We start from the raw sequence: 57,671 nt of genomic DNA, 5'->3' as shown, positions 1-57,671 counted from the left end.
ATTGATTTGATAGGAGTGCATCGATTGCAGCCATACCGGAATTAAAATTCCAGGCCATATATTCACTGGCTTCAGGTCCGCATTCCAAATCCACAATAGCATTGGCCAGGGAAATGGAAGTGGGGTTGAGTAAACGTGAATAAATATCGTGGCTCGGCTCGCGCCCACGGAAAGCATCGTCCACCCACTCGGTGCAGGCATAAATGTAAGTTGCTGTGCGGGCAATTACCGGGGTTGCAGAAAAAATAGCGGGAATATTATCGAACAGGGGGTAACCGCCCCGTGTGGTGATATTAAAGTCGTCCCCTTGCAGGCTTTGAAAGCTGGCTCGCAATGGGTTTTGTAAGGTGTCCAATAATTTCGCCAGCTGGAAACTCATAAAGCGCTTGGCATTGAAATAGGCAATCTTGTCAGACTTGTCCAAGCGCTGGAGTGTGTCCGTTACCTGGCTCCACAGCTGGCTCAGATTTCCTTGTGCCTGGTAGAGCAGGGTTGCGGTTTGTTCTAACAGTTTTCCATGTTCTGATTCACTATCAATACAAAAGTGCTGCAATTGCTCTTTTGACAGCTCATCAATATTTTTTGCCTCGGTGCTGTTGCGGCGGGGAGAGAGAATTTTTACATCTTCTAGGTTCGCTTCCATTGTGTCCTCACTACGTGATGCTTTTTGTTATATGGTGACTCTAACAGTCCTGTGCGGCGCATAAAACACTTGGCGAGTAATTAGTGTGTAATTTGCTGTGTTTTGGCGTGATCGATCTGTAATTTGGAAATCTGTACAGTAGCTTCCAGTTGAGGGGGTAGGTGGCTGTGATAATGGTTACCTCGCCATGGAAAGGCAGCCCCCACAATTTTCGAAAGGATTTAATTTCCTTGCCCCCTCAGGTGGCGTGAGGAAACAAAGGAATTCAGCGCAAGCTGAACGGTCAAGCTGGAATCGACAGGTGTAGAGTCTTAGTCGATTCTCTTGGATGAGCTTGTCCGGGCATGGATGCCAAATTTTGCTCTTGATAGTGTTGTTGTAACCGTCGATGGTTGGGACCATCATTTCGGGCCGGCAGTTTTGTGACTGCCGGCTTTTTTTATTTTCTGATTTAGTTGTAAAGGTTATTGCTTGGCTCAAGAGATTGTCTGCCATCGGTTTTGCTGAATAGCATTGAATAAACATTTTTGGAGTGGCCTTGATAAGAATAAATTATCTGAGGGGGCGTTAGTCACTTTCAGTAAGAGTTCATAATATTTTTATATTTATTTTAATAATATAGCGTCTTATCTTTATATAGATATTCACGTGATGGGGAAGGAATAATTTTTCCACTCTTCTTTTTTCTTTTATTATGAATTTATTGTGTAATTATTTTGGCATATGATGACTTTGTGCTTTTCAACAAATATATTTTGCGAAATTATCTGTAATGGCGTGTGATCGACCTGTAATCCTTAAGTATGTACATTGTGTTCCAGTTGAGGGGGTGTAGGTGCTTGTGGGAACAATTACCTCGCCATGGAAAGGCAGCCCGCAGCAAAATTCGGATAGATTTACTTACCCCTATCCCCAATGTGATACCAGGGGTTGAAGGGGGGGAGCACAGGCTGAGTGGCCAAGCTAGGTTCGATAGGTGCAAAGTCTTAATCGAGTCAATTGGATAGGGTTGCCCGGGCACGGGTGCCAAATTTTGCGCTTGATAAGATTGTTGTAGCCGTCGATGGCTGGGGCCATCAATCAGGGGCGGTAAGTTTCAGCCCTGCTGGATGATTTAAGATTGGGGCTGGTTATGATGACGCAGTCACGGACGTAGTTTACACGAGATAATACGTCCTTTGGTGACACCATATAACAAATTTTTAGAGGGGAATGGAAATATGGTCAATTGTGCTGACCTACCTGTACTTGACGTAAAGGTGCCTAAAGAAGGGTTAAAGCTGGATTTGGTTCTTCAGCCTAAAGAGCAAGAAGATGGTAAGCCTCAGTACTGGCCGCTGTTTAATGCGGTTAACCCTGAAGAGCACTTCGGCAATATGCACTTTAAAATCCATAAGCGTGCAGTATTGACTCTGGAGGTGACTCTGGATTTATCACAAGTACCGGGTCGTGAGTTGGAATTTGTTCGCTATCGCCAGAACCATAAGTTAGATGGTCTTATTGCCCTGAGCCCGGATTTTCGTCACCAGTTCCGTGCTCGCGCTAAAGAAGTGGATGGTGAATTCACTAAGTTGATTATTAAAGTTAAGGATAGAGAAGATATCCCTGATAACTTCTCTTTCCTGTGGATGTGTGTAGATGCGGAAACTGGTATGCACTTTGTTTCTGGGGACCCTGAGGCTCAGGTAGATCCATATCCTGTTAATGATCCGCTCTAGTCACAAATAGCCGACACAACTTTCTGTGAGGTCTGAGGTTGGGTGCAGAGTTTTTTAAATGCTGGTAAGGCAAACCATTCTGCGCCCATTCCTAGCTCAATTAATTCTTCAATGTAGTAACTTGCTGACCTCCACTCTTCTGATAGTGCATAGATAAGGGCCGCACTATAGGTGATATCGGTGTCATCTTGGTTCATTTTAAGCAGCTTGTTAAGTATAACTATTGATTCAGCATGCTGGTTAAGGTTCGCCAGCGCTATTGCTCGGAACCGATATTTTCGGAGACTTTGATCTCCATCTTTAATATTTGATGTTAGCTTTAATATCTTTTTATATTCATTTATTGCGAGCTGGTTATTTCCCAGCATTTGATAGGTTTCTGCAGTTTGGTATATCGTAGTTAAGTTCTGTGGTGATATAGATAGCACTTTTTTATATTTTTCTAGTGCCTGTTGATACTTAGCTTGCAGAAAATAAACTACTCCCAAGTTGGCTTCAGCACTTAAGCTTCGGAATTGTTCTGGAATTGTAATAAAGGCCTTTTGGGCGATTTCAAGGTTACCTTGCTCTAACTCAATTACTCCAATAACGGCATGTGCGGACCAGAAATCCGGGTGCTTTTCTAGAAGAGTGTCTAAAGTCTTTCTTGCTTCATTATAGTTTGCGATTTGGAATTGATTTATCGCAACTAAGTATAGGTTGTGTGCAGAGGGGTTTAGAGTTGATGCTTGCTCTGCATAATGCAAACCTTGTTTGTAATTTTCTTGAGAGTAGTAGAATCGGGCATATTGTGCAAGTAGGTGAGCAGATGGGTATCCTTTAGCCTGAAGTTTATTTAATATTGATTCAAAACCCTCTCTATCTGATCCTGTGGATTTTATATAAAGCTGGGCTTCAAGAAGAGCGGTTTTATCAGCTCCTGAAGATTCTGCACTGGCTAATATTCCAAGGGCAGAAGTAATTAAACTGGTATCATTACTAGCCATATATAATTTAGTGGCTATATTTGCATATAGAGAGTATAGATTTGAGTTTTTGGGGTATTTGCCAATCAACTCTTTTGATACTTCTAGATCTTTACGATCGGTAGCCGTATTCGCAAGCTTGGAAATTGTAGAAAGATACCGATTGTAGTCTTCAGGCGCCATTCTAACATCGGTGACCGATTCTTTATGATACTTGTTTGGGAATAGATCTATTACACTATTCCGTATTGAATATTGCGACTCCTGTCTCTGTTGACCCGGAAGAAAAATAAAAGAAATTTGCTTTTTGACTTGTTTATCGAGTGGGTTAATAACTTGTATTTCAATGTTGCAACGCAATTGCATGCACTCTAAACGTGCTGCTAAAGCATCAGTAATCCCCTTTTCCTTCAGTCGCTGTAATTGATCATCTAGGCTGCCTTGCTTTCTGGGGTTGTAGCTTACTAAGGCGCTGGACTTTAGGTGACCTGGAGTACTCATAAGGGCTTGGCGCACCATAGCGGTGACCAAAGTGTCTGAATTCTGGTCAGTTGTTTCTCCGCTAAATTCAACGGGAAGCACCGCAATATACTTGGGTGGCAACTTAGAGTAGCTTTTCCAGCCCCAGGTCATAGCTACAGCTAGCACGGCAAAACCGGCTAACCACTTTGTCAGGCGGCTGTGTTTCTTACGCGGTTTAATAAGTAACTGCGTTACTGTTTCAGAGTATTGTTGGGTGTCAGCATCAATGCCATGATGGCGGACTAAAGAAAGAGCCTCGAAAACTTGCTGGGCAGAGTCTGGACGTTGCTCGGGGCGCTTACTTAAGAGTCTATCGAGTAGTGCTACAAGTGGCTTAGGTATTTCTGCCCAGTGGGTTTGTGGGGGAGTATGGGGTGCATTACAGATCTGCTGGGCAAATGCGAGCGCATTTAAATCCCCACGTTCAAAGGGCTTGTTGTTGCAAAGTAGTTCGTAGGCAATACTACCCAAGCTAAATAAGTCACTGCGAGCATCCAGGGGCGTGCCTTGAACCTGCTCTGGGGACATCGCCTGTATGCTGCCAGCAATATGGTCTTCTCTGGTCAGCTGTTGATCGCAGTCCAGCGCCTTGGCGATGCCAAAATCGGTGATCTTTGCCACACCATCATTAGTGACAAGGATGTTTTCAAGCTTAAGATCGCGATGAATAATCCCTAGGGAATGAGCCTTACTTAGCCCATGGCATATTTGCATTAACAAGTCGAGCTTTATGGCCAGGGTAGGGCTGTTTTCGCGTAGCCACTCTTTAAGGGTGACACCTTCAACCAGCTCCATAACCAGGGCGATACCGTTATTTTCCTCCAGTACGTCATAAAGCCGTACAATATTTGGATGGTTCAACCTGGCTAAAAGTTCGGCTTCGCTACGAAAACGGGCCTCTGCAGAGTTTCCGCTCAGGTCAGAGCGGAGGCGCTTAATCGCTACTTTTCGCCGAAGTTTGATGTCTTCGGCCAAGTAAACAACCCCCATACCGCCGGCACCCAGGGTGCGCTCAACCCTATAACGGCCTTGATATTCCTCAGCTTTCTCCAACGCAACTACGTCCATTGTATTGTATTCTTCTCGGATGGATAGGGGATTTTACCTGATAGTACAATTTCGTGAAGGCATCTGTCCCCTCCTAAAGGGAAATGGTTCACGTTATTCCATTCTGTTTGATTTGTTTTTTAATGTTTAAGTGTCAGTCCTGTCAGAACATAATGTAGGGTAGTTGGCGCGTATATCATCAAAACTTGCCAGGGTGCAAATAGGTTGAAAGCCAATTGTTGTGAACCACACTGGAGCCATGCCTAGCTCCAAAGTCTTTCTTATGTAGGCTTTAGCGGAAAGCATATCGCCGCTGGCCATGTAAACCTGGGCGCGGCTGTAATTGACAAATAAGCCGTCTGGAGCGGTGTTATCCATCTTTAATAGTGTCTCAATGGCTTGCTCACCCTGGCCCAGCTCGGAGTAGGCCCTTGCCCGCAGTAACAATCCAAGCCAGTCCTCCTGCTTTTGTGCCAAGGTTAGGGCGCGCTGGGCAAACTCTTGTGATTGCAGCTGTCTATTTTCCAGGCGGGCAATCTCTGCCAGCAGCAGATATACATGGGGATCGTTAAGGGCTCGTTCAGCAACATGACTCAGGCAGTTTTTTGTATCCTGCAGCTGCTGTTCGATGTAATAGGACAAGCAAAGGTTGAAGGTATCCCTGTCCCCTAAATGCTTTAAGCCTACCCTACTAAGAAGCCGGATAGACTCTTTGGGGCGGCCTGAATCCAATTCATTGGCTGCGAGTAGGGAGATAGCATCAATATATTGATTGTTGAGACGGATAGCCTGTAAAAGGTAAGGCCTCGCTTTTTCCATTTGCCCCATCAGGGTCAGGGTCAGAGCCTTTTGGCGAAGATAAAGAGGGCTGGTACGAATGTTGAGAGCTTGGTTAATGACTTCCAGCGCACGGTTGTAATTCCCCCTTCGCTGGTGGGCTTTCGCGCGCAGGAAGTAGTAGAGAGCCTGATCAGGCAGTCGCAGCTTTAGTTTTGCAAGTAAGGCCTCTGTGAGCTCGGTATCTGCTAAGAAGATGGCAATACGTAATTTAGTGACCAGCACCGTTGGGTGGTTGGAAATCTTTGCGGGTATGTTTTTGAGAAGCCCTGTGAGACGGTCGCGTATTTTGGTATCCCGCGAGTGATATAGGTGGGTGGCTAATAGATCCGCTAACAGTTCATAGTAGGAGGGGAAGTAGGGGTTCCTTTTTAGCAGAGCCTCAACTTTGGTAATTGCCCCGGCAACATTGGCTTCATTATTGCGCTGTTCGAAGATCTCGAGGTATTGCTGGTAATCTTCAGGGCTAAGGTTGAACTGAGCTCCTTGACTTCCTGTAGGGTAGTTGGGGAGTAGGTAGTGCAGCTGTTGCAAGACGCGTGCGCGGCTCTCCAGCGGTGCATCCAGGTTCAGCATGGCGCTACGGTTGGCAGTTTCAGCGAACCCCTCAGTTTCTATGAGGGCAAATGAAGCTTCACAGGCGGTGGCTTCACAGTTTAGGGCAAATTGCAGCAGCAGCTGTGCGTTGAGCGCTTTCGCTTGCTCGCGTAAAGGCTTGCCTTTTAGTTGCTGGGACTCCGAATAGGGTACCAGTAGTAGTGCTGGTTGATCGGAAAGCCCCTGCTTGATGGAGCTGAGAAGGTTATTGGCTAGTAGCCTTTCCTCTCGGCTGCGCAGGTTAGATAAATCTGGCTCAATAATCGCAATGTACTTTGCTGAGGGTTCTTTACTTCCCCATAGAGAAAGTTCAGGAAAAACAGCGGCGGTTAAGCCGAGTAACATCGCACCGGATGCCAGGAGTATGCCGGCTAGAAGTTTGCGTCCTTTGTTTTTACGTCGATGTTGTACATGAAAGTCTTCAGTGGTGATCGTGATGTCATGGTCATCGGCGGTTTCCTGGTCCGATATTAATTGACTCAATATCATATCCAAGTCGGTGGCTACAACGGCAGCACTGACAGGGCGTTTGTCCGGGCTTTTGGCCAGCAGTTTATCCAGTAATTTGCAAAGCGCCGTAGGAAGTCCGGGGTTTATGGTCCCTGCGGGTGGGTGCGGGTTGTTGATGATCCGATCGATAATAACGTATGGGCTTCCATGCTTGCCGAAGGGAGGCTGATCACAAAATAAGTGGTAGGCGAGCATTCCCAGGGCAAATAAGTCACAGCGGTTATCCAGCTTCTCACCGAGGGCCTGCTCCGGGGACATTGCATACCAGCTTCCGGCTATATGCTGCTCGCGAGTGATTTCTTTCGTCTCCTGCCAGTTCCGGGCAATACCAAAATCAGCGATTTTTGCGATGTTATTGCTGTCAATAAGGATGTTGTCAGCTTTCAAGTCGCGGTGAATAATTCCGGCAGCATGGGCACGCGCAAGACCGGCAGTGATTTGCTTGAGTAGCTGGATTTTCTGGCGGAGGCTGGGGTTAAACTCCCGTGCCCAATAGGTGAGTGGGCGGCCATCAACATACTCCATAACCAGGGCTACATCGTTCTGCTCCTCAACAACATCATAAATTTGTACGATATGGTTGTGGTTTAGTTGTGCGAGCAGTAATGCTTCCTGGCGAATTCGCCGTGAGGCAGATTCGTCTTCAGGGTTGTTGAGCAATCGCTTTATAGCGACCTCTCGGTTAAGTCGCTCATCTTTGGCGAGGTACACAACTCCCATTCCCCCGGCTCCAAGCTGCCTGATGATCTTGTACCGGCCGATATAAGAGGGTGGTTGCGCTGACATTGTAATTCTTGCCGAGGGATAAGAGATTCAGCTCCGCCACCCTGGCAAATAATTACTGAATAGGTAATGAAGGGGCCTAGCCTTAAGCCCCCTTTCTGGAGATGAAGCTATACCGCTTCCGGCTCTGTTTTTGCCTCGAGTTGGTTGCCTTTATAAATTTCGAATTGCGGGCAACCAATACGGATTTCCCAGGATCGACGCTCTACTAGGCTCGATGTATCCACTGCATCAGGTAGGGATTCAGAGATTTGTTTGCGGGCGCGGAAAATTTGGGTGTTCAAGTGGTTAACAGTGATACCCAGCTCGTGAGTGGCTACCTGAATAGAAACCCAGCCCTGGGAGTCAGTGTCCATGCCGCTCTGCATATCTTTGTGGCGGGCACGAGCAAGGTACAACAAGAGATAGTTGTGGATTCTTGCTGGTAAGGATTGCTTCATGCCTTCCCGCTGAAGTTGTAACTGCACATGCTCTTCGTGGGAGCTCACAGAGAACTTCAGCTCAAAGTCGATAATAGACAGTTGTTGCAGCGACAACTCTTTCGTTGCTCCTTGGTTGTCCGCCAGGAAGAGCTGCCAGCTATGCAGGCCGCAATCGATACGATCGCCATGATTTACCAGGATCTTATCGCCGTCCTCAGCAGATGGGCCGGTGAACTCGTACAACCACTGTCCTGTTAGGGGGCTGTACTGAAGGCTGGCGAGAGGCTCATTTTCGTCGGGCAGCAGGTGGTATTGTTCCAGCGGTTGTGCCTCGCCGGAGTGAATATCGATCAGCAAATTCTCGGGAGCGTCGAGGTTTTCGACGATCCAGGCTGGGTTATTAGCCCGACCAAAAGCGATTTTGTCACCGGTCTGGAGTGGGTAGCTCTTAGCGGGCACCAGCTGCTGGCCATTTAGCCAGGTACCATTGCGACTCAAGTCGCGAATATTCCAATGAGTACCGGTCCACTGCACTGCGGCATGGATGCCCGATATCTCAGCACTTGTGATTCTTGTGTCTACTGCACCCTGCCGGCGCCCAATGGTGTGGTGTGCCATTAAGTAAACTGGTTGTTCCCTATCTGGATGCTGTAAGCAAGCCATATTCCTACCCTTCTGCCGTGGCCAACTCAAGTTGTAGCCTGATTGCGACAAAGTTCATTCATACTGGTGGATGCCCGCTGTGCTTGTCCTGCGAATACCTTAGCAGTACGGAGTCTTGGCTTACCATCTGCGGCGATTATTTCCCTTGAGCTGAGACACTACTTGTTGTGATTGGCGCTGCTCTGCGCCGCTGTCTCACTGATAGTCTCGGAGAGGATTGCCCCAGTTCTGAATGATTTAGTCACTACGATTTTTGGAAATTGTTCTATTTTTGCGCTCCCTTGATAACTGTCTCTAGAGGGAGTGCAATAATTGTCAGTAATTGCTTCCATTTTCGCTGAAAAGTTGTGCCGCCGTCAAAAATCTTAAAGACCTTTTCATACTTTTACTTGTGACTTGGTTAATGTTCTCCAAATACACGGCTGCACACTAGTTTAATGGATACTTGCCTGTATCTTTGTCGACCGGATCTTCTTTAATCGATGGCTACACAATATATTTCACAGTTGTGCGCCAGTGCTAGCGGCATTACTGCTAATTTGGTAAATGGATACCACTTTTACTGTTATTGAAAATAAGTCTCAATTGTAAAAGAGAATATATATTATTAACTGTTAAATTTGGCACTTTTGACGGCTTGTATGTCATTGTTGAAAAGGCTGATTTGAAGTAGCTGCTTTGGCGCGCTATTTATCAGATGCACTTAGGTGACACTTTGCAGCTAAAGAATGAAAATTTAGCGGTGGTGAAGCCCGAAGCAAAACGCTGGGGCACTCTGACGATCTTTAACCTTTGGGCCAACGCTGCACAAAGTCTCGCTGGCTATACCCTGGCGGCAACTCTATTCCTCGGTCCCAATACGAATGCTTGGCTGGTTCTCGCTGGGATCGCTATTGCAGCAATTTTAATTATCATCTTATTAAATTTAATCGGTGAACCGAGTGTTAAATACGGTATACCGTTTCCTGTATTGGCCAGGGCGAGTATGGGGATCCGAGGTGCTAACGTCCCTGCGTTGCTTCGGGGGAGCGTGGCAATATTTTGGTACGGTGCGCAGACTTGGTTTGCTGCCCATGCCATGTCTTTGTTGCTGAGAGAGTGGTGGCCACAAGCTGTCGGAGGGCAGTGGCTGGCAATGGACCGGATCGATTGGGCTTCCCTCGTACTTGTCTCCTTATTTCAGGCTCTTCTATTTTTCAAAGGTATCAATACGATCCGTTGGTTTATCAACCTGGCTGCGCCATGTGTCTATGGAGTGATGCTCGCGCTGTTGTGGATGCTAGTGGTTCGAAGTGACGGACAGTTTGTATTTGCAGTTGCTACTTTCTTTGATCGGTCTATAGCATCCTGGGGCGATGGCTTGGTCCAGCTCATCAAAGTCACAGGTACTATGTTGGCTCTCTATGCGCCGATAATCCTAAGTTACGGAGATTTTGCTCGTTTCTGTAAGAACGAGTCTGTTATGCGAAGGGGGAATTGGCTGGGAATCACTATAAACATGACTGGCTTTGCGATAATTGTTCTGTTCACCACTATCGCCGCCCAGTCAGTTTTCCACCAGAACTTGGCAAACCCCACTGATATCGTGCAGAAGCTTGGGAATCTGGAGCTGTCATTGATCGCCGCGGTTGTTTTTTTTACAGCAACGGCCGGTATCAATGTGGTGGCGAACTTTGTGGCTCCAGTTAACGATATTTCAAATTTTCTGCCAAAGTACCTGGGGTTTCGCAGGGCGGCATTGATAACGCTGTTTCTGGCCTTTCTGATTAGTGCTTTGTGGCCCGCTGTTATCAAACAAATCGGTTTAGTGGCGTTCGTAAACTGGGTGGGGGTTTTTCTGGCGCCTGCCTACGGTGTCATATTGTCTCACTACTACTTAGTAGAGAAGCGCCAGATGGATGTAGGGCAGTTGTATTACAGCGAAAGTGATGGGCGTTATTACTATTTCTGTGGCTGGAACCCGCGAGCACTGCTGACTTTATTGGGGACATGTATTGTCATCACAATGCTAGCTTTTTTCTTACCGAAAGGGTTGATGGCAGGCGTCGACTGGCTATTGGCTGCGGCTGCTGCTTGCGTAGTTTATTGGAGTGTTGCGAAGCGCAGTTAGGGGGGAGCCCGGAGGTATTTCCGGGCTCAGGGGGCGTACTTTTTGTTGTTAGATACGGATACCTTCGATATCCAGGATCATCTCAACTTTCTGGGAGGCTGGGCCTAGGGATTTGATACCGAATTCTTTCAGCTCGAACTCAGTGGTTCCACTGAAGCCCTGGCGGTAGCCACCCCAAGGGTCTTTACCGCCACCGATATTGGTAACGTCAATTGTGATTGGCTTAGTGATACCGCGGAGGGTCAGTTCGCCATTTAGACGGGCTTTGCCGTCTTCCAAAGGTTCAAAGCTAGTGCTCTTAAAAGTAGCAGTGGGGAATTTGGCAGCGTCGAGGAAGTCATCGCTGCGCAGGTGCTTGTCGCGCTCAGCGTGATTGCTATTGAGGCTGGTTACATCGATGTCGACATTGATAGAAGATTTTTCCGGCTGCTTTTCATCGTAAAAGAAGGAGCCGTTGAAGTCATCGAAACGGCCGTATAGCCAGCTGTATCCAAGGTGCTTGATACGAAACTGCACAAAAGCGTGAGCCCCTTTGGTGTCGATTTTGTATTCCGCTGCTTGAGCTACAGTCCCCATCAGAGCTGCAATAAGAAATACAGAGAGCTTCTTCATGTCATTTTTTCCTTATTTGGTGGTTGAGAGTGTTGTTTGTACGTGTGAGTGATTGTCTGTAGAACTTTTTACACGGATGCCGATGATTCTGCGCAGTGTGCCGTCACGGTCAATAAAGTGGTGCTTGAGGGCTGCCAAGACATGTGCTGCTACGAGTCCAATCAGGCCCCAGGCAAGGATTTCGTGGATAGATCCCGCAATGTCTTCCTGATTGGGAATTCCTTGTAAGGTTGCAGGGATGCTCACTATGCCGAAGACATCGATAGGGCGGCCATCGGCGGTAGAAATCAGATAGCCGGAAACCATGATTGCCAGTAGTAACAGGTAAATCAGTCCATGAGTGGCGGTGGCGGCAAATTTCTGCCAGTTGGGAGTTTGGGGGTTGCTCGCCGGAGATGGGTTGGCAAAGCGCCAAGCCAGCCTGAAGAGTAGAAACACAAGCAGGATGATGCCTACCCCTTTGTGAATTTCAGGGCCTCGTTGATACCATGGATCGTAGTAGGATAGCTGGCGCATCCACCAACCGAGAATAAAAGTCCCTATGATCGCAGGGGCCATTATCCAATGGAGGACGATGGCTACCCAGCCGTAGCTGGAGGAGCTGTTTTTGGCCTGCACTTCTCTCTCCTATTGGTAGTACGTCACACTTAGATTTGCTAAGTGCCACTAGGGTACAGCCTTTGGGCTCTACCACCAATGGGGAGTTCATGAGTATGGGAAAGGAGTCAAAGGTGTTAGTAGGTAATGCCGCGCTATATCGAGCGCCCCGGAGAGCTTTCGCGCTCGGCCGCCTGAAGGATGCGCTCACAAGATAGCCGATCAAGCGCGGAAGAGCGCTGTGCCAGTTGGTCCGCCAGCCAGCTGGTGGAGTGCTCTTCATCCCCAAGGGCTAGTTGTTCCAGCTGCCAGATAACATTCAGTAGGGTCTCACGCTCAAACCCGGTCTCAACCGCCTGGCTGGTAAACAGATGGGGTTCCAGTTGTTCCAAATCGTTGCGCTTGAGCACTAACTCCGCATAGGTAGGGTACCAGCGGCTGCTAAACGGTTCTGGCCGCTGGTGGTAGTCGAAGGTGATTCGCAGCCGGTTTCCGTCGGCATCTTCCAGAAGCGGGGTGTCATGTTCGTAGGCGGGCAGCGCTGGATTGTTCCGCAAGATATCCACGATGGCGTGCCAGTCACTGGCATTTTCGTAACAGAGCCGGACGGGCTCTACCAGTTCACGGGTCCCCTTGTGATCTTCCAAGGACAGTTTTTGGCCTGGACGGTACCAGTACAGGTTAAGAAGCTGCTCATCGGCCAGGTCTGCAAGATGTGCACTGGTTAGTGGCTCTTCAGACAATGCACTCAGGTGGTCAACGGCCTGCTGTACGCTGAGCCATTGCTTGCGGTGGAAGTGTTGCTTATTACCTGTAATTCCCATTCTATTCTCCCGGCGCAATTCTACGACCTGGAGCCCCAAGTTTAGCAGGATGCAATGCTGCTCCAGTTACTATCGTGCCTTTGCGGCGTGGGAAGATAAAAGTTACTAATTCATGGTTATAGAAAAGGTACAATGGCGCCTTTTCATATCCAGGACATACTGAAAAAATGAGGCCGCTCACCGGGCTGCTGTCACTGGTTTTATCCGTGCAGTTTGCGCTGATGTATCGCCGATAGATTCAGACTATTCAGTCAAAAAATATGGGGTTGAAATGCGTGTTACTCTCCCAGAGTTGCAGCGGTTTGATATTGCCTCTGGCGCGGCTAAAGCCTAGGCGCTCGGCGCATGAATTTATTGTAGTGGAGCAGTTTCCCATGAGCCATAAATATACACAGCCATGTTAATTGCGATAGGCAGCCTGTAGCCCGGATTATGTAAATACACTGATGAGAGCAGAGTCCGCTTAGTTTTTGATAAGTGGATTTCAAGATATTAAAAAAGAAACGGGTAACCTGTGAATATGGCGTGACAGCCTGACCTGTAAGCCCGGAAAATTAAAAGAGCCTTTAGATGTTTAACTTTCTCCCCTCGTTTTTACTGTTGGTCATATCTTCGGTGTTGCTGGCCATTAGCACATTGGTTTGTGCAGCCCCCATACTCTTGTTTTCAGTTTTTAGGTTTATTCTCCCTTTTGCCTTTCTGCAAAAACTTTTCATGGGTTTTTTTATTTCTTGGGCAGAAATGTGGATAACCCTAAATAAAGGCTGGATGAAGCTAACCCAAAGAGTCCAGGTGGATGTACAGGGGATAGAGCATCTCGATCAACATGGATGGTATCTGGTCACAGCGAACCATCAAAGCTGGGTTGATATCTTTATTATGCAGTCGATTTTTAATCGAAGAATTCCATTCCTGAAATTTTTTGTGAAGCAAGAGTTGATCAAAGTTCCTGTGATTGGAATGTGCTGGTGGGCACTCGACTTTCCATTTATGAAGCGTTACAGCAAAGAATTTTTGAAAAAACATCCAGAGATGCGCGGTAAGGATCTTGAAGCGACGAAAAAATCTTGCGAAAAGTTTAAACTAATGCCCACCAGTATTGTGAACTTCCTTGAAGGAACAAGGTTTAGCAAAGAGAAGCATCAAAGACAGCAATCGCCTTTCAAACATCTTCTAAAGCCCAAGTCCGGAGGGATTGCTTTTGCAATGCACTGTATGGGTGAGCAGTTGAACCAGCTACTGAATGTCACCATTGTTTACCCTGATGGTATACCTACTTTTAAAGATTTCCTTTCTGGTAAGTTAAAGAAAGTGATTGTTCGTATTGAGAAAGTCCAGTTGCCCAGCCGGTTTTTTGAGAGAGACTACGCAACCGATCAGGAGTTTCGGGTGGAGTTTAATCAGTGGGTAAATGAGTTATGGACTGAAAAGGATGCCCTGATTGATAAACTTTTAACAGAAAGCAGGGCTTAAGTGGGGTTCGTAGAGAGGTTCACTCGTGAGCCTCTCTACTGGCCGAACGTTACTATAGCCAAATAGGGAGCTGAGCCCGGATCTCCTCGGGTTCACAAGCCACCAGATTTTTTCCTGTTTCTCCTGCTATTGTTGCGCGGGTTGGAGATTTCAAGGCATCCCTCAAGCTGCCAACCATATAGGGTTCTGCGACAATATACAGTTTTTCGTACTGGCCCTCCTGTCTTCCCCTCTCCAGGGTATGTGCAATTTCTCTGGCAAAATTCTCACCTTCACGGCGATGTAATCCTGCAGAATTACCTACTGAGTGCCTTCCTTGACCATAGCTGTCGAAAGTGCGTCCGGGTGCATCACTCTCTTGGTCTCTTCCAGAGAGCCGTGATTCTGGATGGAGAAGTGCCTGGATTTCATTGAGATTTCCCGCGCGTTTGTTGGCTTCAAAAATTCGCGCTTGGGACTGGTTAGCCACAAGGACCCATGCTAAGGCCATGAACATATCCTCGTTTAACTGCCTTATTTAATCCTAGTAAATAGCCATATTGGCCACGAGCCCTGGTTGCTTATTGATGGATATGGAGGTGGAAATTCTCTTTAGGTGCACTTGGAAAGGAAGTTTTTAATATTTATATGTACAAAAGAAATATACGACAGCTCTCATATTCAATTTGTAATGGCTTTTATCGGCACTTAATCCCTTCGTTTGTCGCAGTATTTCCTAGACTGTACTCAAGATGTAACAGGCGCAAGACGGACTCTTGAGTTTTCTGGCGCCTTTTGCGGCTTAGCGTAAAAAGAGGTTGTAGATATGAGTCTGATTCCCAGAGGGTCCCTATTGGACCTTGATAATATGTTTGAACAAATGCTCTCACCGACCCGTGCAATCGGATCTGAACGCGAGGGATTTTTTTCTCCGCGTATTGATGTGAGTGAGCGCAAGAATATGTATGAAATTAGCGCTGAGCTGCCGGGAGTGGGTAAGGACGATATCAGTGTAACCCTAGAAAATGGGGTTTTGACCCTTGAAGCTGAGGTGCACCGCGAGGTTAAGGAGAAGAAGGATGGCCGCGTGCTTCGTCAGGAGCGGCGTTACGGCAAGTTCTTGCGAAGTTTCAATCTTGGTGAAGATGTTCGCGAAAGTGAGATTGATGCAAATTTCAAAGATGGGATTCTCACGCTCACGGTACCAAAACATGAGGGGCATCCCCCGCAAAGAAAGCGGATTGAAGTGCACTGATCTATAGGGGTTAAGGGTGATGGGTGTTACCCATCACTCTCTTTGGCATTTGTCTTAAGAGTTTTGAGGTACCTATGAAAGTTAAACACGCAATGCATGAGGGGGCTACCTGGTGCACCCCGGATACTCCACTACAGGAGTTGGCAAAAATATTGCGCGATGAGGATATTGGTGCAGTACCGATTGGAGAAAATGACAAGCTTGTAGGAATAGTGACTGATAGAGATATTGTATGTCGCGGTGTGGTTCAGGGAGGTAATCTAAGCTCTCTATCTGCCCGCGATGTTATGACAGAAGGGATTGAATGGTGCTGGGAGGAGGATGATCTGCTGTCTGCTGTCCACAAAATGGAGCAACAGCTGTTACGCCGGATGCCGGTACTCAATAGTGAAAAGCGCATGGTCGGTATTCTCAGCTTAGGGGACATCACCAGTGCCATCGCCAGCAAGCAGGGTGGGCAGTTCGCAGCAGCGGTCTCCTCGCACCACTGAGTGTGGGACTTAACGCATAATGCTCTTTACAGTCGTCAATCTATATTGGCGGCTGTTGGAAGTTTTAGTACCCTAGAGTGTCTTGTCTGAAGCCTGTGAATCCCTCGGCAAACTGATGGCTCCATCTACTACTGGGCTGTTGATAGTCTTATTTACTTCCTGTCTGAGCTTGATCATGTTCACGGTCGACCTCGATGTCCGTTAAATGTGATTATTTGGGAGGCGTGAAGGAAGAATCAGTCGTATAATCCCTACTTTTTTTGAGGTTACTTATGGCTGTGACTCAGGAGCAGTTGGCACAACGCAGTGGAAATCAGTGTGAGCTCTGTAAGGCAGAAAATGGCTTGGCGGTTTATGACGTACCCCAGTCAGAGGGTTATCCAGATGCGGCGGTATTATTGTGTCAAACCTGTAGGGACCAGCTGGAAAATCCTGCACAGCTGGAAAGTGCGCATTGGCAGTGTCTGTCGGAGTCTATGTGGAGTACCGAGCCGGCAATTCAAGTGTTGGCATGGCGTATTCTAAAGCGCTTATCTGGCGAGACCTGGGCCCAAGACTTGTTTGATATGTTGTATTTGGATGGCGATTTGCTGGCCTGGGCAGAGGCTGGGGCAATACCAGAGGCTGGTGAGTTGGTGATTCATCGGGATAGTAATGGTGCCCAGTTACAAGCTGGAGATAATGTAGTTATTATCAAAGACTTGGATGTAAAAGGAAGCAGTTTGGTTGCAAAACGGGGAACGGCAGTTCGCGGTATCAGCTTAAGCGATAATCCTGAGCATATCGAAGGGCGGGTCGAGGGTCAGAGAATTGTTATTCTGACAAAGTTTGTGAAAAAGAGTGGCTGATAAATATTTTAGAAATATCTTAATTTTCTGAAAAGGGGATCTGCCGGCGGACCCGAAATACTCTCCCTATCCGTCTTAAATATGAAAATAAGAAAGGTATAGTTTACCTTTCTTATTTTTTTGCAAAATATTTCCGCTTTTATCAATTAACTGATAATTTTTAGAGCAAAATACGGTGTAATATTGAAGACGATAATAGCAATTTTGTATTGTGCCAGATATTGAAAGTATGCACGGCCTAAATCTTGTTCATTAAGCTCAAATATTCGGGCGTGAATCCTGGTGATCGACTTTCTCAGGCAGACAAGTCCAAGAGTTGATAGCAGTAGTATCAATATGTTTATAATCGAAGCCCAGCCTAAAAATAGTGTTAGATTTTCAGTTTCCATGTGAAATTTCCTTGCGGTTTTTTCTCGTATAAAACCGACAGTTTTATGAGTAGATAGTGGAAAGTGCCACAATAGTCAGGCACTAGCCTCCAAATAAATTTCGTTTGTGGATAGGGGCAGTCCCAGTTAGTTGCAAAGCTATTTTATATGATACAGCTATTGTCCGATGCTCTTTATTCCTAGACACTGTGTGATAGTGAAAATGAGAGGTTGGCAATATGGTAGCTATAAAACATGAAGCCTATCTATGAAATTCGCAGTGGTGCGCTGGCTGGGTTTAATCTATTGGTGCCACAGCTCGGTGGTCAGTCATCAGATTTTTTAGCGCAAGTGGGGCTTCCTGCGGATTGTACACGTCGTCCAAATATCTTGATCCCCATTGCAACGCTGGTAGACCTCCTTAATTTGTGTTCACGGGACTTGTCCTGTAGTGACTTTGGCTTGCGATTGGCGGGGAAGCAAGGGCTGCGTATGCTGGGTGTCCTTGGTAAGCTGATACTGGAAAGTGAGAATCTATCCAGTGCTTTGACAGTAACTCATCGGTATATGGTGTTACACAACCAGGCGGACCACTGGAAAATTTACCAAACCGATGACTGCTTGATTGCAGAGAGAGTTAATCACTTCCCCGACGCAATTCCCGCGCAACAGTATACTGAACTTTCAGTAGGAGCCGCCTATCGCCTGATACAGGAGATGGTTGGCTCCAAAGTATCTCCCCGCTCTGTTTCATTTCGGCATAAACCCCAATCTTCGTTGAGTAGTTACCAAAATTTTTTTGGCATTGAGGCTAGTTTTGAGCAAGATCGAGATCGCTTGGTTTTTGATGGATCATTGATGAACTATCCCCTCGCTAAACCCAGCAGCGGTCTTATGAGATATTTTGAGGAGTTTTCCAAGTGCTTATTGGCAGAGCACAAGGGTGATATCAGCCGACAGGTTCAAGTCTTAATCCTTCAAACTCTCGGGGCCCAGCAGCACTCCCTGGAGCAAGTTTCTCGGTTACTCGGTATGCCAATGAGAACGCTTCAGCGCCGCTTAAATGAAGCGGGAACCTCCTTTAAGCAGTTGGTACAGGGGGCGCGAATGAAGACTGCCCGCTGGCATCTACGGGCCTCAAGTATTGACGTGGGATTACTATCAGCAAGTTTGGGCTACACCGATATCAGTGCTTTCTCAAAAGCATTTCGAGCCATTCATGGAAGCTCCCCACTGCAGTGGAGGAAGCGACAAGCTATTAATTGTTAATCAATTAAAGGAATTATTTTTAATAATGGTTCAGCGCTACCACTTATTACTATAAGGGTGAGCTTTTAGATTTTTCCTGATTTTACTTCAGCAGCGGCGCTTGGCTTTGCACCAATAATCCTAGGGGACTATGCTGGGCGCCACTGGAACGAATGATGAAAGGCAGAATTGAAAATGAGTGCAGAGACAATCCGTTGTAAAGCAGCTGTAGCTTGGGGGCCTGGGGAGCGTTTGGTTATTGAGGATGTCGATGTTATGCCTCCCCAACAGGGTGAAGTTCGCGTGAAATTACACGCCACCGGCGTTTGTCACACAGATGCGTTCACTTTGTCAGGAGATGATCCTGAAGGGGTATTCCCGGCAATCCTCGGCCACGAAGGTGCGGGTGTTGTTGAGTCCGTTGGTGAGGGGGTGACCAGTGTCTCTGTCGGGGATCATGTGATTCCTTTGTATACCCCTGAATGTGGCGAATGTAAGTTTTGTCTCTCTGGAAAGACCAATTTGTGCCAAAAAATCCGGGGCACCCAGGGCAAAGGATTAATGCCTGACGGTTCGACACGCTTTTCGGTAGATGGGAAACCCATTTTCCATTATATGGGTTGCTCTACTTTTTCTGAGTACACAGTCCTTCCTGAGATATCTGTGGCCAAAATTAATCCCGAAGCCCCCTCAAATGAGGTTTGTTTGCTGGGCTGTGGTGTTACTACGGGAATGGGAGCCGTTACCAATACAGCCAAGGTTGAGCCGGGTTCCTGTGTGGCAATTTTTGGTTTGGGTGGAATTGGTTTATCCGCAGTGATCGGAGCCAAGATGGCTGGCGCCTCACGAATTATTGGTGTCGATATTAATGAGGACAAATTTGCGCTGGCGAAGAAACTGGGGGCCACTGAGTGTATTAACCCCAAGGCTTACGATAAGCCTATCCAAGAGGTTATCGTAGAGCTTACCGATGGCGGAGTGGATTATTCTTTTGAGTGTGTGGGCAATGTTAACCTGATGAGAGCTGCCTTGGAGTCTTGCCACAAAGGATGGGGGGAATCCATTATTATTGGAGTGGCAGGTGCGGGACAGGAAATCAGTACACGCCCATTCCAGTTGGTTACAGGGCGGGTTTGGAAGGGATCAGCATTCGGCGGTGTAAAGGGGCGCTCTGAATTGCCTTCTTTCGTAGAGCGTTACCTGGCTGGAGAATTTAAATTGAATGACTTTATTACTCACTCAATGCCCCTTGAGCAAATAAATGATGCCTTCGATTTAATGCACGAAGGTAAAAGTATTCGCAGTGTTATTCATTTCCAGCAGGCTTGATAGGAACACTTAAAATGTCGATTGAATTGGTTGGCAGTACTAAATCTTTTGACGGTTTGCAGCAGCGTTACCGACATAAATCCAGCACGCTCAACTGTTCTATGGTCTTCTCCATTTTTTTACCACAGGATGCAGAGGGGAATACACAGAGGAAATATCCTGTTGTTTATTGGCTATCGGGCTTGACGTGCACGGATGAAAACTTCAGTCAAAAGGCTGGTGCTCAGAGAGTCGCTGCAGAGTTAGGGATTATCTTAGTGATACCCGATACGAGCCCCAGAGGAGACGATGTGGCGGATGACCCGGGTTATGATCTGGGGCAGGGGGCTGGTTTTTATGTAAATGCGACTCAAGAACCCTGGAAGCAGCATTATCAAATGTATGACTACATCGTGGATGAACTTCCAAGCCTGGTAGAACTTCATTTCCCCACCAATGATCGACGCGGGATTTGCGGACATTCTATGGGCGGGCACGGTGCCCTGGTCATCGGTCTGCGAAACCCCAAGCGATATCAATCAATTTCTGCTTTTAGTCCAATTTGTAATCCTATTGCTTGCCCTTGGGGAGAAAAGGCGCTGGGAACTTACTTGGGAGCTGATCCCAAGAGCTGGGAGCCATATGACGCAACAGTGCTAATGGGGCGCGCTGTAGAGAAAACGCCGATTTTGGTTTCTCAGGGAGAACAGGATGAGTTTCTTGAGGAGCAGCTGAGACCACATTCCCTGCAAACAGCTGCCGAAGCCAGTGATTATCCTCTTCGGATAGAGCACCATGCAGGCTACGATCACAGTTACTATTTCATCGCTTCATTTATTGAGGAGCACTTAAGGTTCCATGCAGACTCATTGTTGAGCAGACATATATATTAGGCTGGATAAATTACGGACTAGTGAAATTAGCCCCTCAGTTGAGGGGCTGTTTGGGCAAAGGGCTTTGCGCCCTGGCAAGTTGCTATGTATAAAGCGATACGAGCAGAATACATAGAGCCAAAGTGAGAGGCGTAAGCTTATCGTGCAACCGCCCGACACTCGCCAATAATTTCAGCTCTGTTCTGGTCAAAAGTTTGTTCGATCAGGAACCAGCCATTGGGACAGAAGCCACTTTCGGCTAGCAAGAGTTCCATTCTCTGCCGGGCAACTTTCTTCACATCTCCAGAATTGGCGCCGCCGGGACCGCCACTGCCGCTGGGACCACCACCGCCTGGGCCACCACTACCCTTACCGCCGCCGGGACCACCACCGGGACCACCGCCACCCGGACCTCCACGCCTACTGCCTTGGCCCTTGGGACCAGCCCCAATGGTTGCCTTGTAGGTAAAGCGACGATGGCCCAGTTCAGTGATGTCAGTGACAAATGATTCAGTGGTGGGGATCTCTGGTGTAGAGCTACAGCCAGCAGCGATCAAAATCACAGCTGCAGATGCAAAGAGATGAACCTTCATTATTGTTACCCCGTATTTTGATAAAAGCTTTAGTCAGACATTAGCTAACCACAAATGTTGGTTAAGCAGAGTAAACATTTGTAAAGGGGGGCAATAGCAGCAGGATTGTTTGTGCTCAAACCCAAAACTGTAAGGTACTGCATGTCCCGGAAGGTTCCGTTGTAGAATCCTCAATAGTTTGCTCTATCCACAATATAGCTGCATTTTTTAGAGGGTTTCCGATAAATTTGAGATACTTCTGGTGATCAGAACAAGTCCCAAAGAGAAGCTATGGTTTATCTGGATGCCATTTAGGCCGACTCTTAAGGAAGCCGGAGATAATATGGAATTAATCAGAGTTTTCTAAATAATACCCTTGGTAGCAAAGTGGTACGTGAATTGCCAACAATACTTAATATAAAGAGTTTTCCTATGAAACAAGCACTGCTTGCATTACTTGGATGCACTTTTGCAGGAATATGTTCTGCAGAGTCACTCAGCATTGAACGGTTATTCTCCGACCCGGCTCTGGGTGGTACTGCTCCCCGTGCGCTGGAATATTCACCTGATGGGCAGCGCGTAACTTTCCTCAAAGGTAGAGCTGAAGATTACAACCGTTACGATCTTTGGGAGTACAACCTGAAAGACGGTCAGTCCCGAATTTTGGTCAATTCCGATAGCTTGCACAGCGGTAGTGAAACTCTTTCGGATGAGGAAAAGGCAAGACGGGAGCGCCAGCGAATTTATGGTAGTGGAATAATGGAGTACAGCTGGTCCGAGGATGGTCGGTCTCTGTTGTTCCCTTTGGCCGGCGATATTTACTATTACGATCTCAAAGACCGTTCTTCGCGTCGACTGACTGAAACGGAAACCTTTGAAACCGATGTAAAGGTCTCTCCCGAGGGGCACTTTGTTTCGTTTATTCGCAACCAAAATATCTATATTGTCGATCTGAAAACCGGTAGGGAAAAGCAGCTAACCAGCGACGGCAAAGATCATATTAAAAATGGAATGGCTGAGTTTGTTGCCCAGGAGGAAATGGACCGGATGACCGGTTATTGGTGGTCTCCTGATGATCGGCATATTGCTTTCCTGCAAGTTGATGAGTCGCCAGTTGATCAGGTAACCCGTAGCGAAATCTATGCGGATCGTATCGAAATGATACAGCAACGTTACCCCGCTGCTGGGCGTGCGAACGCAAAAATCCGACTTGGCCTTATAGATATTGATTCGGGGGATATCCGTTGGGTCAACCTGGGAGATAATCAGGATATTTATATTCCCCGAGTAAAATGGGCCCGTGATCACCTGTTAACTTTCCAGTGGCAATCTCGAGACCAGCAAAAGTTAGAGCTTCGTGCTTACAATCTCAATACGGGAAAAACCCGAACGCTCCTTACCGAGTCCAGCGATACCTGGGTTAACCTGAGCCATGATCTCCACTTTTTGGAAAATAGCGATGCTTTTATTTGGTCATCGGAGAGGGATGGCTTCAAACACCTGTATAAATATGATTTTGGCGGCGGATTACAGGCACAATTGACTAAGGGAGATTGGGTGGTTGACGAGTTAGAGGCTGTTGATGAGCAGGCTAACCGTTTGTATTTTACCGCACGGAAAGATACTCCAATCGAGAGGCATCTCTATGCAGTCTCCCTGCAGGGGGAGAGCGACATTAAGAGAATTTCACAGCGTAGTGGTATGCACTCTATCGAATTTTCTGAGGATGCCTCTGGATATATTGATAAATTTTCCAGCGTTACCACGCCCCCTCAGGTGAGCCTGCACAGCAGCTCAGGGACCAGAGTTACCTGGCTTGAGCAGAATGCTGTAAATCGTGATCACCCTCTCTATCCTTTTAAAGATCAATGGATCACTCCGGAATTTGGCAGTATTGAGGCGCCCCATGGCCAGGAGCTTTTCTACCGCTTGTACAAACCTGCTAATTTTGATGCGAAGAAAAGTTACCCGGTAATGGTGTTTGTCTATGGTGGTCCACACGCTCAGGTGGTTACCAATAGCTGGGATAAACTATTCAACCAGTATATGGCCCAACAGGGTTATATTGTTTTTTCCCTAGATAATCGTGGTTCAGCAAACCGCGGTACCGCTTTTGAGAATCCTATCTTTAAGAATATGGGATCTCCTGAAGTGGAAGATCAAATTACCGGCGTTGAATTCCTGCGCACCCTGCCTTACGTTGATAAAAATAAAGTAGGTATCTTCGGCCACAGCTACGGTGGTTACATGGCACTGATGAGTATGTTCAAAGCCGGAGACTACTTTAAGGCGGGGGTATCGGGTGCGCCGGTTACGGACTGGACGCTGTATGATACCCATTACACTGAGCGTTATATGGGCAATCCAACTAAGGATATGGATGCCTATGAGGCATCTTCTGTGTTTCCCTATGCGAAGGGCTTACAAGGTGATCTGCTGATTTATCATGGCATGGCGGATGACAATGTGTTGTTTACCAATACCACCAAACTCATAAAACAGTTGCAGGATAACGGCCAACAATTTGAGCTGATGACTTATCCAGGCAAGAAGCATAGCTTGCGCGGTAAGCAGACTCGTATTCACCAATACAGCATGATCAAGCGCTTTTTTGATCGGCATTTAAAGGGGCAGGATTAAAACTTAAATAATCTCCCAGAAGAAAAAAACCGAGGCTAGCCTCGGTTTTTTTCTTTATTGAGGTACATGATCCCTAAGACTGAGGCTTATCAACCCGATCCAAATTCATTACTTTGGTCCAGGCCTGCACAAAATCATTTACAAACTTGTCAGCGCCATCACTAGAAGCATAAACCTCTGCGACTGCCCTTAATTCAGAGTTTGAACCAAAAATCAGATCTACAGGTGTGGCTGTCCACTTTGCCTGGCCACTTTTGCGATCTTTTCCTTCATAGATACCCTCTGATTTTGCCGACTTGGACCAGACAGTAGACATATCGAGCAGGTTCACAAAGAAATCATTCGTCAGTGTGCCGGGGCGCTGAGTAAGTACACCATTCTGTGAGGAGTCGGTATTTGCATTAAGTGCGCGCATTCCTCCAACCAGAACAGTCATTTCAGGCACACTCAGGGTTAACAGACTGGCTTTATCAACAAATAACTCTGTAGGGGTTCTTCCATAACCATCGCCAAAGTAGTTGCGGAAACCATCGGCCAGAGGTTGTAGTACCGCAAAAGAATTAACATCTGTTTGTTCCTGGGAAGCATCGGTGCGTCCAGGTTTGAAAGGGACCTGAATTTTATGCCCGCCCTGCTCTGCAGCTTTTTCAATGGCTGCTGCGCCCCCAAGTACAATGATATCTGCCATTGAGATTTTTTTGCCCCCGGATTGGGAACTGTTAAATTCCTGCTGGACTTTTTCCAGCGATGCCAGGACTTGTGATAGTTCAGTGGGATCATTTACCGACCAGTCCTTTTGGGGTTCCAGGCGAAGACGGCCACCATTGGCGCCACCGCGAAAATCTGAACCACGGAAGGTAGAAGCAGAGGCCCAGGCAGTCCTCACCAGATCGGGAACGCTAATGCCTGCCGCCATTATTTTTGCTTTGAGAGAATCTATATCCCGGCTGTCAATTAGCGGGTGATCAACTTTGGGGATAGGGTCTTGCCAAATTAAATCTTCTTCGGGCACCTCCGCTCCCAAGTAGCGCGCGCGAGGGCCCATATCCCGATGAGTCAACTTGAACCAGGCCTTGGCAAAAGCGCGTTGAAATTCTTCCGGATTTTCCTGAAACCGCTTGGCAATTTTTTTGTAGCTGGGATCGAACTTAAGGGATAAATCCGTGGTAAACATGATGGGGGCATGGCGCTTATTCTTGTCGAATGCATCGGGCACCAGATTTGCCGCGCTCTGATCATCGGGAATCCACTGAACGGCACCAGCTGGACTTTTTGTTTTGACCCAATTGAATTTAAACAGATTGTCCAGATACTGCTGGCTCCAATTGATTGGGGCGGCAGACCAGGCCCCTTCCAGGCCGGATGTCATTGTGTCGTCGGCATTACCTTTCCCACACTTATTTTTCCAGCCAAGCCCCTGCTGCTCAATTGGGGCGGCGGCGGGCTCTGGGCCGAGGCAATCAGCCTTCACTGCACCGTGAGCCTTACCAAAAGTATGGCCTCCGGCAATCAAGGCTACTGTCTCTTCGTCATTCATCGCCATGCGGGCAAAGGTTTCGCGGATATCTGTGGCGGCAGCCACCGGATCGGGATTGCCGTTGGGGCCCTCCGGGTTGACATAAATAAGCCCCATTTGCACAGCACCCAGGGGTTTGTCCAGCTCCCGATTGCCGGTGTAACGCTCATCCGCCAGCATCTTAGTTTCGGGCCCCCAATAAACCAGGTCGGGCTCCCAGTCATCCTGTCGCCCCCCGGCAAATCCGTAAGTGGGGAACCCCATGGACTCCAGGGCTACATTGCCGGTTAGCACCATAAGATCAGCCCAGGACAGTTTGCGCCCATATTTTTGTTTGATGGGCCAGAGTAGACGGCGGGCTTTATCGAGGTTGGCATTATCAGGCCAGCTGTTGAGGGGATCGAAACGCTGTTGGCCGCCACGGGCACCACCGCGACCATCACCGATCCGGTAGGTGCCAGCGCTGTGCCAGGCCATTCGGATCATAAATGGGCCGTAATGACCGTAGTCTGCGGGCCACCAGTCCTGTGAAGTTTTGAGCTGAGTTTCGATGTCCTGTTTTACCGCTTTAAGGTCCAGGGTTTGGAATTCGGTAGCGTAATCAAAGTCGTCACCCATTGGATTGGATCTGGGGGAGTGCTGTCTGAGCGGGCGTAGGTCGAGTTGGTCTGGCCACCAGAACCTATTGGACTTTGGTTGCCCTTCAACTGCGCCCTCAAGAATGACGGGATCAGTCACCACTTCCTCATTGGTGTCTGCGGCATAGAGTGGCGCGGTTATAAACAATGAGACTATTAAAGCGGCACAACTACGATTATATTTTATTAGCATCGAAAGTGTCTCCGTACGATCGTTGATACATCCTTCGTTTCACTATTACTCATCGTAATGATATAGGCGACTTGCTGCGATTTAGTAAGGTTACTTTCGGTTTACGATAGCACCTGATTCATCTATCCAGCAGATAGTATAGCGGGTAAATAGTATAAGAATTTACCGGTATAAGGATTAAAAGTAATCAATAAGGTAAATTAAAAAACTTAATAACCAAGCCTATTTGTTGAGTGGCGATATGGGCTGGTGTAGTTTTATTTATAGGGTGTTTTGTCTGGGGCCTATTGCATTATTATGTGGGTGTCGTTTGGTGGAATATACAGGTTGTGGGTTATATGACTCCGGGAATTGCCTTATTAAAAAAGAATAATATCAGTCACAAGGTTCATGAGTATAGACACGACTCTTCAAGTGATTCTTACGGTTTGGAAGCATCACAAAAATTGGGAGTTGCTGAGGAGAGAGTGTTTAAAACGTTGGTAGTTGCGCTGGGCAATAAAAAGTTAGTTGTTGGTGTTGTTCCGGTTTCGACGATGCTTAACCTGAAACTTATTGCAAGAGCTGCCGGGGCAAAGAAGGCGATAATGGCCGCTCCAGCTGATGTAGAGAGATCAACAGGTTATGTTTTGGGCGGCGTTAGCCCGCTTGGGCAAAAAAAGCGCTTGAAGACTATCCTTGATCTATCGATTCAAAATCACTCAACCATTTTTGTGAGTGCTGGCCGTAGGGGACTGGAAATAGAGTTAAGTCCAGATGACCTGATAAAGGCTGTCGATGGCAATCTAGCTAAAATTTGTGAGTAACTGAGCCGGGCAGTTCCTGATGTGAGGGTTTATTAGCTTCAAGGTGAATAGCTATTGCCTTCTCAAAAGTAGTGCATGAAGAAATCAGTAAGTTAGTTGTTATTGAAACTGGGCTCTCCCTGGGGAGAGCCCAAAAAGTATTAATTACAGAGTGTCTGCATTGTCAGGAGAGGGCTCTGTCCACTCTCTTTGGAGCTTATATCGAGGCCATTAATGCCTCCCTCTGAAGCGATCACCAGGCCGTGATTACTAGCGTTGAGCCAGCGGTCCACTATACCGGAGGCTCCCAGGTCAATGAGGTGTCGACCAGTAGAAGAGGGCGTAAAGCTACCCACCTGAAGCCCAAGAATCGAGCTGCCGCCAACAGAGTCCCATGTAGCGGATTCCTCTTGCCAGCTTTGTGTCGCCATATATATGCCATAGCTGTTGCTGGATGTATTGATGACATTCAGTTCGAGTGTCGCATCAATATATTGCTGACAACTTAAATCGGATAAATCGAAGCGAATCAGGCTATACATTGTGCCGTAGATCAAATCGCTACCATCGGCGAGAAGTCCATCGCTGTCACCATCGAAATTGTCATCTTCCTTTCTGGAGGAGATAAAGACATCATCTGAGGCAACTTGGGATATCTTTTCGCTGACAGTGTCACTGCAGTCTGCAACCACCTTGAGGGCTGGTGCAATACCGGTTTCCTTTGATGAGATATCTACGCCATTGCTTCCATTTTGCGCGGCGATGACCATCCCGGTATTTTCAGCGTTTAGCCAGTCTTCCAGAATACCAGAAGAGCTTAAATCCAGGGTTAGGGTTCCAGTGGATGAAGGAATAAAGCTGGCTGCCAATTGTGAAAGCACTCCCGATCCGCCGACTGAATCCCAAGTGACTGATTCTTCGTCCCAGTCAGATTCGGCCAGGTAAATTCCATAATCGTTGGTGGAGCGGTTGGTAATATTTAATTCAAGCTTAACTGAATTTATTGCTGAACAATTGGCGATATTGGAGAGGTCAAATTTGATTAATGAGTAGAGAGTTCCGTAGGTACTATCGCTACCATCTGCCAGTAGCCCGTCTGAGTCACTGTCGAAATTACTGGATGAATAGCGGGAAGAGATAAAGGCATCATCTGCTACGGGTAGGGTTACCTCGCCGTTGTCACTGCTATCCTCGACAATGACACTCCTGCCAACACTATTTTGTGCAAGAACCATAGATTCGCCAATTCGGTTGGCACTCCACCAGTTAATGTCCTCTGGTAAAGCAAGGGGGTCATTGGCGCGATCTTCACGGGTCAGGATACTGGCGCTGTCGTCAAATTGGGCCGTGCGGACGCTCAGCTCATCAGGACTAACTTGTATCACTTTAAACTGCTGGATGCTGGCCATATCGATGGTCCAAAACTTGGCATCATTGGCGGAACGGGCCGGAGCCCCCCAACTGCCTTCACCCACATAGACAGTGCCTCCGGTATCACTGGTAGAAAAATCACTATTGCCCGGGGCGACGACTTCAGTGAGCTTGGTCAGGTGGGTATCTGATTCGACCACTAGGTTCATGGCGTAGTCATAAAATGGCTCTGCCCACCAATTGAATAATGTGGGGTTATCGGACTTGCCACTGTAATGGGGGAACATGGGCTTGTGGTATTGGGCAAAACGCCAATTGCTGTAGGCGCCACTTGTAGCTAAATCATCTTCCAGCCAGTTGTTCATAGCCGTTGCATAAGATGACCAGCCACTTTCCTGAAATTGGCTGTTTAGGGTGTAGACGCGTAAGAGGGGGGAAATCTGTACGGCGCCGTAAGTATCGCTGGGGCTACAGCTACTATCTGCATTGAAGTCGACTCCAAATACCTGGCAAATAGTGGAGTAGTTGTCATCTTCATGATTTCCATGGGTGGGAATTAAGGGGTAAATGCGTTGGTAGCTATACCCATCAATTTCATCGCTGGAATAAGTCAGGGTCCAGTCTTGTAAAAACTCATCCATCTCTGATGCGCTGTTGGCGTTAGTAAAATCGCCGCCGTGCATAACAGCCAGCGGACGGATCTTAGCCAGCAGTGCATTCCCCTCACGCCGGGTTGTGTGTCCGGTGCGGGTATCGCCTCCAGCAATAATCACAAATGGGGACTCATCGTCAGGTGCAGTTTTAAACCAGAAACGATCGCCACAGCCATCCTGGTCACAGATCCGGTAATAAACCTCTGAATTCGGTGTCAGGTTTTCCAGTCTTACAAAGTAGCTATTTAAGCTACCGTCGAACGTAGCTGCGGTATCAACTGATCGACTGCTCCAACTATTTTCATTGGTTGAGTAGCCAAAATTGATATAAGGGTTATTACTATTACCGTCCGGTGAAAATCCAATGACAGCACTGGTAGAGGCATCGCCATCCCAGGCCAATCTGTGATATTTGGTCGCTGAGTTGGCATCAATTGCCAAACATAGAGTCGAGAAAGCAAAAGCAGTGCTTAAGAACCGTCTCATGGGGGATTCCTGTAAGTAGTGGTTATTATCTGAAGGCGCTGCAATTTGAAAGGTTAGTTGTGAAAGCTGGATGCAGCGCGCCGGAATTATTCGGGATTATTATTACAGGCGGTTGAATGGTTGGAGACTAAGCGTACAAAAGCGGCGTTTCTATAAGGAATTGTGATAGTTTCTGCGTTCATGAAATTAACTGCCCCCGCCCCTGTTTTCAGGTACTGGTAAACATCGTATAAAGGCCTGTCAAAATTACGGGTCCAGTAATCTCCCCTTTGAGTTTTCGGGAAATATTCAGTCGCAATTAGAGGCCTGCCAGATTTACTCTCCTGCAGGATAATGGATCGTAACTCTGTAATATCGGGGAGCCTCCAATTTTGCGTTGCACACAATTTCTGTTGATTGGTATTGCGAATCAGATCCTCGGTATCACACCGCTCTTCTTCAAAATAACAATCTCCATTATTTTCTATACCTTCTTCATATTGATACCACGAGTAGGTCCACCTTCCATCGTGAATTCCTTCGTCGTCGGTTTTTACTTCCCAAAGAAGCCCTGTATCGGTGTCGCAGATACAGGACCAGGGGCCTGCCCAAGCCTCGATAGGCTCCCCATTTTTATCAATTTTAACTAAGTGGTATTCCCTTGGCAGAGGTTGTGATGGTTGGTGCAGTATGACTGCACAGACCGTGATTGCAGGAAAAATGAATACCCAAAATATGCGCACAAACATTATTGATCTGCCAACTTGATTTTGACGGGGAGAGAGTGGCGAGTGTGGGCGATTTGCGAGTGATCAAAGGCAGAAACCCAGAGGCAAATACCGTCTTTTATTGCTACATCTAACGCTGATCCAGTATCTAATTTTCGCACCATCTCCATAGACCAGTAGCCGTCCTGCCAAACAGCATAGGCCCTTACATCGGCACGATCTCCCTCAAAGCGATTTGAGGTATAGAGGACTGAAGGCATAATCGTATTGATAGGATAATTGTCATCTTCAGCCGTGTATGACTGGTAATCAAACCAGGAAATAGTCCAATCGCTTTTTGTATCCTCGTTTTGATATGGCGTCAGGCTGGAGGGACTTTTGGGTAGTCGTTTTGGTGTAACGTTTTTTGCGGAGTACCACTTCCAGTTCATTAAGTATGCCCCGGACTCTTTGCCATCCTGGAGATATCCTGCGGTATAGCGGCGTGCTCCTGGCCTTACAATATCAGGCTTGCCAATATAATTGTCATCTGCCAGGTGCATTTTATTGGTTCTTACTGCTTTCCAGTGCCAGAGATCGTGTATTTCATCGGATGAGCTGTAGTGGTAGCCCTTACCATGCCAATTTGCGGGCAACTGTGCTGATGGTTTGCGGCCCAGGTGAGAGGTTCCCGAAGCACCGAAATCACAGGAATTGGAGAGCAGGATGGCAAACTTATCTTCATAGTGACGGGTTTCATTAAAATTTTGAAAACCTTGCTGTTGTATTTCCCAGCCAGAATCTACTTTTTTCAGTGGTAGGTGTTTCAGGCTTTCAGTAGGGTCTTCCCAGGTGATATGAAAAAATATTTCTTGTTGGTTATGCAAGGCTCTCAAGTTGACGGTTGAGCTACCATCAATAAAGTTAGCACCTCCGTCAGTATGGATTTTAAGTGATATGGCTGAGGACCATGCGGATTCTTGAGGGATTCCATCTATGTTGATAAAGGTTTCCGGACTTATTTTCTCAACTGTAAGATCGTGGTAACTGTTATTTGTAACAATAATCCAAAGTAATAAAGTGATACAGCCGGTAGATAAGTAGGTGAAAATTGAAGTTCGATAGCCCGATCGAGTAATGGGAAGTAAATAACTCAAAGTCTTCAGGCCATAGGTTGTTAGGTAAACGCCAGCGTGAAGGAATATATAGAATAAGATCGCAAAAGCACTATAAAAGTGTGCCTGGCGAAAGATAGAAGCATTGTCGGAACCAATAAATAAAATCCAGCCACTTAAGACCATGAGCACTAAAAAAAATGAGCCAATGCGTGTTACTACCCTATGGTAGCTAATTGATGTTTTATAAGGTTTACTTTGTGAGGTTGTATTTTTTATTTTAATTGTTACTTTATAGGATAAGTAGCAGATAAGGATGGCCGAAGTAACAATTGCTACAAAGAAGTGAATATCATGAATCTGTCCCTGGGGTAACAGTTCTTCGATATTTCCAATACTTGGCTTAGTTAAGGTGGAGATACGGAGCCCCGTTAGCAGGTTACATAAAACTGCAACAATGGCCACACTGTGCAGAATTATCCAAAGAGTACTCTTCGGTTGTTTGGCCATGGGAGTATTCCAAAAGGGATTAGGCTAGTAAAAAAGTGTGGCATTTATATTAATTAAAATAGACTACATTCTGCTGATGGAGTCACGGCGCCTAAAAAAGGAAGAATGAACTGTGCTGTAGAAGCGCATTAAGAATGAATGCCGGTTCCTATCTTACCGAGATGTAATCACAGCGAGTCTCAGTTGCAGAGTTTCCTTTCCGCCTGACACAATAGTGCACTACTCAGTATTTTGACCTGCTCAGAACAAATAGCGGGATAACTTATTCTTGTTGGTATTCCGCATTTTGTAACTATTCATGCAGCTGACACTTACTCAGGCTTTCACTTTTCTCCAAATCTTCCGATATGGCCATAAGTTTCGGGTGGTCACTTCTCCAGTCAAAATCTTCATGGCGAAAATCAAGATAGGATAGTGCTGAGCACAAGTTAATATGTGGCAAGCTAAGACTGGCGGGTAATCGATCCAGGTGCTTTTCCAGGTAATCTAGAGATCTCTCAATAGCACTGAAATAGCGCTGCCACCAAAAATCAGACCTAAGTTCTTCCCGTGCGCGCAGCTTTTCCATTTGCAGATGCACTGCTGCGTCCATTAATCCAGAGCTGACACTGTGAAAAGTATACAGATCCCAATTGTTATCCAGTGGCGCAGATAAGTGACCATCCCCCAAGCTTTTATCCAGAAACGCACAGATGACTTCGCTGTCAATGATCGAGGAGCCATTATCCAGGGTTAGGCAGGGGACTTTTCCCAAGGGGTTGCTGGAAATAAGTTCGTCGTCATTGTGAAAGGGGTGAGAGAAATGCTCTGTTACCACAGAGTGCAAACGCTGTTCTTGCACAACAATGCGCGCCTTGCGAGCAAAAGGAGAGGAAAAGGTCAGGTACAGTTGCATAGGCCAAGCTCTTTTAGGCTGCGTGCCCTTTCAGCAACTGCAGTGACCGCCAGTGCTGCTACGAGCAACTGTTAACGCGTACTTTAGTGATGGGTAATCACTGAAGTAATGCGGTTATAGAGGTGCTGTTTTAAGTAGGCTCTCTGTTTTTTGAGGCTGGAATAGTGATCGTCGTCGGTGCCAATACCACTATCCTGAAGGCCTCTTATTTGTTTATCCAGTTTGCTGTAAATGTCGTTTTCAAGTTTGAATTGAATATCGTCTTCGATGAGCTGCTTGATTGTGTCTGCATATTCTGGGAAATCCACCGAGAGCTCGTGTGAAGCAATGGGCATAAGGGACCTCCACAATCGATATTAGTTAATGAAGTGTAGGTTCAGTCTTGCCAGTCACAAAAATGCAATTCTAGCGCTGCTCCCCTTAATCAACATAGTTATAAAGTGAAGTTAATATAAGTTTGTATATAGCCATTTGATATATATAAAAGTTGAAGCTATTTTATTAGCAAATATTTTTTACCCTCTTTTTTTTGATTATTGGTAATTGTTAGTCAGGTGAGGCTTAAACAGAGGGCTGGGAGGAAGTGACGGGCACAAAAAAGCCCGACAATTACTTGTCGGGCTTTTTTGTTGCGGTTCTGCTACTGGGCTTAGGCCGAAGCCTCCAGTGGGGCAAAGCGCAATTGGCGCCTCTGCAAAAGCTCACCGAGGTAGAGCTTTAAGTAGGCTGCAGCGGCCCGTTTCCCCTCTGCTGCGGAGTCTTCTGTTATTTTCCCAAAGCGGGAATAAGACTGGGAGCAGAAAGAGTCGTTAATGTTGATGGCACACATAAACCGGTCTCGCCAATCCTGAGAGGGTGGCAACTCAAACTCCCGAGACAGGTTTTTGATCAGAGTATCTGCCAGGCGCCAATTGTTTTCCATTTGTAGTTGGCGTAATGCCCAACTGGACTGAGGTCCAAAATGTACTTTTAGTGCCGCGAGATTCTCTTCATAGTAGCCGCGCACAAGGTCGCACAGCTGATTCAGCATATCCTGCCAGCTTTCTGACGGAGAAAAATCCGAATGGCCCAATACTACGTCACCGAAAGACTTATAGTGACGCTCGGCCAGGGCGGTTAAGCTGGCATCTACACTTGGGAAGAAATGATAAACAGACGCTGCTGGAACACCTGCAACCTGACTAAGGTTTGCGAGGCTAATATCCGTAGAGTCTTGTTCAGTAATTAATACTTCAAGGGCGTCAAGAAGCTTTTCATACTTCTCCCGACCATTTTTGCGTTGTGGTTTGCGCGGACTGGCAGTGTCGCGCCGGCTGATAGCTCGTCGATCGATTTGGTTCAAATTACCTCCCCCTATAGACAAGCGGTACTGGCCATGGGCTAGCATACGCTTTACTTCCATGTAAAAAATTGTCTTTTGGAATTGATTATTATAATCGTACCAAATTCAGGCGAGCAAGAAGAACTTGTTTGATTTGTGGGGTAGTTCCACATTAATTAATTAAATTCGGCTAGCAGGTATTTCTGCCAGCCGAATGGAAATGAAGCTAGTGATAATGTAGCTCTGTCGCCTTTCCTCGGAAGACGTAATAAGAGAAAACGGTATAGGCGAGGATGACGGGAACTACTATTACCGCACCCACAAGAATAAATTTTAATGAGGCGGTGGCACTGGCTGCCTGCCAAATATTTAGTTGGCCGGGAACAATATCAGGGAAAAAGCTGAAAGCCAGGCCGATAAAGCACATCAGGAAAATAACAACGACGGTAAAAAAAGGAACCGCTTTATGTCTGTCCGCAGGCTTAGGCATTCTCGCCAGCAGAACATCATTGGAGACAAAGGCAATAAAGCACAGGGTGGGGACGAGTAGTACAAACATAACCAGAGGGTAGGTAAACCATCGGTCAAATACTGTTGGGTTTACCAGAGGATTGATGGCCGATACTGCAACCACCCCAAGCAGGGTGGCCCGCCCTGCGTAACGGGTCCACGTAGTCGCTCGTTTTTGCAGCTCCGACTCGGTTTTAAGAACCAACCAGGCGCCGCCAATATAGGCGTATGCGGCGGTAACTCCCAGAGCGCTGAGCGCTGAAAAAAGCTGTGCAGACCAGTCGGGCTTAAAGCCAATCACGTACTGCCCCAGCATGTACCCCTGCGCAAGGCTGGTAATAATAGACCCCGCCTTAAAGGTTCGATCCCAGGTTAGCTTTTTGTCGATGGCAGCCTTGGCACGAAAGTCGAATGCCACTCCTCGCATGATTAGCCCGACCAGCATAATCGCAGCTGGTATATATAGATGCATTAACACCAGGTTGTGTGCGATTGGGAATGCAATCAGGAGCAAACCGATTGCCAGCACCAGCCAAGTTTCGTTGGCATCCCAAAAGGGGCCAATGGATGCGATCATGGTATCCCGCTGCGATTCCTCCTCTTCTCCCATGGGGAGCAAAATGCCCACACCAAGATCGTAGCCATCCAGAATTGCGTAGACTATTACCGCCAGGCCCATAAGGGCCACAAAGGCGACAGGCAGCCAATAGGCCGCTGCAGAAGCGCTACCGGTCATTTGCCTTCTCCCTTGTCATTTTTCTCGGTATCTTTTGGGCGGTTGGTTAAGCTAGTGCCGGCGAATAGTTCCTGAGTTTCAAACTCCTCGACTTTTACAGACTTCAGGGCCATCACTTTCAGGGTTCTTATGTACGCATAGAGCAATATCACGTAGACAACCAGATAAAGGGTTAGGGAAAAACCGACATGAGAAGGTGGTACTGGAGTAACAGCGTCGGCGGTTTTCAGTACTCCTGTTACGAGCCAGGGTTGGCGTCCAATTTCTGTGACATACCAACCGGCCAAAGTGGCTATCCAGCCGGAGAATGTCATCGCGACCAGGGTTTTGAGCATCCAGCGAGGCAGCTCACCTTTACGCAATAGATAGACCCCTCCCCAAGCGGTTAGCAGCATCAATATTCCTATGCCGACCATAATGCGGAAGGCGAAAAATACGGGGGCTACCGGTGGGTGATTATCGGGGAATTCATTAATTCCCTTGATCTCACCATCCCACTCATGGGTAAGGATAAGGCTGGCCATCTTGGGAATGCCGATCGCCAAATGGTTGGTTTTCTCTTCTCCGTCGGGTATCGCAAATAACAGTAGGGGTGCGCCGCGCTCTGTTTCCCAGACCCCCTCCATTGCGGCGACTTTTTGCGGCTGGTGCTCAAAAGTGTTGAGTCCGTGTAAGTCACCAACATAGATTTGAATCGGAATAAAGATGGCAGCGAGAACCAGTCCTGTTTTAAGGGCGAGCCGGGGCGCGCGTTTGGGGTCTCCTTTAAGAATCCGATAAGCGGAAATCCCCGCAACAAAGAAAGATGCCGTCAGACCCGAAGCCAGCAGCATATGTGTAAGTCGGTAGGGGAAAGAGGCGTTAAAGATAATTTCCATCCAGCTTGCCGGGTAGGCGACCCCATCCCGTAAATCGAATCCGGCAGGTGTTTGCATCCAGGAGTTGAGAGCGATAATCCAAAAAGCGGATAGAGTGGTCCCTGTTGCCACAATAAAGGCAGATAAAGTATGTATTTTGCTTGGCACCTTATTAATGCCAAACAACATAATGCCGAGAAAGGTTGCTTCGAGAAAGAATGCAGTAAGTACTTCGTATCCGAGAAGCGGGCCGGCGATATTGCCGACCTGGGCCATAAAGCCGGGCCAGTTTGTCCCGAACTGGAATGACATAGTGATGCCACTCACTACGCCGAGAGCAAATGTCAGGGCAAAGACTTTTACCCAAAAACGATATGCGCGCATCCAGACCGGATTATTAGTTTGGTCGTAGCGTAATTTAAAAAAGAAAACGATCCACGCGAGTGCGATGGTGATTGTTGGAAATAGAATATGAAAGCTAATATTTGCGGCAAACTGTATCCTGGAAAGGATCAGGGTATCTAGCATGAGAGCCTCTGCTGGTCTGAGATCTTTGAACCAGTGAGCCGATTAGCACCTCCTGTGCTAATCGGCACTGCAAGAAAATATAGAGGCAGGTGTGTGTTCCCGCGTATACAATCCTGCAGGAGCCGACTTTGGATCGGCAGCGGCACGGCCTTGTGCCGTTATTAATCCAGCACTATGGGCTGCTGGATTAAAAATATGCCGGGGCTTTTAGCCATGGATTTGGCCCTATGGGTTTCTCCCCGGAATAAGTGCTTCAGATGAAAGTGTTATTTCGCTTTGAGTGCAGCGGTATATTCCTCGTACTAGCGTTTTTTTCGCTAGTTTGAGGTGTTCTGTCCACCTGTCATCTTACTTTTGAGTTCCAGTAGCTTGACGATACCGGAGCCTAGCTTCATCAATTTAAGCAGGTCCTGGTGTTCTAGCTTGCTGAGTGTGTTGGCAAATTCTTCGAGCAGCTCCAGCAAGCTGTAAACTTCCTGGATTTTTTCCTGTGCCTGGGCATCCAGCTCATCTTGGGGTTCATTGAGCAGCAGCTGGCGAAGCAGACTTAATGTAGGGTCGAGCTCTCGCTTGCGGCGCTCCTCGAAGACAGTGCGAGCGAGGTCCCAGATTGACCCAGCTGCAGTGAAATAATCTTTGCGATCGCCCGGTTGATGGTGCAGCTCAACCAAGCGCCAGGCCTGTAGCTCTTTGAGCCCCATACTGACATTGCCACGACTGATCTTCAGTGCCTGGGCCAATTGCTCGGCATTGAGTGGCGTGGGATGAATGGTGAGTAGTGCAAACATTTGTCCCACCGTGCGATTGAATCCCCAGCGGCTACCCATTTCACCAAAGTGCAGTACGAATGCCTGGGCTTGACTCGATAGTTTCATTTACTTCTTAAGTTTCAGAAATTTCTGAAAATTGTAAATGTAAATTGATCTATGTCAATCACCAATTTAGAAAATAATGTGAGGCCAGCGAGAGGCTCCCGGATTCTGATTTGGGGAGAGGCTGGCGCAGCCGGGGTTATATGCTCAAGCTACTTTTGGCTCTTTGGTACCAGTTGTCGGGCACGATAAAGCCTCTGCAGGCTTCGCCGTTTTTATCGACGGCGGCGATGCACAGTGGGCGGGTAAAGCTTTCGGGCAGCAGCGCCTCTAGCAATTGATCGGCAGTCATGCCGGTGGTGCTGCTCTGAGGCGCCAGCCAGGCTTGCTTGGGGAGTGCCAGCCACTCGAGAGCACTGCGGTTTGCCTGGCGCAGGGAGAATGACCGAAACTCAGATAACGATACCCACCAAAGATCATGACTGGAGGGCCGGTGAAGTGTATCCAGCGGTTTGAATAGTCTCCCAGGCATTAGCGCCCATTGGCGATCTATCTCTAGGCCGTGCTCTTTCAGCATTGATTGAACTGCCGGCATTTCAATCAGTGGCAGTTGATGATCTGCCATTCTTGCCAGTTTGATATTCAGTCGGTCCTTGATTCCAGGCCCTACCCAATGGATATCGGTAACCTGGAGATAAAATTTTACGGCAATTTCCCAGTGTTCACACTGGTTGCTGGGCAGGTGTTGCACGACGAAGTCGAGTTCCCCCAGTGTCTTGCCGCCGGACCTTAGAGGGAGGTTTTGGTAGAGCAGCTGGTAGTCGGGATGTTTGTCAAAGGCAAATGACCAGAGCCTTTCAAAGTAAGTGCCCAAGCGGTTGTTGGGTTTGTTGAGGTTGAGTTCGTGCAGGTAATTATCCAGTTCAGGGGAAAGTGTATTTTTTACTTTCGGGCAGGAGAAGTATTCCAATAGGGACTTTCGTCGGGTGGGTAGAAGCCAGGGGAGTTGGTTAGCCGCACTAAAAGCTGTAACGGAGTCCTCGCTAGTGGGAATATCCGAACTTCCCACGGACCACATTAAGTTGTCCCAATTATCTACCTGTCCGCTTTTTAGGGAGGAAATCATGGCCTTCTGTATCGTTTCCTGAGTCATTAAACTTCTGTATATTGCTAAAATACAAGACAGATTGGTGAAGTCATCTATGATTGCTTTACCATCTGAACTAAAAATAATAATTACACTTATAAGAATCGATCCGAGCACCAAGAAAATCAGCGAATTACCGATGTCGAAATAAGTCACCTGGCAGTGAAGTTTCTGCCTTGATTTCGTTATCCATCTCCAGTGCCAGCTTTATTCTGGGAGTTGATTTTGGTCGGGTATTTTTCTTACAGTGACTGATACTGGAGAAAATCATGGAATCAGGTCCCCTTATTTCGATCGGCTTGCCTATCTCGCTGTTTATCATCATGGTGGGAATAGGGATGACCCTAACTGCCAGGGATTTCCATCAGGTAACGGTAAAGCCCATTGGCCTTATTATCGGAACTTTTACCCAAATTCTCCTGATGCCAGCTATAGCAATTGGCCTCTGCTGGGGATTAAATCTACCACCGGCCATTGCTGTTGGCCTAGTCATTATTGCCGCCTGTCCGGGAGGCACAACATCGAACCTGTTTACCTTGATGGCTCGCGGCAACGTGGCGCTTTCTATTGTATTAACAGTTTCTGCCAGCCTGATTACTATTGCCAGTTTACCGCTTTTCGCAAATTATGCGCTTCGAACTTATTTCGGCGCTGACCAGACTATAACTCTGCCATTCGCCAGTACAGTGGTGATGTTATCCAGTATTGTCCTCTTGCCTGTTGTGATAGGGATGCTATTTCGTGCCTGGAGACCGCACCTGGCTCGCCGCGCAGAGGGAATAGTCAGTATTTTTGGCGGGGTTGTATTGCTTGCACTGGTAGCAGGCCTTATCTGGGGAATTCGCGATCGCCTTGCAGACTTGATGGTTCAAGCTGGACCCTCGGTCATTCTATTGAATCTCTGTGGTGTGCTATTGGGACTTCTTATCAGCCGGGTTGCTGGCCTGCCAAAGCGGGAAGGGGTTGCGGTTGCAACGGAACTCGGTATTAAGAACAGTACCATCGGAATGATGGTAACCCTCACGCTCTTACACTCGAGCGAGATGTCCGTGCCCTCAGCAGTTTACGGTGTATTGATGTTCCCATCTGGCGTTCTTTTGGCGTTATATGGTCGCCGTGGTGCAACGAAAAAACTGGCCTCTGAGACGGAAGGAGCAGGTGAAGTAGGGTAGTAAATGTTGCATTTACCGAAAACTAGACCATACCTTTACTATTGAGGGTGTGGTCGATCTTGGAAAATTGAGCTCGCCTATACCAATTTCTGTTACTGCACTATGAATTTCAATAATTCTAATGTGCGGCCACGGATTACTGGATGTCCTTTTTAGGTATATGTCTAAAACCAGGCATTGAGTTGTCTCAACCCCAGATTGTAAAGTCAATATGTTCAAGGGTTTTACGGCGAAGCGCAGCAAGAAAAATACAATCAACAACAACCTAAAATTAGATGCTCTGGTCTGGAAGAGAATATTGGAGCAGTCGGCCCTCAGTGGTAATGATTCTGGGGTAGGTAATGCGGCTAAACACAGTATTGTTGTTTCTCTGACTAGCTATGGAAAGCGAATCCATGATATCCATTTGTGTATCGAGAGTTTATTTCAGCAGTCGCTAAAAGCGGATTTAATTGTACTTTGGCTGTCGACCAAAGAATTTCCAGATTATATGTTGCCCAATATTTTAATGAGGCAGGTGGATCGTGGGTTGAGAGTTGAATTTGTTGATGAAGATTTAGGACCTTACACAAAGTATTATTACGCGCTTCAAAAATTTCCTGATAGCCTGATAGTCACGGTGGATGACGATATCCTCTACCCGATGGATACCATCGATATGCTGTATCAGTCATATTTAAAGTTCCCGTCACATATTTTCTGTCATCGAGCTCACAGGATAGGTGTTGATAAAAAAGGCAATATATTGCCTTACAATAAATGGAGGACAACGCGGGAAACTTGGAAGTGCAATATGAATATCAAACCTTCTTATCGCGTTTTTCCTACTGGAGTTGGTGGTGTTTTATATTATCCCGGCTCTTTACATCCCGATGTTCTGAATAAAGATAAGTTTTTGGAGTTATGTCCTAGTGCGGATGATATCTGGCTTAAAGCCATGAGTATGAGGCAAGGAGTCAGTTGTGCAAGAGTGCCAGATGTTCGTTTCTGGAGGGATAGGTTTTTAACAATCCCTGGGTGTCAGGCTAGCGGCTTGAAGAAACAGAATTTAAAGGGAAAGTGTAGTAACGATAAGAAAATACGCAGAGTATTCTCTGAATATAATTTATCTCGACTATTATTAGAGTAAATAGGCGATATTTAATTCTGGTATTATTTGGTTGTTGATTTAATAATTTCGGCTTGGCTTTATACTGCTACCACTTATATCGAAACCCTAACTCCAATCCTCCGGAAAAGCTATTCCCCAAATTTTCCAGACTGCTACTGTAATAAATTTCTGAATAGATGGAGCAGTGATCACCGCACTCATCGTAACTGGCACCCAATCGCAATTCCCCATACCAAGTGTCAGGTTTCTGACTGAGGCGGGTTTTTGATATCAGTAAATTAGTCCTCTGATCGATATTATAAATAAGGCTCGGTGTTGCAAATAGGGAGAATCTTTCCAGTGGATTTGAGCCATACATATTTCGACTGTTCTTACGCTGACTCTTACGTTTTTCAAAGATGGTACCTAAGCGCAGCAGAAAGCCATTGTTATTGATATCGGTGGCTTGTACGGCATAGATATCCTGCAAGTCGTTGGCTTCCTCCGAGGTGTAAATCAGTTGCGCATGAGGCGTCCAGGAGTAGTAATCATGCAGTTTAAAGCTCTTGCCTCCCTCGATAGACAAGGCGTAACCAAATGCCTCATCGCTATTATTGAGTTCGCGCAGTGATCTTGCGTCCATTTCAAAGTCAAACCAATTTAGCTTTAGCTGACTATCTATAAATATGCCGTCTAATCCATACCAGGTGGCAAATGCGCTGACACCATAGTTGCTAGCATCGATTGAGCCATCTCCAAAAAATGAACTGACATCGTTATTTGAATCGCCGTAGTGCAATGCGGCACTGCCAATAAGCTGGCTTCCAAATATGGAAACTTGTATTGGCAAATCAAAGCCCATTTGCACCTGATAGTAAGTCTGCTTCCAGTTCGCTCGAGTACTGGACTCATTGGGATCAAGGGTGATATGCCGGGCAGAGCTCCTGATCCAAAGCCCACGATTATCAACTGCCTGCTCTTGGGCGTCGCTATACTCGCTACTGGCCAAGTCCAAGTAGCTCGTACCTACCCAATAGCGATTGCCCAAGCGGCTGCGTAATGAAGAGGGTAGGTTGAGTGTTCTGAGAATTTGCGGGAGGGATTCGTAGAGCACTGAGGTGGGTTGCCAGCGAGCCATGCCCCCCTCAGGAAATACTGAGGAATTATCCACAGTGGAACGGAGATACCAGTTGCCGCTATTATTTTCCTCTGTAACACCTTGGTGCAGTGTGTAAGCATAGGCACCGCCGATAACAGCCTGCTGATCGTCTTTGCTGACAAAATCCCCAGCCAGGGTAAATTGTGCATTTGACTCCCCTTCGACGGAGACCACTTTGATCCCGTTGCCCACTGTCCGTTTTCCTTTACCTGAACGGTTAAAGACAGAGATGGTCGTAGTGCCGGATGTGTCTCCCTCTATAATTAGCTGATCGCTTTGTGAAAAATCATCTTCTAGAACGGCGTCTACCCATAAGCGCCCGTTGTCAGAGCGATAATTTCCATAGTTTCCTGTGTCGTCTTTGGCTATGGTGAGGGTGTTGAATTTATTATTAGATAGGTCAATGGTTCCGTTATTGGATATATCTCCTGTAATCACATAACTGTCGCTGTCAAAAAATGCTTGCCCTCCCCATCGAATATCCAGGCCAAGCGGGTTTCCCTCTGCGTCGAGGCCTCCACCGACGGCTAAGCTCCCGGTAAATATCATTTTGGAACTACCCCAAATAACTATCCTTTCCCAGTTATTTAAAAGTGTCCCATCAACGGAGTAATCCAGCTTGAATATCAAGTTGTCAACCTCTCCGTCATCTGCACTGAGATCATCACCACCATCCAGTACTACATCACCGTCGAATGAGTGTGAGTCAATCAGGAGGGTATCTGATCCGGAGCCGCCTCGAACTTCGTTGCTGATGCCCTCATCCCAATAGATATAATCATCACCATTACCGGCATCCAGGTAATTAAAAATAAAACCTCCATCCAGGGTAATGGTATCGTTTCCATCACCTCCCCAAACATGGAAAGACAGCCCATCGAGTAGGATCAGGTTGTCATCGCCCTCGCCTCCATGAATGCCGCCTCCCTCCAGATAATCTCCAACATCACTGGAACGCTCATCGAGGGTTATCGTATCGTTACCAGCGCCGCCATTGACAAACAAATTGACTATGCCGCCGGTAATATTTATTTCATCATTTCCCTCACCGGCAAGTACATTTTCTGCCGTTCCTCCATTCAGGGTGATGGTGTCGTTGCCGGCGAAGGTTTCTATATCTGCGCCATTGGGGTCATTATCTTCATCACAAGTGATTTGATCTGCGCTGGCAGTACCGCTATTACCTGGGTTGCATTGCGCAATAGATTTATTGCAAAAAATAAGCACAAGAGGAATTACCAAGGTGAGTTGTACCAGCCTTACGAGCAATGCCGGGTGTCCAATTTTATGGATAGACACAGTTATTCCTTTTATCGTGCCAAATATTTACAGTAAATGTTTGCGATTTAACCGCACGGTTCTAGTTGGGCGAAATACAATTCATGTATTCACAGGCTTTAGAAACTGGCTTCTATTCTCGCCCAACTTTAAAAATTATTCCCATAAACTAGAATTTAGTGCCGACGCCAAAATTTATGATCCAAGGGTTGTAGTCAAAATGGGCGTAAAGGCGATCTCTGCCCAGTTCTGTGGGAAAATCGATAGTGGCATCAGTATCCGCTAGGTAATAAACCGTGGATAAATTAAGCAGGACCGGATAGCGCCAATCTCGGAAGTCTAGGCTGTAGTCCAAGCCAGCCTGTAGCCCCCAATCCCAGGAGTGTCCCATATTAAATGATCCTGGTGCGACCGAGAGCCCAGAGTCCAACAGGTACTCGTTAAACTGGCGGCTGATTTCAACCGTGTGGAAGTTGGTGTAATTTATTCCCGCGCCTATATAAGGTCGTGTACGATAGGAGGGGTCCATGAAGTACCAGTTGCCAAACACCATGGTTGTAGTGGTACTAAAGTCGCCCAGCTGGATTTGGTTTCGCCCGACGTTGCCGGTGAAGTTATCCAGTTTTGTACCGTAGTTGGCGCCATTAATATGCATCAACTCAACACCCCAACGGTCGCTGGGACGCCAGACCCCCGATATTTGCCAGGCGTGAGCGGTATCGATCTGCCAGCTGCTGTTATATAAATCCCACTGCTGTAAAACCCGATACTTTAGCGCTGTGCCCTCGTCATTTGGTTGAACGTAAGTTAATCCGAAGCGAACAATAAATTCCCCCCACTCGATATCACGCCAATCATCCTGGGCATGAGTTGACAATGCTGAGAGAGTAAAAAGCAGGGTAATAATTCCTTTTGCGATCATCGCGATATCCATCTCTGAAAATCCAGGTACAGGCAAAACTTCTTAGTTGCCATGGGGAGTTGTAAATAAATACCGGCAATACATGGGCCAAGTACCCCAAAAAGTAGCAGGGTTGAGAAAGCTCGCAGTAAATTTTTCAAATTTTGAGGACTAAATTATTCAATAGGCATGATGTCAGGGGAGTGCTAGAGATATGACTTTGGGGGAAGCCAATATCTCTGGAAGATTGGGGTGAGAGGGGGAAATTGAGGGTTAAGAAAGTTTCCCCAGGGGCACCTTTTCCAGGTTGCGTGCATACTCCAGGAATTTCTGTGCGGCGGGAGACAGCGGACGGGATTTGCGTCGGGCTAAATACCAGTGGGTAACAATAGGAAGCTCCTCAATATCGAGAATCGATAAACCTGCACGCCCGCCAAATGCCAGGGTATGTTCCGATAATATAGAGACCCCCAGGCCGGACATAACCGCATGCTTAATGGCTTCATTGCTCTCAATGGTCATACGGAGCTTAAGGTCTACATTGCGTTTGCGCAGGAACTGTTCAATGGCGTGGCGTGTACCGGAACCCTCCTCTCGATGCAGGAACTGACAGTCTGCAAATTCTTGCAGGGAGATTTTCTTACGGGAGGCCAGTGGGTGCTTCTCAGGCGCTATCGCCAGTAAGCGGTTGGGTAAAAACTCCACCAGCTCCAGGTCCTGGCTTTTGGGGGGATGACTGAAAACGTAGAAATCATCTTCATCCTCACCGGTGTAATCAATAATCTGTTGGCGGTTGCCCACTCTGAAATGGATATCCAGTCGCGGATGCTGCTGATAAAACTCCCCAATCAGGTGAGGGATAAAGTATTTGGCGGTGGTCACTACTGCCAGCTGTAGGCTGCCGGTATCCAACCCTCGTAATTGGGCCAGTTTCAGGTCCAGATACTCGTAACTCTTCAGGATCTCCCTGGCACTTTCTACCAGGGTTTGCCCGGCCTCCGTAAATTGCAGTTGCCTGCCCACCGAGTAATAGAGAGGTAGACCCACCGCATCGGAGAGTTTGGCCAGCTGCATCGATACGCTCGGCTGGGTTAGGTGCAGTTTTCTGGCAGCGGCGCTGATATTGCCCAATTCATAGACACAGAGCAGGATCTCCAGTTGTCGAACGGTTCCAATGCGGGCATGGGCACGAGTTAAGGGCACAAAATCACCTATATAGGTTTTGGTTTATAGTTTACATAATAAATATCTATTTTTATCTATCAATAGCAATTCCGATAATGCGTCAATTTCAATAACCAGTGGGGGCATTATCAATGCAGAGATCACAACTCTTCTTTGGCGTGGTTGTCGGCTTGTTAGTTTTAAGCACAGGCTTATCAGTAAACCTTGCCGGTATGAACGGGGTTCCCTTGATGGCTGTAGGCCTAGTGGTGGTTCTGGCCAATGCTGCTTACTGGCTGATGGCGCAGCAAACCCCAAAACGCATACGGATCTCCAATAATCGCTCCAGACAGCGCCGGGGACAGCGATAGAGATGCAGTTGGATATTGTTGTTGGTTTCTTTCTGCTGGGCGCCTTTGCCCAGCTGGTTCGCAGTGACCTGCGTTTACCCAAAGGTCTTTACCAGAGCTGCGTTATCTACCTGCTAATCGCCATCGGCCTAAAAGGTGGTGCTGCTTTAAGTGCGTATTCCGCTGCCACCCTGGTTCCTCAGTCCCTGGCGGTGGTGGCTTTTGGTGCTCTGTTACCTCTGGTGGCTTTCCCTATCTTGCGCTGGATTGGCAAGTGGTCACGTGTAGATGCGGCGGCAACGGCGGCGCACTATGGGTCTGTCAGTGTTGCCACCTACGCGGTGGCTGTGGCCCTGCTACAGTCACAGAATATTGAATATGAAGCGTATTTCCCTCTGTTTGTAGCACTTCTTGAAGTCCCGGCAATCATTGTCGGCATGCTGTTGGCGCGGCAATCGATGGGCAGTTCGAGCAAGCGCCGGGTGTTTCACGAGGTCACCTGCAACCAGGGAGTACTGTTGCTCCTGGGGGGAATCGTTATCGGAGCATGGGCTGGAGAGCGCACCGCTTCAGTAATGCCTTTGTTTGGGACCCTGTTTCATGGCATATTGGCGCTCTTTCTGCTGGAAATGGGGCGTGTCGCTGCGGCGCGGTTGGCCGATGTTAGAGGGCAGGGTGCTTTCCTGCTCAGCTTCGGCATTTTTATGCCGCTGATTGGCGGTGCCGCTGGCGGTATCTTGGGGAGTTTGTTGGGTTTGTCGCCTGGTGGTATCTTTCTGCTCGCGGTGCTCGGTAGCAGTGCCTCTTATATCGCTGTGCCTGCGGCTATGTCCGTTGCCCTGCCGCAGGCCAATGCTAGTGTGTCCATCACTTTGTCCCTGGCAGTTACCTTTCCTTTCAATGTGCTGGTGGCGATTCCCGTCTATCTGGCGCTCGTTCAATATTGGAGTTAATCGCAAGTGAAGCCGATTCCCTTTGAAAAAGTCACTATCGTAATGGGTTCCCGCTCAGATTGGGCCACCATGAGCAACGCGACTAAGCCTCTGGAAGAGCTCGAAGTTCCCTTTGCTACTGCTGTGGTTTCGGCCCACAGAACTCCCCAGCGTATGGTTGAATTTGCCAGCCGTGCCCACGAATCCGGTACCGAGGTGATTATTGCCGGCGCCGGCGGCTCCGCCCACCTGCCGGGTATGATCGCTGCTTTGACTCCCCTGCCTGTGATCGCAGTGCCGGTTGAAAGCCGTTTTATGACGGGTATGGACAGCTTGTTATCCATTGTGCAGATGCCTCGCGGTGTGGCGGTAGCAACCCAGGCGGTCGGTGCTTCCGGTGCCTACAATGCAGGTTTGATGGCTGCGCAGATGTTGTCTTTGGCTGATGCGGAATTGCAGAAGCGCCTGATCGCCTGGCGTGAGCGTCAGACCGAGCAAGTCCCGATCACGGTTGAGTGATAGGAGATCGTTGTGAGTAAGAGACGAGTTGCCATTATTGGCTGTGGGCAGTTGGCACAGATGATGGCTCAAGAGGGGCAGCCCCTCGGAGTGGAGTTCAGTTTCCTGGCTGAGAACGGTGAAAACACCGACTGTGTGAAGGGGCTGGGGACTATCGTGGAGATGGAACCGGGACAGGACCCTGAGGCCTTGTATCAGGCACTGGGGCGCCCGGAAGTGATCACCAGTGAGAGGGAGCAAGTGAGTGTGGACTTGCTGCGCTCTTTTCAGCCCTTCTGTCCGGTATATCCGGACCCGCATATTACAGAGAAGGCCCAGCACCGCTTGCGTGAGAAGCGAGCACTCACAGACTCTGGCCTGCCTGTTGCACCTTTCGCAGCAGCACAGGGTGAAAAAGAGCTGCGGGAAGCGGTCGACCAACTGGGATATCCGGCGTTTATTAAGAGCTGTGAAAATGGCTACGACGGCAAGAACCAATGGTGTGTGAAGAGTGCTGCAGACTTGGATGCTGCCATTCCCCAAGCTGGAGATCAGGAGTGTGTGGTTGAGGCGGGGGTGAATTTCGCCTGTGAAGTTTCCATTATCGGCGCTCGCTCGGCATCCGGTGAAATCAAAGCCTATCCGCTGACGGAAAACCGCCACCGCAATGGCACCTTACTGCTGTCCACCGCTCCCTACGACAACCCGGAGTTGCTCAAGGCCGCAGAGGGTTACCTGGCGACCCTGTTGAAGGACTGGAACTATGTGGGTGTATTGGCCGTTGAGTGTTTTGTCAGTGAGAGCGGCCTGATTGTCAACGAAGTGGCACCGCGAGTTCACAACAGCGGTCACTGGACCTTTGTCGGCCCTGAGGCCAGCCAATTTGCCAATCATATCCGCGCGATACTGGATATGCCCCTGGGCGATACTGCCTGCCCGGTGCCAGTTGCGATGGTCAATATGTTGGGGGTTGATGTAGCTCCAAAGCAGGATAACGATGGTGTTTGGCTGTACGGCAAAGCACTTCGCCCTGGGCGCAAAATGGGTCATGTCATTTTACAGGACCCGGATATGGATCAGTTGCGTGAACGCAGTGAGAAGATGATCGAAGAGCTTTACGGCGAAAAGATTTAGTCCTTACTGAATATTGCGCATCGGGTTCTTGAACTTGATCTTGGAGCCGGTACCTCGCCACATGGGAGTGCCGGCCCGGTAGGCTGCCCGGGCAATCATATGTACACCGATTGGAACTGTCAGTAATAAGAATAAGATGGCAGCAATGGCCCTGGCGGTCACCTGGGCATCGCTAAAGAGAATTGCTACGCCCGCCAGTAATAACCCACAACATACCGTAGCCCCTTTTCCCGATGTACTCATTCGAGTGTAAAAGTCCGGCATTCGCAGCAAGCCCAAAGCGGCGCTGAACCCAAAAAAACTGCCCACCAGAATTATCAAAGCGATAAAAATTTCATCAAATGTCATCACGACCCCTATGGCTGTGGGTGACTGTGCGCGAGCCGCTTTTTTCAATAAAGCGGGCAAAGGCCACACTCACTAAAAATGCGACCAGGGCCAGGGCGATGGCAGCGTCCAGGTACACGGGTTGTCCCGAGGCGATTGCCAGTAGTGCACAGTAGGCTACCGCCAAAATATTGAGAACATCCAGGGCGACAACCCTGTCTGCTAAGGTGGGGCCCAAAGCGATACGCAGGAAGCACATCACCAGGGCGAGTAACAATAGAAAGGAAGCAATATTGATTGCTACTGTGACCAGTGGCGAATGAATATCGATAATTGTGAGAAACATCAGGAAACAGCCTCCTTAACCCGTTTCTCAAAACCCTCCCTAATCTCCTCGCGAAAGGTTTCTGGATCACTGACAAACATAGTATGTACGATTAAGGCATCATTGTTGGGTGTGACATCCAATACCATAGTGCCCGGTGTCAGCGAAATTAAATTAGTGAGAATAAAAATCTGGTTTCTATCGAGCCTCTCCATGGGTAGTCGTACTACCAGGGGCCGGCTTTGCAAGCGGGGCGAAAAGACTTCGTAGGCGGCACGCAGGCTGGATAAAACAAGCTCCTCGATAAAGAAAAAGAATAAATGAGCCAAGCGCGGCAGGCGGGTAAAGTAGGTTTGTGCCCCAGGCAGTATGGGAGATACTCGAAGTGCCAAAAAACCGATCAAAAAGCCAAAGAAAAAGTTCGCCATGGAAGCATTTCCCGTCAGCGCAGACCAACTGATGGCGAGCAGCAAATTTAATAGAAAAATACGCATTTCTATTCAGTTATCCGTAATTGAATGAACAATACCTGGCAACACTGCGTTCAGGTAATCATCAGGCTCCAATAACTCTCCGGCAGCACCCAGGGAGTACTCTATAAAAGGTTCAGGAACAAATCCCAAGGTCAAGGTGATAAGTGCGAGCAATATGACTGGAAGCAGCCGCTGGAAGCGCTCCGCACCACTTAAGCTGTATAAATTCTTGCAATGCTCCTCGGGGTGGGGTTTCCAGAATGCTTCCGCCCATATCTTGCTCATTGAAAATAGAGTCAGTGCCCCGGTAATTAATGCGACAGCAGCGACGATATAGGCGGCCTGGTCCAGGCTAGCCTTGACCAATAGCAGTTTTGCCCAAAAACCTGATAGTGGAGGAAATCCAGCCAAGCTGAATGCGGCTATAAAAAATAATGTCGACAGAAACGGACTGGACCGATATAAACCGCCAATCTCATTCAATTCATAACTGCCTGTGAGGCGCTGAGCAGTGCCACTGATCAGGAATAAGTTCGTTTTTGCCACAATGTTGTGGACCATATAGAAAACAGATCCGGCCAATGCCAGGGGGCTGTTCAGCGCTAGCCCCAGGACCAGGAATCCAATCTGGCTGATGATATGAAATGCAAGTATTTTCCGGAATTCATAATGTGCCGCAGCGCCCAACACCCCTGTCAGCATGGTGAGCAATGCTGCCCATAATAAAATATCCCGGGTGAACTCAAGATCATTGGGAAATATTAAAGTAAAGGTGCGAATAAGCGCGTAGACGCCGACCTTAGTCAATAGACCGGCAAATACAGCGGTAACGGCGACCGGCGGAACATGGTATGAAGCGGGCAACCAAAAAAACAGGGGAAATATTGCCGCCTTGATCCCAAAAGCACAGATAAATATAACTGCCAATGTTGAAATAGCGACAGGATTTTGCACCTCTGCCAGGGAAATATGCAGCTGAGCCATATTCAGGGTGCCAGTGAGCCCATAAAGGAGCCCGATAGAGGTCAGCATCAACAGTGTGGATACCAGATTTAACGCTACATATTTAATACCGCCATCCAGTTGTATTTTCTCACCACCGAGTACCAGTAGAGCGAAAGAGGCAATTAACATTACCTCAAACCACACATATAAATTGAATAAATCACCAGTGATAAAGCTACCGCTGACGCCCGCTAAAAGCAGCTGGAAGAAGCTGTGAAATCCCATCTTCACACGTTTTTCACTGATGTCTGATATTGCAAATAGTGAGACACATAATCCCACAATGGCACTGATCAGCAGCATTACCGCACTGAGTCGATCGGCGACCAATGTGATTCCGAAAGGGGCCTGCCAATCCCCCATCTGCCCGGCCTGAGGACCATTGGTTTCAACCAGGATTAGAATAAAAATATTGAAGCAAAGGGCGGTGAGGCATCCCAATATAGAAATGGCAGAGCAAAGATATTGGCGGCCGCGTGCGGGAAATGTAATTAACGCCGTGGCGATAGGGATTAAGAATGGCAGGGCCAATAACCAACTCAAGGGGCTTTCTTCCTCTTGGGCTTAACTGGTTCAGCAATTCTCATACTATCCACATCTAATGTACCCAGCTCCCGGTAAGCTTGTGCAATTAGTGCCAGGGCAAAAGCCAGCAAGCCAAAGCCAATTACGATTGCGGTTAGGATCAGGGCCTGGGGTAGGGGATTGGCAACGATAATTTGCGGGGCTTCCTGGCCCTTGGGGACCAGCGGTGGCGAGGCACGGGTCAGTCGTCCGGCGATAAAAATTGCCAAATTGGCGGCATTGCTGATCAGTACCAAGCCAAACAGGTAGTGTAACAGGTGGCGGGCCAGCATAAGGTAAACGCCGGTAGCTATCAGGATGCCGACGACAACGGCGAGTGGAGCTTCCATTTTAGCTGGCCTCTTCCAGTGCGAAAATCAGTGTGAGAACGGCTCCGAGTACTGTTAGGTAAACTCCAATATCAAAAAATAAAACATTGCTGATAATAATTCCGCCAGTTTCCTTGCTCCCTACCATGGCAAACCACTGTCCGGAAAAGGGGCCATCTCCCCAAAATAGAGCCATTAATCCAGATAACCCGGCAATGACAACTCCCCAGGCGGCGAGGGTCCCTGGAGGTATGCGCAGAGCACTTTGTGCAGCCTCCATCCCCCAAGCCATAGCAAACAGGGCAAAAGCAGAAGCGGCAATTAATCCAGCAATAAATCCGCCTCCGGGATAATTGTGTCCACGTAACAGCATGTAAATGGAGAAGACCAGGATCAGGGCTACCAACACACGGGTCGCTGTCTGTAGGATAATAGAATTCACTGCTTGCCCCGTCTTAAATGATGACCGAGTAAGGTCACTGCAGCGACAGCTGCGGTGAACACCACAATAATCTCCCCGAAAGTATCCAGGGCCCGGAAGTCCACCAGAATGACATTGACGATATTGCGCCCATGGGCCTCGGGTACTGAAGCCTCCTTGTAAAATTCACTCACAGGGCTCTCGAATGGGGTTTGCAGGACCACCAAAATACTGATAGTAAATAAAAGGCCGACTGTGGCACCCAGCAGTGCATCCCTGGGACGGAAGCCTTCCTTCTTACCGGGAGTAAATACGGGCAGGCGTGGAAGAATCGCAGCAATTAATACCAGATACAGCGTTTCTACCAGAATCTGTGTAATGGCTACATCCGGTGCGCCAAAGAAAAGATAAATTAGTGCTATACCCACACCGAGAGCGCCGAGTGCGCAAATGGCGGTCAGAGGTTTACGCGCAATGCCCGCAGTAAAGGTGCCTCCTACCGTCAGCAGTATGGCTGCCCACTCTTTTAAATTGAGGCGTGGTGCAGTGTACTCCAGTGAGAAGTGGCCGGTATGTATAAAGGCATAAATTAAAGCCATCGAGAGAGTAACAAAAATAACAGTGAGATAACGACGCATAATTCCATTTTGCAATATACGTGTTTGTAGCGCGGCAAAAGCTTTTAATAGTTCTAAGGATTTATCCCACAGTAAATCGGCGCTAGTTGGCGCATGGGTAAAGTCCCAGTTTAACCAAGCTCGCATACGTTTGAGATTGACATACATAATCACCCCGAGCACAAAAGTAAGAATGCTCATCAGGAGAGGAATGTTAATACCGTGCCAGAGTTTTAGGTCGATGGTTTCTGGAAGTCCGAGTATCGCTGTGAGAGCCGGTTCCACCAGTCCGCCACCGACTAAGTCCGGGGCTAGGCCAAATGTGAGGCCGAAAGCGCTTAAAATTATTGGGCTTATCCACAAACCGGGAGGTGCGCTTCGAATACGGCTGGCATCTTTGGGTGGAGGACCAAAGAAGGGTTTGATGGCCACCATACCGGCTACTGTCACCGTTACCGCATTGGCAAAAATTGCTGCTGTGCCCACCAATGCGGGCTCTGAAGCTACCGCCAAGGCACCTTCATATTTCAGTTCTTTGCCAATAAATCCAAGGAACGGCGGGAACCCTGCCATGGATAGGGCTGAAGCCAGCGCAGCGATAAACGCAAAGGGCAATAATTTTGCCAGGCCGTGTAGCTTGGTTAAATCCCGGGTACCGGTCTGCCGATCGATAATGCCCACCACCATAAACAGTGCAGCTTTGTAAAAAGAGTGAACCAGCAAGAAAGTAATTGCAGCGGCGACGGCAGCTGAAGCATCAGAACCCAGAAACATGGTGATAGTGCCGAGAGCGATTACGGTGGTATAGGCGAGGGCCCGTTTCAGGTCTGTTTGACGCAGGGCAGCCACTGCCGCTACTGCGGCAGTGGCAATACCGGTGCAGGTTAAAATCCACTCCCAGTATTCAGTGTGAGCCAGTACCGGATGTAGGCGCGCAAGAAGGTAAATACCGGCTTTGACCATAGTGGCCGAGTGTAGATATGCGCTCACCGGTGTTGGAGCCGCCATGGCATTGGGTAACCAAAAATGGAAAGGCAATTGTGCCGACTTTGAGAATGCTCCAATAAGTACCAGAATCAAAATAGGAAGATAGAGTGAACTGGATTTAATTTGTTCCCCTTTTATTAACAACTCTTCAAGGTCATAGCTATCGACAATTTGTCCCATTAATAAGAAAGCGGTAAGTAAGCAAAGCCCCCCTAAGGCAGTTACTAGTAAAGCCTGTAAAGCTGATCGCCGCGCAACAGCACTGGAGTGGTTAAAGCCAATCAGGAGGTAGCTCGCGACTGTCGTCACTTCCCAAAACACAAATAAAGTAATGAGATCGGATGCCAATACCAAACCCAGCATTCCGATCATAAAGAGATAGAGATAGAGGAAGAAGCGTCGCAATAGTGGATTGCCGCGCAAATACTCGGCGGCATAAATGGTGATAAAAAATCCAATACCACTAATTAATAAGGCAAATAAAAAACTGAGTCCGTCGATATAGAAACGCAGGGATATGCCCAGATCTGGAACCCAGCTAATGCCAAAGGAAAACTCTCTGCCTGCAGAAATATCGGGTAGATGAAAAAGCAATAACAAGGCGACAATGGCCGGAGGAATCGGAGAAAGCAGGGAGATCCATCTTCCCGGCGCTTTTCTATCGCCATTGCGACTTTCCATGTCGCCTACTGATCCCATTATTTTATCCTTGGTGACTCGATGTCAGTATCTAGCAGTGAATCACTGCCAAGTTAATAGTTTAGGTGTAAACCGGAGATTGTCGCTTTTAGGGTGAGTAGTCTTGTGCTTGTAAAGATGAATGTTCTGGTTAGATAGATTCCAATGCCTGTTACAAGAAGCGGTATCTCAGAGCAGGTTTACAGCTCCAACAGAATCAGTCTGTTGATAGATTGCCTATTATCGAGGCAAGTCGAACCATAGTGCGAGAACATTATTTGCTGAAGCGGTTAACTCTATTTTTTCCCGATAAACTCCCAAGCCATCTCCCGCCACTAGCAGGTGACTGCCATTGAGTTTGACATTACCAGCGATGATATGAAGATATCCTGGGCGCTTAAGGGTGTTCAATCTTAAACTCTCACCAGTACGTAGTTGGAGGCGAAATAATCTGGCATCCTGGTGAATAATTAGTGAGTTATCGCGTCCATCGGGAGTTGCCAACGGAGTTAGTGCCCCAGCTTGAGTAATTGATTTTTGTTCATAGCTGGGCTGAATATTTTTCCGGTTAGGTTGAATCCAGATTTGCAGAAATTTAAGGTTTTTAGTCTTTGAGTGGTTATACTCTGAATGGGTAATACCTTTACCTGCACTCATTCTTTGAATCTCACCAGCGGGAACGACAAAGTGGTTTCCCTCGCTATCTAAATGTTCGATAGCACCCTCCAGAATATAGGAAATAATTTCCATATCCTGATGGCCATGAGTGTCAAAGCCTGCCCCAGGCTTTACGGTATCATCGTTAATAACTCGCAGCGCGGAAAACCCCAGATGATTCGGGTCATAATAGTGCCCAAATGAAAAACTGTGTTTGCTGTGTAGCCAACCAAAACGGGCTTGCCCCCGTTCCCCTGATGGTCTGAAGTAGTACATAGCCAATTCCTTATCGGTAGAAATATTTTGGCTATGGTAGGCTGCTGTGGTTATAGGAGATATTGGATAATAATGAATCGGTTATTCGTATTAATAGAATATTTAAGCTTCTTCAGAGGTTGGCATATCTAAGGTCAGCAATCTTAGCTCACCAATAAACTCTCTAGCGGCAGGGCCTAATTTATCCTGGTCTTTAAAGTTCAAGAAAAAGCTTGTGGAGCGTAGGCTACCGTTTTTTAATTTAAGCTTTTTAAGCGTCCCCGCATTGAGTAACTTGGAAATTAAGGGTATGGGTAGCCAGGCGAATCCGAGGCCCTGTTCAATAAGATCCAAGGAGGCCCGTAAACTACCCACCTTCCAGCGCTGTTCCGCTCCCAGCCAGCCTGAATCCCTGTTTGTCTGCATAGCTGAGTCCCGCACAATAATCTGTCGATATAATTTCAGATTCTCGTACGTCAGTTCGCAATTTAATTGATGTAGCGGATGATCTCTATGAGCGACAGCGACAAATTCTATACGGCAAATTTCATCGTTGAGAGCATTTTTCATAGGAAAGGCAGAAAGGCCTAAATCCACAAGCCCTTCTTGGATCAACTCATTGGTACCGGACAATACGGTATCGACAATATCGATATTCACCTGGGGATATCTCGCCGAAACTTTCTCCAGTGCCTGAAAAACCACACTTTGGGGGAAGGCGCCATCTACAGCGATACGCAGTTCTGATTCCACGCCTTCACCAAGGGTTTTGGCAATATCCTCGATACGGGAGACTTCATCCAGCAGGTATTGGCCGCGGCGCAGCATTAGGTTGCCAACTTCCGTGAGTATCACTTTGCGGCCAGATATCTCAAAAAGCTTGACTCCGAGAGCAGCTTCCAGGTTGCTAACCGCATTGTGAATACTGGATTGGCTTTTATGGACTCGCGCAGAAGCCTGATTAAAACCTCCGGCATCCACTACCGCTTTAAACATGCGCCATTGTTCTAAGGTGGTTTTTTGCATTATGTAAACCCAGATTCTTATACCGGCAGTTGTGGATAAATATCAAGGGCAAAGCTGCACTGCCTAGAACCCCAAATACTTGCCCCAAGCGCGGGGCAAGCGTATTTATACCCGATTGTGGGGACTGTTGTAATCGATCATTGGACCCACAGGTACCACCTGGCTGGGGTTGATGGATTTATGGCTAAAATAGTAGTGGCGTTTAATATGGTGGAAATTCACTGTCTCTGAGACCTGCGGCCACTGGTATAGCTCGCGGACATAATTGCGCAGGTTGGGGAAGTCTTCCAGACGCTGCCGGTTACACTTGAAGTGGCCGTGATAAACGGAATCAAAGCGAATTAAAGTTGTGAATAGTCGCCAATCTGCTTCAGAGACCTTATCGCCTACCAGATACCGCTGTTTACTTAATATTGCCTCTACCTTATCCAGGGCATCAAATAAGTTTCGGTAGGCCTCTTCATAAGCGGATTGAGTCGTCGCGAAACCACAGCGATAAACCCCGTTATTTATGTTTTCATAGACCAATTGATTGATGGCTTCGATATCTTTCTGTTTGTCTTTGGGATAAAAGTCCTGTGTATCACCAGTAATTTCATTAAACGCACTATTAAACATGCGAATTATTTCGGATGACTCATTGCTGACAATACAGTTTTGCTGTTTGTCCCAAAGTACTGGGACCGTAACGCGGCCGGAGTAGTCGGATTTATTGCGAGTGTAAACCTGATGCATAAAGTCATAACCAAATAGTGCATCACCGCTACTACCCTCATCGGTATTGAAGCTCCATCCCTGCTCAAGCATATCCGGGCTTACAACGGAGGTACTGATATGTTCTTCCAGCTTTTTCAATTTGCGGAAAATCAAGGTGCGATGAGCCCAGGGGCAGGCCAGGGATACATATAGATGGTAGCGCCCAGACTCAGCTTTAAAGCCACCTATGCCACTAGGCCCTGCGCTGTCATCGACAGTAATCCAGTTGCGTAACTGTGCAGCCTCTCGCTTAAATGCGCCCCCCGAATTCTTGGTGTCATACCACTGGTCGTGCCACTGGCCATTAATTAACAATCCCATTTCATACTCCTAAATAGCGGTTGTTTTGTGACTGGCTTCAGATGGAATCAATGTGTTTTCTTTCTGTTGTCCAAGCTGAAACGCCCAGCGCCATGGGCTGCTATCACCAGAAAACCACCGGCTATAGCCAGGTTCTTAAAGAACATTAGAAACTGCATTTGATCTTCCAGGTTGCTATGGAACAGGAACGCAGTGAGTAAGCTAAATCCGGCGAATGCCAGAGCAGTTAATCGAGTTTGAAAACCCGCAATCAGAGCTAAGGCACCGCCTATCTCAAACAGGATTACCAATGGGAGCAGAAACTCGGGTAGACCACCGTAGGCCAGGTACTGAGCGCTACCCTCATAGTTTTGGATCTTGTTAACACCTGCCAGTAAGAAGATTGCTGCCAAGCCAATACGTCCGGAAAGGTCTGCGACGGCTGGAAACAAGGAACCACTGGGGGCATTTGATGCTGTGGATAAAGTGGAAGTATTCATTGTGTCGGTCCTTAAACTGTAAATTGAGCGCCACTGCGGAGTAGCTGCTGTGGATAAGGGGCAGTTTATAGAGGACGAGTAGAATGAAAATTGGTTAAATTCGACCATAT

General features: G+C 47.6%; 52 protein-coding genes (1 of these 52 only partly in view). 17 read left to right on the top strand and 35 right to left on the bottom strand.

What is annotated here, in order from left to right; translation table 11 throughout:
• On the bottom strand, positions 1-643 hold the 5' end (the start) of the coding sequence (locus ACJJIE_RS13720; RefSeq protein ID WP_282931214.1) for a trans-sulfuration enzyme family protein. The gene continues 1,139 nt to the left of window position 1, outside the view; only the first 643 of its 1,782 coding nucleotides appear in the window; its start codon is at positions 641-643; its stop codon lies beyond the left edge, outside the window.
• Between the two features lie 1,220 nt (positions 644-1,863).
• On the opposite strand from ACJJIE_RS13720, the gene ACJJIE_RS13715 reads away from it, so the two are divergent.
• Complete coding sequence (locus tag ACJJIE_RS13715; RefSeq protein WP_444892051.1) at positions 1,864-2,361, top strand: hypothetical protein; 498 nt, start codon at positions 1,864-1,866, stop codon at positions 2,359-2,361.
• Here the strand turns inward: ACJJIE_RS13715 and ACJJIE_RS13710 are convergent.
• The 3 genes from ACJJIE_RS13710 to ACJJIE_RS13700 form a co-directional block, all read right to left on the bottom strand.
• A complete protein-coding gene (locus ACJJIE_RS13710) occupies positions 2,358-4,916 on the bottom strand; it encodes a protein kinase domain-containing protein (RefSeq protein WP_444892050.1) in 2,559 nt (852 codons plus the stop codon). The genes ACJJIE_RS13715 and ACJJIE_RS13710 overlap by 4 nt on opposite strands.
• A 126-nt stretch (positions 4,917-5,042) precedes the next feature.
• The gene (locus ACJJIE_RS13705) at positions 5,043-7,625 is read right to left on the bottom strand and encodes a protein kinase domain-containing protein (RefSeq protein ID WP_444892049.1); all 2,583 of its coding nucleotides are present in this window, start codon (positions 7,623-7,625) and stop codon (positions 5,043-5,045) included.
• 107 nt (positions 7,626-7,732) lie between these two features.
• Positions 7,733-8,707 carry an FHA domain-containing protein gene (locus tag ACJJIE_RS13700; protein WP_444892048.1) on the bottom strand — a complete coding sequence of 325 codons (975 nt, stop codon included), beginning with the start codon at positions 8,705-8,707 and terminating at the stop codon, positions 7,733-7,735.
• A 715-nt stretch (positions 8,708-9,422) separates the two neighbouring features.
• On the opposite strand from ACJJIE_RS13700, the gene ACJJIE_RS13695 reads away from it, so the two are divergent.
• Entirely contained in the window at positions 9,423-10,817 is a 1,395-nt protein-coding gene (locus ACJJIE_RS13695; RefSeq protein WP_444892047.1) for a cytosine permease, read from the top strand.
• A 48-nt stretch (positions 10,818-10,865) separates the two neighbouring features.
• Here ACJJIE_RS13695 and ACJJIE_RS13690 read toward each other — a convergent pair whose 3' ends face one another.
• The 3 genes from ACJJIE_RS13690 to ACJJIE_RS13680 all read right to left on the bottom strand — a co-directional run bounded on the left by ACJJIE_RS13690 (position 10,866) and on the right by ACJJIE_RS13680 (position 12,850).
• On the bottom strand, positions 10,866-11,429 hold the full coding sequence (locus tag ACJJIE_RS13690; protein WP_282931220.1) for a YceI family protein: 564 nt from the start codon (positions 11,427-11,429) through the stop codon (positions 10,866-10,868).
• 12 nt (positions 11,430-11,441) lie between these two features.
• Positions 11,442-12,047: a cytochrome b gene (locus ACJJIE_RS13685; RefSeq protein WP_444892046.1), complete on the bottom strand. Its 606-nt coding sequence runs from the start codon at positions 12,045-12,047 to the stop codon at positions 11,442-11,444.
• Positions 12,048-12,181: 134 nt separating this feature from the next.
• Positions 12,182-12,850: a hypothetical protein gene (locus ACJJIE_RS13680; protein WP_413663348.1), complete on the bottom strand. Its 669-nt coding sequence runs from the start codon at positions 12,848-12,850 to the stop codon at positions 12,182-12,184.
• A 570-nt stretch (positions 12,851-13,420) separates the two neighbouring features.
• On the opposite strand from ACJJIE_RS13680, the gene yihG reads away from it, so the two are divergent.
• Complete coding sequence (gene yihG / locus ACJJIE_RS13675) at positions 13,421-14,323, top strand: 1-acylglycerol-3-phosphate O-acyltransferase, YihG family (RefSeq protein ID WP_444892045.1); 903 nt, start codon at positions 13,421-13,423, stop codon at positions 14,321-14,323.
• Positions 14,324-14,375: 52 nt separating this feature from the next.
• Here the strand turns inward: yihG and ACJJIE_RS13670 are convergent, their stop codons facing one another.
• Positions 14,376-14,813: a host attachment protein gene (locus tag ACJJIE_RS13670; RefSeq protein WP_282931224.1), complete on the bottom strand. Its 438-nt coding sequence runs from the start codon at positions 14,811-14,813 to the stop codon at positions 14,376-14,378.
• Positions 14,814-15,128: 315 nt separating this feature from the next.
• Here ACJJIE_RS13670 and ACJJIE_RS13665 point away from each other — a divergent pair, with 315 nt between their 5' ends.
• The 3 genes from ACJJIE_RS13665 to ACJJIE_RS13655 all read left to right on the top strand — a co-directional run bounded on the left by ACJJIE_RS13665 (position 15,129) and on the right by ACJJIE_RS13655 (position 16,896).
• The gene (locus tag ACJJIE_RS13665) at positions 15,129-15,557 is read left to right on the top strand and encodes an Hsp20/alpha crystallin family protein (protein WP_282931225.1); all 429 of its coding nucleotides are present in this window, start codon (positions 15,129-15,131) and stop codon (positions 15,555-15,557) included.
• Positions 15,558-15,631: 74 nt separating this feature from the next.
• Entirely contained in the window at positions 15,632-16,048 is a 417-nt protein-coding gene (locus tag ACJJIE_RS13660; protein WP_282931226.1) for a CBS domain-containing protein, read from the top strand.
• A gap of 272 nt (positions 16,049-16,320) precedes the next feature.
• A complete protein-coding gene (locus ACJJIE_RS13655; RefSeq protein WP_282931227.1) occupies positions 16,321-16,896 on the top strand; it encodes a PhnA domain-containing protein in 576 nt (191 codons plus the stop codon).
• 146 nt (positions 16,897-17,042) lie between these two features.
• On the opposite strand, the gene ACJJIE_RS13650 is transcribed toward ACJJIE_RS13655, so the two are convergent.
• Positions 17,043-17,285 (bottom strand): DUF6868 family protein, encoded by a 243-nt coding sequence (locus ACJJIE_RS13650; protein ID WP_353057013.1) that lies wholly within the window; start codon positions 17,283-17,285, stop codon positions 17,043-17,045.
• A 234-nt stretch (positions 17,286-17,519) separates the two neighbouring features.
• On the opposite strand from ACJJIE_RS13650, the gene ACJJIE_RS13645 reads away from it, so the two are divergent.
• The 3 genes from ACJJIE_RS13645 (at position 17,520) to fghA (ending at position 20,713) form a co-directional block, all read left to right on the top strand.
• Positions 17,520-18,533, top strand: a complete 1,014-nt coding sequence (locus tag ACJJIE_RS13645; protein WP_282931228.1) for an AraC family transcriptional regulator — start codon at positions 17,520-17,522, stop codon at positions 18,531-18,533.
• Positions 18,534-18,707: 174 nt separating this feature from the next.
• Complete coding sequence (locus tag ACJJIE_RS13640; RefSeq protein ID WP_444892044.1) at positions 18,708-19,841, top strand: S-(hydroxymethyl)glutathione dehydrogenase/class III alcohol dehydrogenase; 1,134 nt, start codon at positions 18,708-18,710, stop codon at positions 19,839-19,841.
• A 14-nt stretch (positions 19,842-19,855) separates the two neighbouring features.
• On the top strand, positions 19,856-20,713 hold the full coding sequence (gene fghA, locus ACJJIE_RS13635; RefSeq protein WP_444892043.1) for an S-formylglutathione hydrolase: 858 nt from the start codon (positions 19,856-19,858) through the stop codon (positions 20,711-20,713).
• A gap of 137 nt (positions 20,714-20,850) precedes the next feature.
• Here the strand turns inward: fghA and ACJJIE_RS13630 are convergent, their stop codons facing one another.
• A complete protein-coding gene (locus ACJJIE_RS13630; protein ID WP_282931231.1) occupies positions 20,851-21,285 on the bottom strand; it encodes a hypothetical protein in 435 nt (144 codons plus the stop codon).
• A gap of 411 nt (positions 21,286-21,696) precedes the next feature.
• Between ACJJIE_RS13630 and ACJJIE_RS13625 the strand changes: the two genes are divergently transcribed.
• Positions 21,697-23,904, top strand: a complete 2,208-nt coding sequence (locus ACJJIE_RS13625; RefSeq protein WP_444892042.1) for a S9 family peptidase — start codon at positions 21,697-21,699, stop codon at positions 23,902-23,904.
• 73 nt (positions 23,905-23,977) lie between these two features.
• Here ACJJIE_RS13625 and katG read toward each other — a convergent pair whose 3' ends face one another.
• Positions 23,978-26,251 carry a catalase/peroxidase HPI gene (katG, locus tag ACJJIE_RS13620; protein WP_444892041.1) on the bottom strand — a complete coding sequence of 758 codons (2,274 nt, stop codon included), beginning with the start codon at positions 26,249-26,251 and terminating at the stop codon, positions 23,978-23,980.
• A 338-nt stretch (positions 26,252-26,589) separates the two neighbouring features.
• Between katG and ybaK the strand changes: the two genes are divergently transcribed.
• Positions 26,590-27,057: a Cys-tRNA(Pro) deacylase gene (gene ybaK / locus ACJJIE_RS13615; RefSeq protein WP_282931234.1), complete on the top strand. Its 468-nt coding sequence runs from the start codon at positions 26,590-26,592 to the stop codon at positions 27,055-27,057.
• Positions 27,058-27,197: 140 nt separating this feature from the next.
• Here the strand turns inward: ybaK and ACJJIE_RS13610 are convergent, their stop codons facing one another.
• From ACJJIE_RS13610 to ACJJIE_RS13565, 10 genes are all read right to left on the bottom strand, one after another.
• Positions 27,198-29,546: a DNRLRE domain-containing protein gene (locus ACJJIE_RS13610; RefSeq protein WP_444892040.1), complete on the bottom strand. Its 2,349-nt coding sequence runs from the start codon at positions 29,544-29,546 to the stop codon at positions 27,198-27,200.
• Positions 29,547-29,632: 86 nt separating this feature from the next.
• A complete protein-coding gene (locus ACJJIE_RS13605; RefSeq protein WP_282931237.1) occupies positions 29,633-30,274 on the bottom strand; it encodes an Lcl C-terminal domain-containing protein in 642 nt (213 codons plus the stop codon).
• Positions 30,274-31,857 carry an ethylbenzene dehydrogenase-related protein gene (locus ACJJIE_RS13600; RefSeq protein ID WP_444892039.1) on the bottom strand — a complete coding sequence of 528 codons (1,584 nt, stop codon included), beginning with the start codon at positions 31,855-31,857 and terminating at the stop codon, positions 30,274-30,276. The genes ACJJIE_RS13605 and ACJJIE_RS13600 overlap by 1 nt, the downstream gene beginning before the upstream one ends.
• A 292-nt stretch (positions 31,858-32,149) precedes the next feature.
• Positions 32,150-32,752 carry a glutathione S-transferase N-terminal domain-containing protein gene (locus ACJJIE_RS13595; RefSeq protein ID WP_282931239.1) on the bottom strand — a complete coding sequence of 201 codons (603 nt, stop codon included), beginning with the start codon at positions 32,750-32,752 and terminating at the stop codon, positions 32,150-32,152.
• A gap of 83 nt (positions 32,753-32,835) precedes the next feature.
• Positions 32,836-33,087: an HP1242/YdcH family protein gene (locus tag ACJJIE_RS13590; RefSeq protein WP_282931240.1), complete on the bottom strand. Its 252-nt coding sequence runs from the start codon at positions 33,085-33,087 to the stop codon at positions 32,836-32,838.
• Between the two features lie 314 nt (positions 33,088-33,401).
• Positions 33,402-34,154: a TetR/AcrR family transcriptional regulator gene (locus ACJJIE_RS13585; protein ID WP_282931241.1), complete on the bottom strand. Its 753-nt coding sequence runs from the start codon at positions 34,152-34,154 to the stop codon at positions 33,402-33,404.
• A gap of 145 nt (positions 34,155-34,299) precedes the next feature.
• A complete protein-coding gene (gene cydB, locus ACJJIE_RS13580; RefSeq protein ID WP_282931242.1) occupies positions 34,300-35,319 on the bottom strand; it encodes a cytochrome d ubiquinol oxidase subunit II in 1,020 nt (339 codons plus the stop codon).
• Entirely contained in the window at positions 35,316-36,704 is a 1,389-nt protein-coding gene (locus tag ACJJIE_RS13575) for a cytochrome ubiquinol oxidase subunit I (RefSeq protein ID WP_444892038.1), read from the bottom strand. The genes cydB and ACJJIE_RS13575 overlap by 4 nt, the downstream gene beginning before the upstream one ends.
• A 317-nt stretch (positions 36,705-37,021) precedes the next feature.
• Complete coding sequence (locus ACJJIE_RS13570; protein ID WP_282931244.1) at positions 37,022-37,579, bottom strand: GbsR/MarR family transcriptional regulator; 558 nt, start codon at positions 37,577-37,579, stop codon at positions 37,022-37,024.
• Positions 37,580-37,715: 136 nt separating this feature from the next.
• On the bottom strand, positions 37,716-38,669 hold the full coding sequence (locus ACJJIE_RS13565; RefSeq protein WP_444892037.1) for a DUF1853 family protein: 954 nt from the start codon (positions 38,667-38,669) through the stop codon (positions 37,716-37,718).
• Between the two features lie 263 nt (positions 38,670-38,932).
• On the opposite strand from ACJJIE_RS13565, the gene ACJJIE_RS13560 reads away from it, so the two are divergent.
• Both ACJJIE_RS13560 and ACJJIE_RS13555 read left to right on the top strand, forming a co-directional pair.
• Positions 38,933-39,835, top strand: coding sequence for a bile acid:sodium symporter family protein (locus tag ACJJIE_RS13560; protein ID WP_444892036.1), 903 nt, complete (start codon positions 38,933-38,935; stop codon positions 39,833-39,835).
• 211 nt (positions 39,836-40,046) lie between these two features.
• On the top strand, positions 40,047-40,964 hold the full coding sequence (locus ACJJIE_RS13555) for a glycosyltransferase family A protein (protein ID WP_444892035.1): 918 nt from the start codon (positions 40,047-40,049) through the stop codon (positions 40,962-40,964).
• A gap of 67 nt (positions 40,965-41,031) precedes the next feature.
• Here ACJJIE_RS13555 and ACJJIE_RS13550 read toward each other — a convergent pair whose 3' ends face one another.
• The 3 genes from ACJJIE_RS13550 to ACJJIE_RS13540 form a co-directional block, all read right to left on the bottom strand.
• A complete protein-coding gene (locus ACJJIE_RS13550; protein WP_444892034.1) occupies positions 41,032-43,383 on the bottom strand; it encodes an autotransporter family protein in 2,352 nt (783 codons plus the stop codon).
• A 148-nt stretch (positions 43,384-43,531) separates the two neighbouring features.
• On the bottom strand, positions 43,532-44,296 hold the full coding sequence (locus ACJJIE_RS13545) for an OmpW/AlkL family protein (RefSeq protein WP_444892033.1): 765 nt from the start codon (positions 44,294-44,296) through the stop codon (positions 43,532-43,534).
• Positions 44,297-44,536: 240 nt separating this feature from the next.
• Positions 44,537-45,466 (bottom strand): LysR family transcriptional regulator, encoded by a 930-nt coding sequence (locus ACJJIE_RS13540; protein WP_444892032.1) that lies wholly within the window; start codon positions 45,464-45,466, stop codon positions 44,537-44,539.
• Positions 45,467-45,579: 113 nt separating this feature from the next.
• On the opposite strand from ACJJIE_RS13540, the gene ACJJIE_RS13535 reads away from it, so the two are divergent.
• The 4 genes from ACJJIE_RS13535 to ACJJIE_RS13520 are packed head-to-tail and all read left to right on the top strand — an operon-like array spanning position 45,580 to position 48,341.
• A complete protein-coding gene (locus tag ACJJIE_RS13535; protein ID WP_282931251.1) occupies positions 45,580-45,798 on the top strand; it encodes a hypothetical protein in 219 nt (72 codons plus the stop codon).
• Between the two features lie 2 nt (positions 45,799-45,800).
• On the top strand, positions 45,801-46,730 hold the full coding sequence (locus ACJJIE_RS13530; RefSeq protein ID WP_444892031.1) for a sodium-dependent bicarbonate transport family permease: 930 nt from the start codon (positions 45,801-45,803) through the stop codon (positions 46,728-46,730).
• Positions 46,731-46,736: 6 nt separating this feature from the next.
• Positions 46,737-47,228: a 5-(carboxyamino)imidazole ribonucleotide mutase gene (purE, locus tag ACJJIE_RS13525; protein ID WP_282931253.1), complete on the top strand. Its 492-nt coding sequence runs from the start codon at positions 46,737-46,739 to the stop codon at positions 47,226-47,228.
• A gap of 12 nt (positions 47,229-47,240) precedes the next feature.
• Positions 47,241-48,341: a 5-(carboxyamino)imidazole ribonucleotide synthase gene (locus tag ACJJIE_RS13520; RefSeq protein WP_444892030.1), complete on the top strand. Its 1,101-nt coding sequence runs from the start codon at positions 47,241-47,243 to the stop codon at positions 48,339-48,341.
• 3 nt (positions 48,342-48,344) lie between these two features.
• Here ACJJIE_RS13520 and mnhG read toward each other — a convergent pair whose 3' ends face one another.
• The 11 genes from mnhG to ACJJIE_RS13465 all read right to left on the bottom strand — a co-directional run bounded on the left by mnhG (position 48,345) and on the right by ACJJIE_RS13465 (position 57,561).
• Entirely contained in the window at positions 48,345-48,689 is a 345-nt protein-coding gene (gene mnhG / locus ACJJIE_RS13515; protein ID WP_282931255.1) for a monovalent cation/H(+) antiporter subunit G, read from the bottom strand.
• Complete coding sequence (locus ACJJIE_RS13510; protein WP_282931256.1) at positions 48,679-49,014, bottom strand: cation:proton antiporter; 336 nt, start codon at positions 49,012-49,014, stop codon at positions 48,679-48,681. Before ACJJIE_RS13510 ends, mnhG begins: the two co-directional genes overlap by 11 nt.
• On the bottom strand, positions 49,014-49,487 hold the full coding sequence (locus tag ACJJIE_RS13505) for a Na+/H+ antiporter subunit E (RefSeq protein ID WP_413663317.1): 474 nt from the start codon (positions 49,485-49,487) through the stop codon (positions 49,014-49,016). Before ACJJIE_RS13505 ends, ACJJIE_RS13510 begins: the two co-directional genes overlap by 1 nt.
• A gap of 6 nt (positions 49,488-49,493) precedes the next feature.
• Complete coding sequence (locus ACJJIE_RS13500) at positions 49,494-51,014, bottom strand: Na+/H+ antiporter subunit D (RefSeq protein ID WP_444892029.1); 1,521 nt, start codon at positions 51,012-51,014, stop codon at positions 49,494-49,496.
• A complete protein-coding gene (locus tag ACJJIE_RS13495) occupies positions 51,011-51,385 on the bottom strand; it encodes a Na+/H+ antiporter subunit C (protein ID WP_282931259.1) in 375 nt (124 codons plus the stop codon). The genes ACJJIE_RS13500 and ACJJIE_RS13495 overlap by 4 nt, the downstream gene beginning before the upstream one ends.
• 1 nt (position 51,386) lies before the next feature.
• On the bottom strand, positions 51,387-51,806 hold the full coding sequence (locus tag ACJJIE_RS13490; RefSeq protein ID WP_282931260.1) for a Na+/H+ antiporter subunit B: 420 nt from the start codon (positions 51,804-51,806) through the stop codon (positions 51,387-51,389).
• The gene (gene mbhE, locus ACJJIE_RS13485; RefSeq protein ID WP_444892028.1) at positions 51,803-54,088 is read right to left on the bottom strand and encodes a hydrogen gas-evolving membrane-bound hydrogenase subunit E; all 2,286 of its coding nucleotides are present in this window, start codon (positions 54,086-54,088) and stop codon (positions 51,803-51,805) included. The genes ACJJIE_RS13490 and mbhE overlap by 4 nt, the downstream gene beginning before the upstream one ends.
• A 219-nt stretch (positions 54,089-54,307) precedes the next feature.
• Positions 54,308-55,000: a pirin family protein gene (locus ACJJIE_RS13480; protein ID WP_444892027.1), complete on the bottom strand. Its 693-nt coding sequence runs from the start codon at positions 54,998-55,000 to the stop codon at positions 54,308-54,310.
• A gap of 102 nt (positions 55,001-55,102) precedes the next feature.
• Entirely contained in the window at positions 55,103-56,005 is a 903-nt protein-coding gene (locus tag ACJJIE_RS13475) for a LysR family transcriptional regulator (RefSeq protein WP_444892026.1), read from the bottom strand.
• Positions 56,006-56,110: 105 nt separating this feature from the next.
• Positions 56,111-57,082, bottom strand: a complete 972-nt coding sequence (locus ACJJIE_RS13470; protein WP_444892025.1) for a glutathione S-transferase family protein — start codon at positions 57,080-57,082, stop codon at positions 56,111-56,113.
• 47 nt (positions 57,083-57,129) lie between these two features.
• Positions 57,130-57,561, bottom strand: a complete 432-nt coding sequence (locus ACJJIE_RS13465) for a DoxX family protein (RefSeq protein ID WP_282931265.1) — start codon at positions 57,559-57,561, stop codon at positions 57,130-57,132.
• Positions 57,562-57,671 lie beyond the last annotated feature (110 nt).

This window comes from Microbulbifer maximicatervae (SeqCode), from assembly GCF_052467325.1.
Note: the sequence above shows the minus strand (reverse complement) of the source record. Positions and strands in the feature narration are given on the sequence as shown.

Bases quoted from the DNA above. Each gene is read 5' to 3' on its own strand.
- ACJJIE_RS13715 (WP_444892051.1), top strand. From the start codon at position 1,864: ATGGTCAATTGTGCTGACCTACCTGTACTTGACGTAAAGGTGCCTAAA.
- ACJJIE_RS13710 (WP_444892050.1), bottom strand. From the start codon at position 4,916: ATGGACGTAGTTGCGTTGGAGAAAGCTGAGGAATATCAAGGCCGTTAT.
- ACJJIE_RS13705 (WP_444892049.1), bottom strand. From the start codon at position 7,625: ATGTCAGCGCAACCACCCTCTTATATCGGCCGGTACAAGATCATCAGG.
- ACJJIE_RS13700 (WP_444892048.1), bottom strand. From the start codon at position 8,707: ATGGCTTGCTTACAGCATCCAGATAGGGAACAACCAGTTTACTTAATG.
- ACJJIE_RS13690 (WP_282931220.1), bottom strand. From the start codon at position 11,429: ATGAAGAAGCTCTCTGTATTTCTTATTGCAGCTCTGATGGGGACTGTA.
- ACJJIE_RS13680 (WP_413663348.1), bottom strand. From the start codon at position 12,850: ATGGGAATTACAGGTAATAAGCAACACTTCCACCGCAAGCAATGGCTC.
- yihG (WP_444892045.1), top strand. From the start codon at position 13,421: ATGTTTAACTTTCTCCCCTCGTTTTTACTGTTGGTCATATCTTCGGTG.
- ACJJIE_RS13670 (WP_282931224.1), bottom strand. From the start codon at position 14,813: ATGGCCTTAGCATGGGTCCTTGTGGCTAACCAGTCCCAAGCGCGAATT.
- ACJJIE_RS13665 (WP_282931225.1), top strand. From the start codon at position 15,129: ATGAGTCTGATTCCCAGAGGGTCCCTATTGGACCTTGATAATATGTTT.
- ACJJIE_RS13660 (WP_282931226.1), top strand. From the start codon at position 15,632: ATGAAAGTTAAACACGCAATGCATGAGGGGGCTACCTGGTGCACCCCG.
- ACJJIE_RS13655 (WP_282931227.1), top strand. From the start codon at position 16,321: ATGGCTGTGACTCAGGAGCAGTTGGCACAACGCAGTGGAAATCAGTGT.
- ACJJIE_RS13650 (WP_353057013.1), bottom strand. From the start codon at position 17,285: ATGGAAACTGAAAATCTAACACTATTTTTAGGCTGGGCTTCGATTATA.
- ACJJIE_RS13645 (WP_282931228.1), top strand. From the start codon at position 17,520: ATGAAGCCTATCTATGAAATTCGCAGTGGTGCGCTGGCTGGGTTTAAT.
- ACJJIE_RS13640 (WP_444892044.1), top strand. From the start codon at position 18,708: ATGAGTGCAGAGACAATCCGTTGTAAAGCAGCTGTAGCTTGGGGGCCT.
- fghA (WP_444892043.1), top strand. From the start codon at position 19,856: ATGTCGATTGAATTGGTTGGCAGTACTAAATCTTTTGACGGTTTGCAG.
- ACJJIE_RS13630 (WP_282931231.1), bottom strand. From the start codon at position 21,285: ATGAAGGTTCATCTCTTTGCATCTGCAGCTGTGATTTTGATCGCTGCT.
- ACJJIE_RS13625 (WP_444892042.1), top strand. From the start codon at position 21,697: ATGAAACAAGCACTGCTTGCATTACTTGGATGCACTTTTGCAGGAATA.
- katG (WP_444892041.1), bottom strand. From the start codon at position 26,251: ATGCTAATAAAATATAATCGTAGTTGTGCCGCTTTAATAGTCTCATTG.
- ybaK (WP_282931234.1), top strand. From the start codon at position 26,590: ATGACTCCGGGAATTGCCTTATTAAAAAAGAATAATATCAGTCACAAG.
- ACJJIE_RS13610 (WP_444892040.1), bottom strand. From the start codon at position 29,546: ATGAGACGGTTCTTAAGCACTGCTTTTGCTTTCTCGACTCTATGTTTG.
- ACJJIE_RS13605 (WP_282931237.1), bottom strand. From the start codon at position 30,274: ATGTTTGTGCGCATATTTTGGGTATTCATTTTTCCTGCAATCACGGTC.
- ACJJIE_RS13600 (WP_444892039.1), bottom strand. From the start codon at position 31,857: ATGGCCAAACAACCGAAGAGTACTCTTTGGATAATTCTGCACAGTGTG.
- ACJJIE_RS13595 (WP_282931239.1), bottom strand. From the start codon at position 32,752: ATGCAACTGTACCTGACCTTTTCCTCTCCTTTTGCTCGCAAGGCGCGC.
- ACJJIE_RS13590 (WP_282931240.1), bottom strand. From the start codon at position 33,087: ATGCCCATTGCTTCACACGAGCTCTCGGTGGATTTCCCAGAATATGCA.
- ACJJIE_RS13585 (WP_282931241.1), bottom strand. From the start codon at position 34,154: ATGGAAGTAAAGCGTATGCTAGCCCATGGCCAGTACCGCTTGTCTATA.
- cydB (WP_282931242.1), bottom strand. From the start codon at position 35,319: ATGACCGGTAGCGCTTCTGCAGCGGCCTATTGGCTGCCTGTCGCCTTT.
- ACJJIE_RS13575 (WP_444892038.1), bottom strand. From the start codon at position 36,704: ATGCTAGATACCCTGATCCTTTCCAGGATACAGTTTGCCGCAAATATT.
- ACJJIE_RS13570 (WP_282931244.1), bottom strand. From the start codon at position 37,579: ATGAAACTATCGAGTCAAGCCCAGGCATTCGTACTGCACTTTGGTGAA.
- ACJJIE_RS13565 (WP_444892037.1), bottom strand. From the start codon at position 38,669: ATGACTCAGGAAACGATACAGAAGGCCATGATTTCCTCCCTAAAAAGC.
- ACJJIE_RS13560 (WP_444892036.1), top strand. From the start codon at position 38,933: ATGGAATCAGGTCCCCTTATTTCGATCGGCTTGCCTATCTCGCTGTTT.
- ACJJIE_RS13555 (WP_444892035.1), top strand. From the start codon at position 40,047: ATGTTCAAGGGTTTTACGGCGAAGCGCAGCAAGAAAAATACAATCAAC.
- ACJJIE_RS13545 (WP_444892033.1), bottom strand. From the start codon at position 44,296: ATGGATATCGCGATGATCGCAAAAGGAATTATTACCCTGCTTTTTACT.
- ACJJIE_RS13535 (WP_282931251.1), top strand. From the start codon at position 45,580: ATGCAGAGATCACAACTCTTCTTTGGCGTGGTTGTCGGCTTGTTAGTT.
- ACJJIE_RS13530 (WP_444892031.1), top strand. From the start codon at position 45,801: ATGCAGTTGGATATTGTTGTTGGTTTCTTTCTGCTGGGCGCCTTTGCC.
- mnhG (WP_282931255.1), bottom strand. From the start codon at position 48,689: ATGACATTTGATGAAATTTTTATCGCTTTGATAATTCTGGTGGGCAGT.
- ACJJIE_RS13510 (WP_282931256.1), bottom strand. From the start codon at position 49,014: ATGTTTCTCACAATTATCGATATTCATTCGCCACTGGTCACAGTAGCA.
- ACJJIE_RS13505 (WP_413663317.1), bottom strand. From the start codon at position 49,487: ATGCGTATTTTTCTATTAAATTTGCTGCTCGCCATCAGTTGGTCTGCG.
- ACJJIE_RS13495 (WP_282931259.1), bottom strand. From the start codon at position 51,385: ATGGAAGCTCCACTCGCCGTTGTCGTCGGCATCCTGATAGCTACCGGC.
- mbhE (WP_444892028.1), bottom strand. From the start codon at position 54,088: ATGGGATCAGTAGGCGACATGGAAAGTCGCAATGGCGATAGAAAAGCG.
- ACJJIE_RS13480 (WP_444892027.1), bottom strand. From the start codon at position 55,000: ATGTACTACTTCAGACCATCAGGGGAACGGGGGCAAGCCCGTTTTGGT.
- ACJJIE_RS13475 (WP_444892026.1), bottom strand. From the start codon at position 56,005: ATGCAAAAAACCACCTTAGAACAATGGCGCATGTTTAAAGCGGTAGTG.
- ACJJIE_RS13470 (WP_444892025.1), bottom strand. From the start codon at position 57,082: ATGGGATTGTTAATTAATGGCCAGTGGCACGACCAGTGGTATGACACC.
- ACJJIE_RS13465 (WP_282931265.1), bottom strand. From the start codon at position 57,561: ATGAATACTTCCACTTTATCCACAGCATCAAATGCCCCCAGTGGTTCC.